The sequence below is a fragment of the Alkalibacterium putridalgicola genome (assembly GCF_040959045.1).
Lineage (GTDB): Bacteria > Bacillota > Bacilli > Lactobacillales > Carnobacteriaceae_A > Alkalibacterium > Alkalibacterium putridalgicola.
In genome coordinates this window covers 1,787,407-1,845,077 of the sequence record NZ_CP162615.1, presented here as the reverse complement: position 1 = coordinate 1,845,077, position 57,671 = coordinate 1,787,407, and the positions used below count along the sequence as shown (strand labels likewise).

51 protein-coding genes, 19 tRNA genes, 3 rRNA genes and 1 riboswitch (1 of these 74 running past the window's edge) are annotated in these 57,671 nt (G+C 43.1%); of the genes, 58 read left to right on the top strand and 15 right to left on the bottom strand.

Going from position 1 to position 57,671, the window contains the following annotated elements; all coding sequences use genetic code 11:
* Window positions 1-132 precede the first annotated feature (132 nt).
* Genes hisIE through AB4027_RS08780 form a run of 9 tightly spaced genes read right to left on the bottom strand, consistent with a single transcriptional unit; the run spans window position 133 to window position 7,109 of the window.
* Window positions 133-774, bottom strand: a complete 642-nt coding sequence (gene hisIE / locus AB4027_RS08820) for a bifunctional phosphoribosyl-AMP cyclohydrolase/phosphoribosyl-ATP diphosphatase HisIE (RefSeq protein WP_368645044.1) — start codon at window positions 772-774, stop codon at window positions 133-135.
* On the bottom strand, window positions 767-1,531 hold the full coding sequence (hisF, locus tag AB4027_RS08815) for an imidazole glycerol phosphate synthase subunit HisF (RefSeq protein WP_368645043.1): 765 nt from the start codon (window positions 1,529-1,531) through the stop codon (window positions 767-769). The genes hisIE and hisF overlap by 8 nt, the downstream gene beginning before the upstream one ends.
* On the bottom strand, window positions 1,528-2,232 hold the full coding sequence (gene hisA / locus AB4027_RS08810; RefSeq protein WP_368645042.1) for a 1-(5-phosphoribosyl)-5-((5-phosphoribosylamino)methylideneamino)imidazole-4-carboxamide isomerase: 705 nt from the start codon (window positions 2,230-2,232) through the stop codon (window positions 1,528-1,530). Before hisA ends, hisF begins: the two co-directional genes overlap by 4 nt.
* Complete coding sequence (gene hisH / locus AB4027_RS08805; RefSeq protein ID WP_368645041.1) at window positions 2,229-2,807, bottom strand: imidazole glycerol phosphate synthase subunit HisH; 579 nt, start codon at window positions 2,805-2,807, stop codon at window positions 2,229-2,231. Before hisH ends, hisA begins: the two co-directional genes overlap by 4 nt.
* On the bottom strand, window positions 2,804-3,385 hold the full coding sequence (gene hisB, locus AB4027_RS08800; protein WP_368645040.1) for an imidazoleglycerol-phosphate dehydratase HisB: 582 nt from the start codon (window positions 3,383-3,385) through the stop codon (window positions 2,804-2,806). The genes hisH and hisB overlap by 4 nt, the downstream gene beginning before the upstream one ends.
* Window positions 3,382-4,380: a histidinol-phosphate transaminase gene (locus tag AB4027_RS08795; protein ID WP_368645039.1), complete on the bottom strand. Its 999-nt coding sequence runs from the start codon at window positions 4,378-4,380 to the stop codon at window positions 3,382-3,384. Before AB4027_RS08795 ends, hisB begins: the two co-directional genes overlap by 4 nt.
* Window positions 4,377-5,627 (bottom strand): histidinol dehydrogenase, encoded by a 1,251-nt coding sequence (hisD, locus tag AB4027_RS08790; RefSeq protein ID WP_368645038.1) that lies wholly within the window; start codon window positions 5,625-5,627, stop codon window positions 4,377-4,379. Before hisD ends, AB4027_RS08795 begins: the two co-directional genes overlap by 4 nt.
* Window position 5,628: 1 nt before the next feature.
* The gene (gene hisG, locus AB4027_RS08785; RefSeq protein ID WP_368645037.1) at window positions 5,629-6,237 is read right to left on the bottom strand and encodes an ATP phosphoribosyltransferase; all 609 of its coding nucleotides are present in this window, start codon (window positions 6,235-6,237) and stop codon (window positions 5,629-5,631) included.
* Window positions 6,234-7,109: an ATP phosphoribosyltransferase regulatory subunit gene (locus AB4027_RS08780; RefSeq protein ID WP_368645036.1), complete on the bottom strand. Its 876-nt coding sequence runs from the start codon at window positions 7,107-7,109 to the stop codon at window positions 6,234-6,236. The genes hisG and AB4027_RS08780 overlap by 4 nt, the downstream gene beginning before the upstream one ends.
* A gap of 104 nt (window positions 7,110-7,213) precedes the next feature.
* Between AB4027_RS08780 and hisJ the strand changes: the two genes are divergently transcribed.
* The 3 genes from hisJ (at window position 7,214) to AB4027_RS08765 (ending at window position 9,134) form a co-directional block, all read left to right on the top strand.
* Window positions 7,214-8,038: a histidinol-phosphatase HisJ gene (hisJ, locus tag AB4027_RS08775; protein WP_368645035.1), complete on the top strand. Its 825-nt coding sequence runs from the start codon at window positions 7,214-7,216 to the stop codon at window positions 8,036-8,038.
* Complete coding sequence (locus AB4027_RS08770; protein ID WP_091488026.1) at window positions 8,031-8,252, top strand: YdbC family protein; 222 nt, start codon at window positions 8,031-8,033, stop codon at window positions 8,250-8,252. The genes hisJ and AB4027_RS08770 overlap by 8 nt, the downstream gene beginning before the upstream one ends.
* A 75-nt stretch (window positions 8,253-8,327) precedes the next feature.
* Entirely contained in the window at window positions 8,328-9,134 is an 807-nt protein-coding gene (locus AB4027_RS08765) for an aldo/keto reductase family protein (protein WP_368645034.1), read from the top strand.
* Window positions 9,135-9,190: 56 nt separating this feature from the next.
* On the opposite strand, the gene AB4027_RS08760 is transcribed toward AB4027_RS08765, so the two are convergent.
* The gene (locus AB4027_RS08760) at window positions 9,191-9,793 is read right to left on the bottom strand and encodes a viroplasmin family protein (protein WP_368645033.1); all 603 of its coding nucleotides are present in this window, start codon (window positions 9,791-9,793) and stop codon (window positions 9,191-9,193) included.
* A gap of 218 nt (window positions 9,794-10,011) precedes the next feature.
* On the opposite strand from AB4027_RS08760, the gene AB4027_RS08755 reads away from it, so the two are divergent.
* From AB4027_RS08755 to AB4027_RS08745, 3 genes are read left to right on the top strand one after another with little or no spacing between them, the layout of a single operon-like run.
* A complete protein-coding gene (locus AB4027_RS08755; protein ID WP_368645032.1) occupies window positions 10,012-10,686 on the top strand; it encodes a YutD family protein in 675 nt (224 codons plus the stop codon).
* Between the two features lie 19 nt (window positions 10,687-10,705).
* Window positions 10,706-11,476, top strand: a complete 771-nt coding sequence (locus AB4027_RS08750; protein WP_091488052.1) for a TIGR01457 family HAD-type hydrolase — start codon at window positions 10,706-10,708, stop codon at window positions 11,474-11,476.
* A complete protein-coding gene (locus AB4027_RS08745) occupies window positions 11,469-12,095 on the top strand; it encodes a TIGR01906 family membrane protein (RefSeq protein WP_368645031.1) in 627 nt (208 codons plus the stop codon). The genes AB4027_RS08750 and AB4027_RS08745 overlap by 8 nt, the downstream gene beginning before the upstream one ends.
* Before the next feature lie 178 nt (window positions 12,096-12,273).
* On the opposite strand, the gene AB4027_RS08740 is transcribed toward AB4027_RS08745, so the two are convergent.
* The 3 genes from AB4027_RS08740 to AB4027_RS08730 are packed head-to-tail and all read right to left on the bottom strand — an operon-like array spanning window position 12,274 to window position 14,319.
* Window positions 12,274-12,783 (bottom strand): phosphatidylglycerophosphatase A, encoded by a 510-nt coding sequence (locus AB4027_RS08740; RefSeq protein ID WP_146880594.1) that lies wholly within the window; start codon window positions 12,781-12,783, stop codon window positions 12,274-12,276.
* A gap of 15 nt (window positions 12,784-12,798) precedes the next feature.
* A complete protein-coding gene (locus AB4027_RS08735; RefSeq protein ID WP_368645030.1) occupies window positions 12,799-13,800 on the bottom strand; it encodes an NAD(P)/FAD-dependent oxidoreductase in 1,002 nt (333 codons plus the stop codon).
* A gap of 36 nt (window positions 13,801-13,836) precedes the next feature.
* Window positions 13,837-14,319 (bottom strand): divergent PAP2 family protein, encoded by a 483-nt coding sequence (locus tag AB4027_RS08730; RefSeq protein ID WP_091488036.1) that lies wholly within the window; start codon window positions 14,317-14,319, stop codon window positions 13,837-13,839.
* Window positions 14,320-14,475: 156 nt separating this feature from the next.
* Between AB4027_RS08730 and AB4027_RS08725 the strand changes: the two genes are divergently transcribed.
* Both AB4027_RS08725 and AB4027_RS08720 read left to right on the top strand, forming a co-directional pair.
* Window positions 14,476-15,072, top strand: coding sequence for a peptidylprolyl isomerase (locus AB4027_RS08725; RefSeq protein ID WP_368645029.1), 597 nt, complete (start codon window positions 14,476-14,478; stop codon window positions 15,070-15,072).
* Window positions 15,073-15,103: 31 nt separating this feature from the next.
* Window positions 15,104-15,958 carry an ROK family protein gene (locus tag AB4027_RS08720; RefSeq protein ID WP_368645028.1) on the top strand — a complete coding sequence of 285 codons (855 nt, stop codon included), beginning with the start codon at window positions 15,104-15,106 and terminating at the stop codon, window positions 15,956-15,958.
* 60 nt (window positions 15,959-16,018) lie between these two features.
* On the opposite strand, the gene AB4027_RS08715 is transcribed toward AB4027_RS08720, so the two are convergent.
* Window positions 16,019-17,194, bottom strand: coding sequence for a MalY/PatB family protein (locus AB4027_RS08715; protein WP_368645027.1), 1,176 nt, complete (start codon window positions 17,192-17,194; stop codon window positions 16,019-16,021).
* A gap of 160 nt (window positions 17,195-17,354) precedes the next feature.
* Here AB4027_RS08715 and AB4027_RS08710 point away from each other — a divergent pair, with 160 nt between their 5' ends.
* The 26 genes from AB4027_RS08710 to AB4027_RS08585 all read left to right on the top strand — a co-directional run bounded on the left by AB4027_RS08710 (window position 17,355) and on the right by AB4027_RS08585 (window position 27,563).
* Window positions 17,355-17,732, top strand: a complete 378-nt coding sequence (locus AB4027_RS08710) for a CvfD/Ygs/GSP13 family RNA-binding post-transcriptional regulator (RefSeq protein ID WP_368645026.1) — start codon at window positions 17,355-17,357, stop codon at window positions 17,730-17,732.
* A 40-nt stretch (window positions 17,733-17,772) separates the two neighbouring features.
* Window positions 17,773-18,165 carry an NUDIX domain-containing protein gene (locus tag AB4027_RS08705; protein WP_246119075.1) on the top strand — a complete coding sequence of 131 codons (393 nt, stop codon included), beginning with the start codon at window positions 17,773-17,775 and terminating at the stop codon, window positions 18,163-18,165.
* A gap of 27 nt (window positions 18,166-18,192) precedes the next feature.
* Window positions 18,193-19,542, top strand: a complete 1,350-nt coding sequence (locus AB4027_RS08700; protein WP_368645025.1) for a glucose-6-phosphate isomerase — start codon at window positions 18,193-18,195, stop codon at window positions 19,540-19,542.
* 96 nt (window positions 19,543-19,638) lie between these two features.
* A complete protein-coding gene (locus AB4027_RS08695; RefSeq protein WP_368645024.1) occupies window positions 19,639-20,166 on the top strand; it encodes a GNAT family N-acetyltransferase in 528 nt (175 codons plus the stop codon).
* Between the two features lie 402 nt (window positions 20,167-20,568).
* Window positions 20,569-22,122 (top strand): 16S ribosomal RNA (locus AB4027_RS08690).
* A gap of 219 nt (window positions 22,123-22,341) precedes the next feature.
* Window positions 22,342-25,257, top strand: a 23S ribosomal RNA gene (locus tag AB4027_RS08685).
* Between the two features lie 116 nt (window positions 25,258-25,373).
* Window positions 25,374-25,489 (top strand): 5S ribosomal RNA (gene rrf / locus AB4027_RS08680).
* The 16S, 23S and 5S rRNA genes sit together here with 19 tRNA genes alongside, the layout of an rRNA operon.
* A gap of 25 nt (window positions 25,490-25,514) precedes the next feature.
* Window positions 25,515-25,587 (top strand) — tRNA-Val (locus AB4027_RS08675).
* Between the two features lie 11 nt (window positions 25,588-25,598).
* A tRNA-Lys gene (locus AB4027_RS08670) sits at window positions 25,599-25,671 on the top strand.
* A 17-nt stretch (window positions 25,672-25,688) separates the two neighbouring features.
* Window positions 25,689-25,770, top strand: a tRNA-Leu gene (locus tag AB4027_RS08665).
* Window positions 25,771-25,793: 23 nt separating this feature from the next.
* Window positions 25,794-25,866, top strand: a tRNA-Thr gene (locus tag AB4027_RS08660).
* A 10-nt stretch (window positions 25,867-25,876) separates the two neighbouring features.
* Window positions 25,877-25,948: transfer RNA gene (locus AB4027_RS08655), tRNA-Gly, on the top strand.
* A gap of 31 nt (window positions 25,949-25,979) precedes the next feature.
* A tRNA-Leu gene (locus AB4027_RS08650) sits at window positions 25,980-26,065 on the top strand.
* Window positions 26,066-26,087: 22 nt separating this feature from the next.
* Window positions 26,088-26,161: transfer RNA gene (locus AB4027_RS08645), tRNA-Arg, on the top strand.
* A 16-nt stretch (window positions 26,162-26,177) separates the two neighbouring features.
* Window positions 26,178-26,251, top strand: a tRNA-Pro gene (locus AB4027_RS08640).
* Window positions 26,252-26,262: 11 nt separating this feature from the next.
* Window positions 26,263-26,336: transfer RNA gene (locus AB4027_RS08635), tRNA-Met, on the top strand.
* Window positions 26,337-26,343: 7 nt separating this feature from the next.
* Window positions 26,344-26,417, top strand: a tRNA-Ile gene (locus AB4027_RS08630).
* A 19-nt stretch (window positions 26,418-26,436) separates the two neighbouring features.
* Window positions 26,437-26,509: transfer RNA gene (locus tag AB4027_RS08625), tRNA-Met, on the top strand.
* Between the two features lie 86 nt (window positions 26,510-26,595).
* A tRNA-Asp gene (locus AB4027_RS08620) sits at window positions 26,596-26,668 on the top strand.
* Between the two features lie 7 nt (window positions 26,669-26,675).
* Window positions 26,676-26,746, top strand: a tRNA-Gly gene (locus AB4027_RS08615).
* A 29-nt stretch (window positions 26,747-26,775) separates the two neighbouring features.
* A tRNA-Ile gene (locus AB4027_RS08610) sits at window positions 26,776-26,850 on the top strand.
* Between the two features lie 26 nt (window positions 26,851-26,876).
* Window positions 26,877-26,965 (top strand) — tRNA-Ser (locus tag AB4027_RS08605).
* A gap of 21 nt (window positions 26,966-26,986) precedes the next feature.
* Window positions 26,987-27,058 (top strand) — tRNA-Glu (locus AB4027_RS08600).
* A 37-nt stretch (window positions 27,059-27,095) separates the two neighbouring features.
* Window positions 27,096-27,185, top strand: a tRNA-Ser gene (locus tag AB4027_RS08595).
* A 221-nt stretch (window positions 27,186-27,406) separates the two neighbouring features.
* Window positions 27,407-27,479, top strand: a tRNA-Asp gene (locus AB4027_RS08590).
* An 11-nt stretch (window positions 27,480-27,490) separates the two neighbouring features.
* A tRNA-Phe gene (locus AB4027_RS08585) sits at window positions 27,491-27,563 on the top strand.
* Between the two features lie 135 nt (window positions 27,564-27,698).
* Here the strand turns inward: AB4027_RS08585 and AB4027_RS08580 are convergent.
* Complete coding sequence (locus AB4027_RS08580; RefSeq protein ID WP_368646420.1) at window positions 27,699-29,012, bottom strand: ISL3 family transposase; 1,314 nt, start codon at window positions 29,010-29,012, stop codon at window positions 27,699-27,701.
* A 795-nt stretch (window positions 29,013-29,807) separates the two neighbouring features.
* Window positions 29,808-29,888, top strand: a riboswitch (SMK box riboswitch).
* Here AB4027_RS08580 and metK point away from each other — a divergent pair.
* The 24 genes from metK to AB4027_RS08460 form a co-directional block, all read left to right on the top strand.
* On the top strand, window positions 29,886-31,073 hold the full coding sequence (gene metK, locus AB4027_RS08575; RefSeq protein WP_091487719.1) for a methionine adenosyltransferase: 1,188 nt from the start codon (window positions 29,886-29,888) through the stop codon (window positions 31,071-31,073). It overlaps the preceding riboswitch by 3 nt.
* An 86-nt stretch (window positions 31,074-31,159) precedes the next feature.
* The gene (locus AB4027_RS08570; protein WP_368645023.1) at window positions 31,160-32,416 is read left to right on the top strand and encodes a M16 family metallopeptidase; all 1,257 of its coding nucleotides are present in this window, start codon (window positions 31,160-31,162) and stop codon (window positions 32,414-32,416) included.
* On the top strand, window positions 32,416-33,708 hold the full coding sequence (locus AB4027_RS08565) for a M16 family metallopeptidase (protein ID WP_368645022.1): 1,293 nt from the start codon (window positions 32,416-32,418) through the stop codon (window positions 33,706-33,708). Before AB4027_RS08570 ends, AB4027_RS08565 begins: the two co-directional genes overlap by 1 nt.
* A 233-nt stretch (window positions 33,709-33,941) precedes the next feature.
* Window positions 33,942-34,847, top strand: a complete 906-nt coding sequence (locus AB4027_RS08560) for a helix-turn-helix domain-containing protein (RefSeq protein WP_368645021.1) — start codon at window positions 33,942-33,944, stop codon at window positions 34,845-34,847.
* Window positions 34,848-34,917: 70 nt separating this feature from the next.
* A complete protein-coding gene (gene pgsA, locus AB4027_RS08555; RefSeq protein WP_368645020.1) occupies window positions 34,918-35,505 on the top strand; it encodes a CDP-diacylglycerol--glycerol-3-phosphate 3-phosphatidyltransferase in 588 nt (195 codons plus the stop codon).
* Window positions 35,506-35,657: 152 nt separating this feature from the next.
* Window positions 35,658-36,935, top strand: coding sequence for a competence/damage-inducible protein A (locus tag AB4027_RS08550; protein WP_368645019.1), 1,278 nt, complete (start codon window positions 35,658-35,660; stop codon window positions 36,933-36,935).
* Window positions 36,936-37,049: 114 nt separating this feature from the next.
* Window positions 37,050-38,105 carry a recombinase RecA gene (gene recA / locus AB4027_RS08545; protein ID WP_368645018.1) on the top strand — a complete coding sequence of 352 codons (1,056 nt, stop codon included), beginning with the start codon at window positions 37,050-37,052 and terminating at the stop codon, window positions 38,103-38,105.
* 293 nt (window positions 38,106-38,398) lie between these two features.
* Complete coding sequence (rny, locus tag AB4027_RS08540; protein WP_368645017.1) at window positions 38,399-39,961, top strand: ribonuclease Y; 1,563 nt, start codon at window positions 38,399-38,401, stop codon at window positions 39,959-39,961.
* A gap of 694 nt (window positions 39,962-40,655) precedes the next feature.
* Window positions 40,656-42,065 (top strand): ISLre2 family transposase, encoded by a 1,410-nt coding sequence (locus AB4027_RS08535; RefSeq protein WP_368645016.1) that lies wholly within the window; start codon window positions 40,656-40,658, stop codon window positions 42,063-42,065.
* Window positions 42,066-42,260: 195 nt separating this feature from the next.
* Window positions 42,261-43,067 carry a TIGR00282 family metallophosphoesterase gene (locus tag AB4027_RS08530; RefSeq protein ID WP_368645015.1) on the top strand — a complete coding sequence of 269 codons (807 nt, stop codon included), beginning with the start codon at window positions 42,261-42,263 and terminating at the stop codon, window positions 43,065-43,067.
* A 23-nt stretch (window positions 43,068-43,090) separates the two neighbouring features.
* Window positions 43,091-45,691: a DNA mismatch repair protein MutS gene (gene mutS / locus AB4027_RS08525; RefSeq protein ID WP_368645014.1), complete on the top strand. Its 2,601-nt coding sequence runs from the start codon at window positions 43,091-43,093 to the stop codon at window positions 45,689-45,691.
* A 22-nt stretch (window positions 45,692-45,713) separates the two neighbouring features.
* Window positions 45,714-47,648, top strand: a complete 1,935-nt coding sequence (gene mutL / locus AB4027_RS08520) for a DNA mismatch repair endonuclease MutL (RefSeq protein ID WP_368645013.1) — start codon at window positions 45,714-45,716, stop codon at window positions 47,646-47,648.
* A 117-nt stretch (window positions 47,649-47,765) separates the two neighbouring features.
* Window positions 47,766-48,380, top strand: coding sequence for a DUF937 domain-containing protein (locus AB4027_RS08515; protein WP_091487700.1), 615 nt, complete (start codon window positions 47,766-47,768; stop codon window positions 48,378-48,380).
* A gap of 11 nt (window positions 48,381-48,391) precedes the next feature.
* Window positions 48,392-48,832 carry a peptide-methionine (R)-S-oxide reductase MsrB gene (msrB, locus tag AB4027_RS08510; protein WP_091487698.1) on the top strand — a complete coding sequence of 147 codons (441 nt, stop codon included), beginning with the start codon at window positions 48,392-48,394 and terminating at the stop codon, window positions 48,830-48,832.
* A 105-nt stretch (window positions 48,833-48,937) separates the two neighbouring features.
* A complete protein-coding gene (gene ruvA / locus AB4027_RS08505; protein WP_091487696.1) occupies window positions 48,938-49,546 on the top strand; it encodes a Holliday junction branch migration protein RuvA in 609 nt (202 codons plus the stop codon).
* A gap of 31 nt (window positions 49,547-49,577) precedes the next feature.
* A complete protein-coding gene (ruvB, locus tag AB4027_RS08500; RefSeq protein ID WP_368645012.1) occupies window positions 49,578-50,591 on the top strand; it encodes a Holliday junction branch migration DNA helicase RuvB in 1,014 nt (337 codons plus the stop codon).
* Between the two features lie 20 nt (window positions 50,592-50,611).
* Window positions 50,612-51,667, top strand: coding sequence for a tRNA preQ1(34) S-adenosylmethionine ribosyltransferase-isomerase QueA (queA, locus tag AB4027_RS08495; RefSeq protein WP_368645011.1), 1,056 nt, complete (start codon window positions 50,612-50,614; stop codon window positions 51,665-51,667).
* A gap of 11 nt (window positions 51,668-51,678) precedes the next feature.
* The gene (gene tgt, locus AB4027_RS08490; protein ID WP_091487692.1) at window positions 51,679-52,824 is read left to right on the top strand and encodes a tRNA guanosine(34) transglycosylase Tgt; all 1,146 of its coding nucleotides are present in this window, start codon (window positions 51,679-51,681) and stop codon (window positions 52,822-52,824) included.
* Window positions 52,825-52,958: 134 nt separating this feature from the next.
* On the top strand, window positions 52,959-53,294 hold the full coding sequence (gene yajC / locus AB4027_RS08485) for a preprotein translocase subunit YajC (protein WP_091487690.1): 336 nt from the start codon (window positions 52,959-52,961) through the stop codon (window positions 53,292-53,294).
* Window positions 53,295-53,353: 59 nt separating this feature from the next.
* Window positions 53,354-53,629: a post-transcriptional regulator gene (locus tag AB4027_RS08480; RefSeq protein ID WP_368646419.1), complete on the top strand. Its 276-nt coding sequence runs from the start codon at window positions 53,354-53,356 to the stop codon at window positions 53,627-53,629.
* 150 nt (window positions 53,630-53,779) lie between these two features.
* Window positions 53,780-54,922 carry a DNA polymerase IV gene (gene dinB, locus AB4027_RS08475; RefSeq protein ID WP_091487688.1) on the top strand — a complete coding sequence of 381 codons (1,143 nt, stop codon included), beginning with the start codon at window positions 53,780-53,782 and terminating at the stop codon, window positions 54,920-54,922.
* Window positions 54,923-54,924: 2 nt separating this feature from the next.
* Window positions 54,925-56,229 carry a DRTGG domain-containing protein gene (locus tag AB4027_RS08470; protein WP_368645010.1) on the top strand — a complete coding sequence of 435 codons (1,305 nt, stop codon included), beginning with the start codon at window positions 54,925-54,927 and terminating at the stop codon, window positions 56,227-56,229.
* A 21-nt stretch (window positions 56,230-56,250) separates the two neighbouring features.
* On the top strand, window positions 56,251-57,216 hold the full coding sequence (locus AB4027_RS08465; RefSeq protein ID WP_091487685.1) for a bifunctional oligoribonuclease/PAP phosphatase NrnA: 966 nt from the start codon (window positions 56,251-56,253) through the stop codon (window positions 57,214-57,216).
* A gap of 97 nt (window positions 57,217-57,313) precedes the next feature.
* Window positions 57,314-57,671 carry the 5' end (the start) of a PBP1A family penicillin-binding protein gene (locus AB4027_RS08460; protein WP_368645009.1) on the top strand. 1,760 nt of this gene lie beyond the right edge of the window, so the window shows 358 of its 2,118 coding nt (coding positions 1-358); the start codon lies at window positions 57,314-57,316; its stop codon lies off the right edge, out of view.

Genomic DNA, 57,671 nt, shown 5'->3' with positions numbered 1-57,671 from the left:
TTCGATATTTTTCAATATACTTATTTATTCTATAAGAATGACAGTGAAAAAACAACAAAGAGCTTTTTTAGATAAGGAGTGATCGCTAAAATAATCCTGGGATGAGAGGGTTAAGCATATCAGGATGTTTGTTTACCAGTCTTGTACGTCAGACCGAGCCCCTTTGAAATTATTCTTTTTTTCGTGACGGGAAGCTAAAACGGCTTCGACGTCTTCGATCGACACGCCGGTATGATAGAGCAGTACACCCAGATGATACAAGACATCTGCGGCTTCACTGGCCACTTCGCTTTTATCTTTATTTTTTGCTCCGATCACGACTTCAAAGGCTTCTTCACCGAACTTCTTGGCGATTTTATCGATACCTTCATTCAGAAGATATGTCGTATAGGATTTCTCTTCACCAGTCTCTGCCCGGTTTTCTATCGTTGCTTCGATATCTTTCAGGGTGAAAGAGGGACCGAGATCGAAACAGCTTTTTGACCCCGTGTGACAGGTCGGACCGGCCGGATCGATCATAACGAGGAGGGCATCCTGGTCACAATCCAGGTACATGTCTTTGACGTACTGGACATTACCGCTGGATTCGCCTTTTTTCCATAATCTGTTTTTAGACCGGGAAAAGAACCAGACAACGTCATCCTGTTTTGTCTTTTCAAATGCTTCTTCGTTCATATAGCCCATCATGCGAACATCTTTTGTGGTGTAGTGCTGAAGGATAACGGGAAGTAATCCTTTTGAAAAATCAGGCTGCAGTGAATCGTAGTTAGTCATGGCGCATCGGCACTCCTTTTAATTGGCATAGATCTTTGACTTCGTGTATGGAGACATCTTCATCGTGGAAAATGGAGGCGGCAAGCCCAGCTGACACATCAGTATTCTGGAAAAGGTCTGCAAAATGCTGGGCATTTCCTGCACCGCCGGAAGCGATGACCGGGATTGACACGGTTTCTTTGATTTTTTTAAGCAGTTCGTGGTCAAAGCCCTGCTGCATGCCGTCATAATCCATGCTGGTGATCAGTAATTCTCCGGCTCCTCGTGCTTCCACTTCCTTGACCCAATCCAGAGCTTTGACATCAGTTCTTTTCTTGCCGCCATGGGTGTAGCAGTACCAGTCCTGTTCTGTTTCTTCCCATTTCGCGTCGATGGCGATGCAGATACACTGTGAACCGAACTTTTCGCTGGTTTCATTTATCAGGGACGGATCATTTAATGCAGCCGAATTCAGACTTACCTTATCTGCGCCTGCATTCAGCACAGCTGAGATGTCTTCCGAAGATTTCAAGCCGCCCCCGATAGTCATGGGGATAAAGAGTTCTTTAGCAGTTTTCCGGATAACATCGAGCATCAGGGCATTTCCCGTATGTGTTGCTGAGATGTCAAGAAAAACCAGCTCATCGGCACCTAATGTATTATAGCGTTTCGCTAATTCGACTGGATCGCCGATCTCCCGAAGTCCTTTGAATTGGATTCCTTTGACTACGACACCATCTCTGACGTCCAGACAAGGGATGATACGTTTTTTTATCATGAAATTCCCTCCCAGAAAGCTTCTGTATTCGCAGCTTTTCCAACAATGGCCGCTTTGATACCGGCTTGTTCCAGGCGTTTCAAATCGTCTAAACTGCGAATACCACCTGAAGCAGTAACTGGATGAGGGGTAAGCTCGACCAGTTTTTCTGTGAGTTCGAAGTTAGGTCCCTGCATTTTACCGTCTTTAGAGATGTCCGTATAAATGATGCCTCCCAAAGCAAGCGAAGCCGTTTCTTCAGCGACATCGTATATCGTTTTATCCACGGATTCTGTCCAGCCGTTCACTGCGACCTGATCTTTTTTTGCATCAAGGCCCAGATAGATCTTGCCTGGATAGAGCGTAGTCATTTCTTCCAGCCACTGACTGTCCTGCAGTCCCCGTGTGCCGACGATGACGTAAGAGGCACCACTGGAGAGGTAGTAGTCGATCGTCTCTTTTGAACGGATACCGCCCCCGATTTCGACAGGGTAAGCACTGGATGCGATCAGTTCCTTGATGAACGATTTTTCGCTAGGTTTTTTGTGCAAGGCACCCATGAGATCGACGATATGGATGCGTGTGACCTGTTTGAATCGATTGTAAAAAGAGATGGCTTCTTTTGGGGACCGTTTCATAACTTCTTTTGAATCATAAATACCTTCTGTCAGTCGTACACTCTGCTGATCGATCAAATCGATTGCCGGCCAGATTTCTATCATAAATCAAAACCACCTTTCAAAGCCTGATCGAGAATGTGGAGACCCTGGTCACCACTTTTTTCCGGATGGAACTGGATACCGATCAGATTGTCTTTCTGTACGATAGCGACAACAGGATTTCCATAATTCGCTGTGGCAACAACATTTTCATCTGTGTGTACTTTGTATGAATGGATAAAGTAGACGTCTCCCTGAAGTGATGGGAGAGATGAATTCAGTTTATTCCATCCCAGATGAGGAACGGGAAGAGACCCAGTGATTTTTTTGACTGTACCCGGGAGATAACTCAATCCCTCAGCATCTCCTTCTTCGCTGTGTTCGAAAAGAAGCTGCATCCCGAGACAGATTCCGATGAAGGGTTTCTGCTTTTTTAATTCAGTCAATACGGGTACCAGATCGAGTTCGTTTAAACGGTTCATGGCATCTTTAAAATGTCCGACACCAGGGAGTATGATCGTATCGGCCGCTTTTAGTTTAGTGACATCATGCGTCACAATGGTCTCATATCCTAAATAGTGAAGAGCGTTAGACAAGTTGGCGATATTACCTAGACCGTAATCTACAATGGCAATCATTCTTCAATGACTCCTTTCGAAGAGGGGAGTCTGGAAACATCCGAAGACTGCGATGCTTTTCTCAGAGCCTGGGCAAAAGACTTGAACAGGGCTTCGATTTCATGATGGGTATTTCCGCCACGTAAAAGATCCATGTGCACGGTCAGTCGGGCATGCATAGTCAGAGCATAGAAAAATTCTTTGACCAGCTGAACATCAAATCTTCCCACTTTCTGGCTGGAAAAATCCGCATCAAAATGCAGATAGGGACGACCGCTTATGTCAACAACCGTCCGTGCCAGCGTCTCATCCATCGGCACATAGGCGGTTCCATAACGTTCGATCGATGACTTGTCCTGATTCAATTCAGCGATAGCCTGCCCGAGCAGGATACCGATATCCTCAGTTGTATGGTGGTCATCTACATCAGTATCGCCATCAACTGTGACATCCAAAACGTAATGCCCATGGAAGGCAAACAGGTCAAGCATGTGATTCAAAAAGCCCACACCTGTATCGATCGATGATTCTTTCAATCCTTTGTCTACGCTTAATCTGATTTTTGTTTCTTTTGTATTGCGTTCTTTAGTTACAGTCATTGCGAGTCACTCCATTTTCTGACGATTTGTCTTAGCTCTGCCATTTCTTCAGTGGTTGCGATCGAATATCTCACGGCTTCTTTGAGCGTCGGATGATCCAATTCGGGATACATTCTGGGCTGAAAGCCGTGCTGCTTAACATAAGCTCCCAGCTCCAGTGCTTTTTTTCCATGTGTGAATAAAAAGTTCGTATGGCTTTTCAGTATGCTGATATGTTCTCCCGCTTCTTCATGAAAGATAAGCTGAAGTTCTTTTGCCAGTTTTCGGTTCAATTCTATGAAATCACTGAGTCTCTCCGGCTGATTCAGTAAATAATGAGCAATATTTAAAGAAAACGTATTGAGCGGGTAAGGATGCGCTATGGAATTCAGAACATTCATTGTTTTTTCAGTCGACATGGCAACACCGATCCTCAACCCCGCCAGCCCGTAAACTTTGGAAAGCGTACGAAAGCGAATGACATGATCGCCTTCCGGATAAGAGGGAAGCTCTTCCAGAAATTCGGCGTAGGCTTCATCAATGATCAGGTAGCCTTTTACTTCTTCCATCAATTCTGCAGCTTTTTCAATGAATTCGACTGGATGCATCATGCCAAACGGATTACTCGGCTGTGAGAAAATGAAGACGGAAGGGCGGTACTCTTTTATTTTCTCAAAGACTTCTTCATAGTCAAAAGTCATGTCTGCCTTGGCATCCACTTTGATCAGGGGACGCTTGAACTGGATGGCGTATTCTTCATACATGACAAAATCCGGATCTAAAATCAAGGCAGGGCCTTCACCTAATATGATCATGGCTTTTTGGATCCATTCATCAGAGCCGTTCGCAAAAGAGACTAAATGGGGATCCAGTCCATTATAGGCAGCATAGCTTTCCTGCAGCTTCTCGTATTCATTATCCGCATACTTATTGAAGTGTGTGTCTATTGCGAGAGCGCTGATTTCATCTTCAGCCAGTGCTCTATAAGGACTTTCATTTTTATCTATACGTATCATTTGTTTTCCTCCATTCGACAGGCTAATGAATCATGGTGGGCCTGCAGTGATTCCTCCAGAGCTAGACGCATACCGCTTGGAGCCATGTGCTTGAACGACTCTTCTTTCAATGCAATGATCGAATTGGTCCGCAAAAAATCATTGACCGTCAGACCGCTGCTGAAACGTGCGGTACCTCCTGTTGGCAAAACGTGACTGGGTCCTGCCACATAGTCACCGATGGCTTCTGGAGAATAGTCACCGATGAATAAAGCGCCGGCTGTATTGATGCGATCGATATAGGAGCTGGCATCTTTCGTTTGAATGGATACATGTTCACCTGCGATGGTATTGACGCAGTCGATGGTTTCTTCTTTATCAGCTGTCAGAATAGAGTAGTGATGATCTCTGAGACTGGTTTTTATAATAGCGGTACGCGGCTGGTCATCGACCAGATCATCGACTTTTTGCTGGATCTCTTCAAGTTTTTCCTTGCTTTCACTGATCAGAAACGTACGGGCAAGAACGTCATGTTCTGCTTGAGCAAGCAGATCGTAAGCAACGAATTCTGCACGTGTGTCCTCATCAGCAACCACAACGATCTCGCTTGGCCCTGCGATCGAGTCGATACCGACATCACCGTAGACCATTTTCTTGGCTAAGGCAACATACTGATTACCTGGCCCAGCGATTTTATCAACGGCCGGAATGCTTTCTGTTCCATAAGCTAAAGCGGCAATGGCCTGTGCGCCACCGACTTGAAAGACACGATCGACTTTAGCGATATGGCATGCCGCAAGGATCGCCTGATTCACGCCACTTTTTTGGGGTGGTGTCGTCACAATGATTTCATTAACACCTGCGACCTTTGCTAAAACTGCTGTCATCAAGACGGTCGAAACCAGAGGGGCGGTTCCTCCAGGGACATAGACGCCGACGCGATTCAGTGGATGTACTTTCTGATAAAGCTCCGATGTTTTACCGTCTGAGATTTTTATAGACTGCTGATAATCCCATATATTTTGATAGGCCAGTTCTAAAGATGTTCTTAATTCATCCTCAATGGCATGATAGGCTGATTCAAGCTCAGTCTGCATGACTTCAAGTGTATCCAGTTTGACGTTGTCGAATGTTTCAGAATAATCATAGAGAGCCTGATCTTTGTTCTCCTGCACCGATTGGATGATCGTCATGACTTGTTTCAATTTATCCCAATCTGTTTTATTCGTGGAAGCGGTCACTTCTTTGAATGAATCGAATGTATACATATCATCTAACCCCGTTTTTTAATTGATTTATGATGGATTGTATTTCTGCATTTTTTGAAAAGAATGCGTGTTTGTTGGCTATCAGCCGGGCATTGATGTGATCCAGACAGACTTGTTCCTCCAGACCATTTTCCCGGAGAGTGGTTCCCGTCTGAACGATATCCATAATGGCATCAGCCATATCGATCGTAGCGGCCAGTTCCACAGACCCTTTCAAGGGAATGATTTTAACGGGCTGTCTGATGGAGTCAAAGTAGTCCTGTGTATATTTGACATATTTTGTTGCGACGATCGGATACGTATCTTTTTCTGATTTTGCCGCCAGCGCAAAGTGACAGTAACCGAAAGGCAGATCCATCAGGTTATTTATCTGACGGTTCTGCTCATAGAGAACATCACTTCCAGTGATACCCAGATCCGCAACGCCTTCTTCGACATAAACCGGCACATCTTCACCCTTCACTAAAAGGAAACGGGTGTCTTCTGTCTCGATCAACAGTTCTCTCGAGATGGATTCAAGCGCAGTGTACCACTGTCTTAATTTCTGTTGCTTCAAAAAAGCTATAAAATCTTCTAGTTGTCTCCCTTTGGATAGTGCAATGGTTATCACGATGATTTTCCTCTCTGAACATTAGTCTTTAAAAATAAGCTGGATAAATTAATAGCCATACCGAATGCCCGGGTAGGACTGGAGTACTGTCCGCCGGTCAAAACAGGTTCAACGGAGTAGTCGGCATAGAATTGCAAAAAGATACCTTTATAATAAGATTGGGGAGGGATGGAAAACAGGTCGCAGTAAACGACCCGGATATTGTTTTCAATAAGCTGATCCTGCCAGCGCTGAATCTCTTCCACAGGTTTTCTTAAATCGGGGAAATATTCTTTTGCATAATCCAGCTGATCTGGTACCGGCTGACTCATGAGTCTGACGACTGGATGTGAGTCACCCAGTCTTTTGGTCAGTCCATCCAGGTTGCGTTCACCAAGATACTGCATGATCTCAGAGTTCTGCCGTTCACTTTTAGACAAAAGTTTTTTCAGCAGGGAATAGTGACTGATCACAGCAACATCCAGAGAGAGAGCAAGATTTTCCTTGATATATTGGAGAAGGTCCTCCATTGTAGAGAGCTGTCGGGAAATGTCATCTGTAAAAATTTCCATTCCAAACTGCATTTTTTCTTGATCCATAGGAAAAACCGGACCGGAGTAGGCGATTTTATCCGTTTGCAGTTTGTATTTTTTTCTATAACGCACGATGGCATCAGTCCAGTCGCTTCGCAGCGATAAGAGTGAATCACCTACCTGCCAAATGTGTCTTGATTTCATCATTTTCAGATCATCTTCTGAAAGCCGGTCCCATTCGAATCGTTCCAGTAGAGACAAATCCAGCAAATCATATCCTAAGAAATGGAAATGATGAAGAAAATCCATTTCTTTTCGCTTTTTCTCTAATAAATACTGACTATTTTTCTCAAGACTCATCCAGCAGCTCCTCATTTCCATTTATTTATTATTTTGATACAATGATTTTATATTATAATATAAAATCATATAGATTAGAAAATTTTAACATAAAAGATGTTTTTATGAAAGATTTCAAATTTGAAGGTTTGGAGAAGATCATTATGCCAGCAGATAATCATGTTCATACTCATTTCTGTCCTCATGGCAGCGAGGACGAGATGGAAGCCTATATCAAGACAGCATTGAGTAAAGGATTGAAGCAGCTCACGTTTACTGAGCATGCGCCGCTTCCAATAGAAGACACCACACCTCAAAAAGACAGTGCCATGAGAGCTGAAGATGTTGAAGCCTACTTGAAACGGGGCGAAGACCTGAAAGAAAAATACAAAGAAAAGATCACTATAAATACTGGATTCGAGATCGATTATTTAGAAGGGATGGAGGAAGAAACGAAAACATTCCTGCAACGCTATCCTGAAACAGTACCGCATTCTATATTGAGTGTCCATTTTTTAAAGATACCGGATTCCGGTTACTTCTGTATCGATTACAGTAAAGAGGAATTCCTGAAAAAAATGAAAGAAACCGGTTATGAAAAATTAACCACATTGTATGAGGAAACACTCATGAAGGCTCTGGCGGTTCCTTATGGCAAATGGACCCCTAAAAGGATCGGTCATATCACCTTGATAAATAAGTTTAGTGAAGCTCATGACCATCAAGATATGGTCGACTGGGAAGTTATACTGGAACAGGTGAAAAATAACGGGTATGATCTGGATTATAACTTTGCTGGAATAGACAAACCTTACTATAAAAAGACCTATCCTGACGCAGCACTTGTTGAACGAGCCGTAAAAAAAGGCATCCGGCTAGTTTATGGCTCGGATGCACATCAGTCAAAAGATATTGGAAGATATTTTGAAAGGGGAATGAATAATGGATAAAATTTCATACGAGGTAGTCGAACATCTTGCCGTTCTTTCTGAAACACCCAAAGGATGGAAGAAAGAGCTGAATTTAGTGAGCTGGAATAACCGCCCGCCGAAGTTTGACATCAGAGAGTGGAGTCCGGATCACACGAAAATGAGCAAGGGACTGACGTTCAATAATGATGAATTAGCTCAGCTGAAAAAGGTACTATCTGAAATCGATCTCTAAATGAATTGGAAAAAGGGATGACAGATTTGTTATAATCAATAAAAATAATATATACTTTAACAAGGGAGCGATAAAATGGAATATGTACGCTTGAACAATGGTACGACAATGCCTTACTTAGGAACAGGGACAAATACGTATGGGAAGGAGAATAACGACTATAACGGTGAACTGAATGGCGACTTTTCTGCTTTGGAGTCTGCGATAAAAATGGGTTACCGATTGATCGATACGGCTATATCCTACAGGAATGAAGCAGGAGTAGGAAAAACAGTCAAAGAAAGTGGTATCGACCGCAGTGAATTCTACCTCACTACCAAGATTCCTCCTCAGGATGACTATGTGAAAGACAAAGAGACGGTAAGAAAGACGCTGAATCAGAGCCTTAAAAACTTGCAGAGTGACTATATCGATTTATATCTCATTCATAAACCGATCGAAGATGAAGATAAATTGAAATTGACATGGGAAGTACTGGAAGAATTTGTAGGCAAAGGAAAAATCAGAACGATCGGCGTGTCTAATTTTACGAATGAGGATTTGGAAAAACTGGGCCAGTTTGCAACGATCAAACCGGCTGTTAATCAGATCAAGTCTAATCCTGTAGAATGGAATAATGAATGGATCAAGTTTATGCTTGATCGTGACATCAGACCGCAGGCTTGGGGACCGATGAAAACGACGGACAAACACCGTGACGTTTTAACTGAGATTGGTGGACATTATGGAAAAACGTGGGCACAGGTCCTGCTTCGCTATCAGACCCAGCGAGGCATCATCGTCATCCCAAAATCGCATGATCAAAAAAATCAGAAAGCAAATCTGGAAAGTCTGGACTTTCTGCTCTCTGATGATGATATGAAAAAAATAACTCAGCTGTAAAATGTAAAACAGGGTATTTTCCTCTTAAAGAGGAAAATACCCTGTTATTAACTTGTTCAGGAAGAGGTAGTGAGTGCCTGCTTAGCCAGTTCATCTGCTCTTTCGTTATAAATGACGCCAGTGTGAGCTTTCACTTTCACAAAAGAGATGTTTATCTTGTTTTTAAAAGCTTTAAAGAACTTAACATAATCCTTGGACACTGTTTTATTTGCCTTCCACTGCCCCGTTGCCCACATTTCGATGCCCAGATAGTCATAATAAATGATGATATCTTTGTAACTGTTGTCGATTGCCCACTTGATAGCGTTTAATGCACCAAAACATTCTCCGGCTATCTGGAAACTTTCTGCATATTCAGGATCGCGTGCTGAATTATTCAGTTCTGCCAGAACCTTGTTGTTTTTAAGTAACACCACTCCATAGCTGTAAGTCTGTGTCCGCTTGTCAAAAGAACCATCAACGTAGGCAATAAGTGAATCTGGCGTGACCAGACTGGGTGTTTTCAAGTCACCATTTACATATTCCTGTGCTTCGCGTTCAGTCTGAAACGATTTAAACTGAGCGCTGGGATATCCTGACACTTGTTTTTGAGCGTCCGGCCAAGTAGAATATATACCCGGCTTGCGTCCTTTTTTTACTGCGTAATATTTTTTCGGCATAACTTCTCCTTCAGTCAAAACTATTTATTCTACTACTTTAGAAGAAGAGGGGCGTCTTGTCAATTCAGTAATAATAGAAAAAGCAGGTAATGTAAAAAGGATTATATACGTACAGTGATTGTATGTTAGAATAAGTGGAGATAATAGAAGAGTTTTTTAAGATAATAACAGGTGCAGGAGTCGAGGGGCTCTGGCATTTTTGAAAGGAAAGAATACACGTGAGCAATCAAGACAAAAAAGATAAACAGCCTGAACTGTCTACTGATGCACTGGATAAGGTCATCAATCCGGAAGATAAAACAGTTAAAAAAATCGATTCAGATCATATCTCTATTAAAGACGACAAGTATAAGATCGTGAAAAATTATAGAGAAGCTCTGGACCTTGAATTATTGGAAGAGAGATACAGTGATTTTCTGGAAAAGTATGATTACATCGTAGGAGATATGTCTTACGGGAAATTAAGATTGCGAGGATTTTATCAGGATGAGGTAAAGAAGATCCCAATCGATATGCGCATCTCATATCTGGAAGATTATTTGCTGGAGTACTGCAGCTTCGGTTGTGCTTATTTCGTACTGGAAAACTTGGAACCGAATAAAAAGCAGTCGACTCGTCAGTATGAGTCCAGCAGCAACACTCAGTCACAAAGTAAAGGCAAAAAGAACCGTGGCGGAAAAAAACCTTATAAAAAAAAGAAGGCGTCTCATCCTTCAAAAAAATCAGATAAAAAGGAAAAAACGACTTCCAGCACCAATTCAAGCGGTAAACGATCATTTACAAAAAAGAACCGGAACAAAACTGAGGATTCTAATCAGAAAAAAGAAGAAGTCAAAGAAGTAAAAAGTAATAGCGGCAAGACCCGCTTCCAGATCAGAAAAAAGAAAGATTAGGAGTCAAATCATGCAGGATATCAAATATCGCGGTTATTTTATCGATCTCGACGGCACAATGTATAAAGGAACAGAACCAATCAAGGAAGCCCCATATTTTGTAAAAAAACTGAAAAATAGTAAAATTCCCTATCTATTCCTCACTAACAATTCGACCAGTACCCCCGAAGAAGTTGCGGATAGATTAAATAAAACATTCAATATACCGGCAAAAGCCGAGAATATTTACACAAGTGCTCTTGCCACAGCCGATTACGTTAAAGCGTTGAAAGGGAACCGTGTCTACGTGGTCGGAGAAGATGGATTAAGACAGGCTCTGACTGACGTCGGATGTGAACTGGTAGATGAGGACATCGATCATGTCGTTGTAGGACTTGACAGGCATCTGACATATGATAAATGTGAAGTTGCCAGTCTGGCTATCCAAAAAGGGGCGACGTTTGTAGCAACGAATAAAGATACCAATATCCCTACAGAAAGAGGGATGAGCCCCGGAGCAGGATCTGTGATAGCCATGATCGAAAGAGCCTCTCATACTAAGCCGATATTTGTTGGAAAACCCGAAAAAATCATGATGGCTTCAGCATTGGATAAACTGAACCTTTCTAAAAAAGAGGTACTCATGGTCGGGGACAATTACGAAACGGATATTATGGCGGGAATAAACAGTCAGATCGATACACTGCTTGTACTCACAGGATTTACGAAGAAAGAAGACCTTGAGTATCTGGAGATCCAACCAACGTACGTAATCAATACACTGGATGAGTGGGGCGATGATCGTGCCTGACATTAAAAAAATTGCAGGTGTAATCAGTCTGATTCTATTTATTATTACTGTCAGCATAGCCTTTGTCATATTATTCACACCTTTGTACTACTATTCAGCCTGGTCTCTTGGCCTGCCGGAACAGCTGGGTATGTCAATGGAAACATTAATGGAGAACTATCATGTTTTACTAAGGTATCTTCATTTCCCGTGGATAACCGAACTGAACTTTCCGGACTTCATAAGTTCTGACAGTGGGTTGTTTCATTTCTATGAAGTGAAGCTTCTGTTTTATCTCAATTATTTTGTCCTGATCGTTTCGTCAATTGGCAGCTTCTTTTATTTGAAATCACTGAAGAAGAAGAAACGCTTCTGGACACTTCAGAAAACTTTTTTCATAGCAGCACTTGTTCCGCCGCTGCTCCTCACCTTTTTAGCTGTAAGTTTTGACAGAATGTTTGTGCTGTTTCATGAAATATTCTTCAATAATGATGACTGGCTGTTCAATCCAGCCACAGATCCTATCATCATGGCGCTACCGCAGGAATTTTTTATGTACACCTTTTTGCTGTTTTTCCTGCTTATAGAAGTATTCTTTATTGTTGCTTATCAGTACAGCAAGAGAAATGCTTTCAAATAAACTACACAGGTCAAGTCCGCATATATGGTGTATGACTTGACCTGTTTATTACAGGTAAGGTATAACGCAACTGCAGGATTTGGTGACGGAACATTTCTTTGAATAGATGTTTAATTGTTACACGAAAATACAGAAATAGCCGAGACTAAGAGTCCCGGCTATTTCTGTATTTTATATTCTATTTCATTATTTTAGAAATACCCGGATTATCATGAGCAAGGCGGCTGGCAGCCGCTGCAGCAATGGCGCCTACAATATCATCTAAAAAAGTGTGTGTTTGATTGGAGTGAGTATGATCATCCAGACGCTTGATCAGTTTCGGCTTGGTTTTATCCAGAAAGCCGTAATTGGTAAACCCAATAGAACCGTAAACATTCACGATGGATAGAGCCAGTATCTCATCGATACCATACAAACTTTCATCTTCTTCAATGATTTCCTGAAGGGGACTGGAAAGTTTGCCTTCTTCTGTCAATACATCCAATTCAATGCCTGTGAGTATAGCGTTCTGCACTTCTCTTTTTCTGATAACAGCCTTGACATTTTCCAGGCAGAGATCCACCGATATCTCAGTCAGGTAAGGGGACTGTAAATCGTATACCAGCTCAGCGATCTCTTCTAACTCAACACCACGGTCGTTCAATCTTTTCAATGCAACTTCATGTAATTTAGATCCTGATTGTACCATAATGATTCCTCCTTTTTATTCTTCGAATGACAACTTAGTACTCTGTATAGGTTGGGCATGTTCTTTTGGATGAATGGAATGTACAGCGTGATTGACAGCGGTGGGGGCTTCCCCGAAACCGGTAGCGATCAGCTTGATTTTTCCATCAAAAGTGATACTGTCTCCTGCGGCATAGATACCGTCGATCGATGTTTCCATTTTACTGTTTACGATAATGTCTGTCCGGTCAAGGTCCAGTCCCCATTGTTTAACAGGTCCAAGCTTAGAAACAAAGCCATAGTTGACGATGAAATGATCCACATCGATTTTTTTTAGTTTATTTCCTCTTGTTTCCTTGAAAACCACAGAACTCAATGTGTTTCCCTCTCCCAGCAGTTCATGAGGAACATAAGGAGTGAGCAGTTCTATACTCGAAGACTTAAGCATCTCGACGGATCCTTCATGAGCCCTGAATCGGTCGCGTCGATGGACTAAGTATACCTTTTCGGCAATAGATTCTAAAGTAAGAGCCCAGTCGACGGCGGTGTCACCACCGCCACAGATAACAACCGTCTTATCTCTGTATTGCTCGATTTGTTTGACGATATAGTGCAGATTATTCTCTTCATAGATATCCGCATCAGGGATAGTCAGCTTTCTGGGATTAAAAGAGCCTTGTCCGGTAGCTATCACGATGGTTTTGGAATAATGGATGCCTTTAGAAGTTGTCAGTTCAAACAGATGGTCATCCAGTTTCTGTATGTGCGTGACTTCTTCCTCAAGACAGATGGTCTGATCGAAGTGCTGCATTTGAGCGGTCAACTGGTGAACCAGTTCTTTTCCAGTGACCCCCGCGTAACCCCCCACGTCATACAGTGTTTTTTCGGGATACAAGAGGGCGACCTGTCCGCCCAAAACTGGCAGGGATTCAATCATTTTTGTTTTTGCATTCCGCATACCGGCGTAAAATGCGGCAAACATGCCGATCGGGCCACCCCCGATAATGGTTATATCGTATATTTCTTCTGAATCAGTCAAACTTAACCCTCCGTATACAGTTCCTAGTGATAGTGTTTAATAAAAGAGACTAATGACAAGTGCAATAATGATTCCTGAAATGATCCCAAAAAAGACTTCGATCGGTTTGTGGCCAAGGAAACCTCTTGATCTCAGTTCTTCGTCATCTTCCTTCAGCACTTCTTCATGATGGTATTTGGAGAAAGATTTTTGCAGATCATCAAAGTCTCTGATCAGTTCATTGATGATGATCCCATGCTCCCCGCTTTGGCGTCTCACACCCATAGAGTCAAACATAACAATGACCCCGAAAGTGAAGGCGATGGCGACGTAAGGAGAAGCCACTCCATATTCGATCAGTAGACTCGTAACCAGGGCCGTGACTCCTGCTGAGTGTGAGCTGGGCATGCCGCCTGTCGACATAGCCAAGGCTACGGTGGACGGGCGTTTCAAGAAATAGGCAACGGGTATTTTAATAAGTTGAGATAAAATAATGGCTGACAAAGCAGCGACCAAGGGGTAATTTTCCAGTAGTGTCATTTAACAACGTCCTTTATAAGATTTATGAGCACCTTTTAATAATAACATGAACAATAGAAAAAAATTATAAAAAAGTTTCACTAAAGTAAAACTTATTGGAAAACGAAATGAACTACGGTAAACTAAAGACACATCTAAAATAGGAGGAATTAAAACATGAGTGAATTTCCACAGTTAAATGTTGATAAAAATACAGGATTAAGAGCAGTGATCAAAACGAACAAAGGGGACATGACGGTCCGTTTATTCCCTGAACATGCACCCAAAACGGTCGAAAACTTTGTTGGTCTTGCAAAAAAAGGATATTATGATGGGGTCATCTTCCATCGCGTCATCCCTAACTTCATGATCCAGGGAGGCGATCCTACCGGAAGCGGCATGGGGGGAGAAAGCTTCTTCGGCGGAAATTTTGAAGATGAATTCAGTCCGGAACTGTTCAATTTAAACGGAGCCCTTTCAATGGCAAATGCGGGTCCAAATACCAACTCAAGTCAGTTTTTTGTTGTCACCATGTCAGAGCTTCCTGAACAAATGGTCTCCCAATTGGAAGCTGCCGGTTTCCCTGATGAAATCATCGAAGCCTATAAGGAAAAAGGCGGAACACCTTGGCTGGATCAGAAACATACGGTTTTCGGACAACTTGTAGAAGGTTATGATGTAGCTGATACCATCCAGAATGTAGACAGAAACGCTATGGACAAACCGAATGAAGATGTTGTAATCGAAACAGTGACGATATTGGATGACAAATAAAAACCAGTTGATATGAGAAAAGAGGTATTTCATGTTAGGTGCGATCGAAGCAGGTGGAACAAAATTCGTTCTTGCAGTGAGCGACAACACTCTTGAACATGTGGAAAAGCTCTCTATTCCAACCACGACACCTGAAGAAACGTTTGATAAGGTTTTTGAATTTTTTGATAATTACACTCTGGAAGCCATCGGTGTTGGATCATTTGGTCCGATCGATGTAAATAAGAACTCTTCTACCTACGGCTATGTCACATCTACACCTAAGCTGGCATGGCAGAATGTCGATTTTTTAGGAAAACTGAAAGAAAGATACGCTGTCCCCGTCGCATGGACAACAGATGTCAACGCAGCGGCATACGGTGAACTGAAAAAAGGTGCTGCCGTTGGTAAAAACTCTTGCCTTTATCTCACGGTCGGGACAGGTATCGGAGGAGGAGCCGTAATTAACGGAGAGCCTCTTGAAGGCTACGGACATCCTGAAATGGGGCACATTCCGGTCAGAATGCACGAAGAAGATTCCTTTAAAGGCACCTGTCCTTATCACAGCAACTGTCTGGAAGGACTTGCTGCCGGTCCAGCGATAGAACAGCGATACAATAAAAAAGCTCAGTATCTGACCGACAGGAAAGACGTATGGGACATTGAAGCCTACTATCTTGCGCAAGCGCTGATGACTTACACGTTGACACTTAGTCCTGAAAAAATCATTTTAGGCGGTGGGGTCATGAAACAGTCACAGCTGTACCCGCTTATCAGGAAAGAATTTTCCAAGCTGGTAAATGGTTATGTGGCGACACCAGACCTAGACGAGTATATTGTCTCGCCGGGACTGGATGACAATGCGGGCGTAACTGGGTGCCTGCTCCTGGCACAAAAAGAATTATAGCAAGTAAAAAAGCATTTCTCTAAGTCGAGAAATGCTTTTTTACATATATTAGTTACTATTTTAGTTACTATAATGATCGAAAACAGTCTTGATCCGCTCCAGGCCATCCATAAGAAGAGACTTGGGGACAGCAAAATTCAGTCGCATATATGATTTTCCGCTTGGACCGTAGCTGATGCCATCGTTCAGTCCAATTTTTCCTTTTTGAGCAAACGTTTCTCTCAACTTATCATCGTCAACGCCTAAACGAGAAGCATCGAACCAGAAAAGGTAAGTGGCTTCAGGGACCATATAGGAGACCTCGGGAAGTTCTTTGTCAAAAAAATCGGTGACGATCGAACGGTTGGCTTCCAGTTTTTCAAGTAAGGCTTCATGCCATTCATTTGACTCTGACAAGGCAGCTTCAGTCGCTCTCATCCCAAATGTGTTAACGATATCCAGTTCGGTTTCTTCCTGGACCTTTACCAGCTTAGCCTTTAAAACTTCATTAAAGACTAGGATGAAAGAAGTCTTAACCCCTGCAATGTTAAAAGTCTTAGTAGCTGAATGAAGGGTGACCACCCAGTCCTTATATGAATCATCTAAAGTAACAGGTGATACACAAGTCTTCTCACTGTATACAAGATCACTGTGGATCTCATCGCTGATCAGGATCACCTTATATTTTTTACACAATTCTACCAGTTGGACCAGCTCATCTTCTGACCATACTCTTCCGCCGGGATTATGCGGATTACTTAAAACAAATAACCTGATATTTTCATCTTTAAACTGACGTTCTATATCATCAAAATCCATTGTGTACTGTCCATCTTCAATATCCAGAGAAGTGCGGAAAACACGCCGTTCGTTTTTGTTGACCATTGAAAAGAACGGGGGGTAAACTGGTTCATGTATCAGTACACTCTCTCCGGGTTCAGTGAAAGCCTGGACAGCTACAGCAATGGATGACAGCACACCAGGCGACAACAGGATGTTCTCTCTTTCCGTGGGCATGTTATGCTTGGTTTTCTGCCAGTTACTGATAGAAGTGAAGAGTGAATCCGGGGGAAAAGTATATCCGAGGACTTCTTCATCGATCATTTTTCGGAGGGCATCTTTAATGGGGCGGGCATTATCGAAATCCATGTCAGCTACCCACATAGGTAAAACATCAGGACTGCCGAAAATCTTCTCAGCTCTGTCCCATTTGACACTGCTCGTCTGTTTCCGGTCAACTATCTTCTCAAAATCCATGTGATCGCTCCTTTAACATAATAGTATAGTTTAAGTATCTTTCATCTGACTTATGATATCAAGGGGGTAAATACATAAGATGGTTTCCAAAACTGCCTTTTTCATGCTATACTATTTTATGATAATTCGAATCATGCCATGATAGTAAAGAGGTGAGTTCATGGTCTACAAAATCGGTCAGAAAGTAAGAGGAACCGTTACTGGAATTCAACCGTACGGAGCCTTCGTTTCCATAGATGAGGACACACAGGGGCTTATTCATATATCAGAACTGAAACATGGATATATAAAAGATATAGCTGAAATTGTTTCTAAAGGAGACGAAATCGATGTCATGATCATGGATATTGATGAATATTCTAACAAAATCAGTTTATCTCTAAGGAGTCTTCAGAAACCTAAATACCATCCTTTTGCAAACCGGAAAAACATCTCCAGATATGGAAGGAAAACAGGTGTCGGATTTAAATCGATCGATGATAAGATGCCTGAATGGACAGAACGAGCTCTGAAGGAAATCGAAAACAGCAGAAAATAGCCAGTCCTTAAAATTTAGTAATAGAAGGGTGTAAATAATAGTGATTAAGGGAAACCATTATGTAGCCAGTACTATCTTAGTTAAAGATGAAGAAGGTCGTTATGTATTTTTGGTTAAAGAAGAGAAAGATGGATATTCGTTTCCAGCCGCTGTCGTTGAACCTAAAAAGACAGGGCTAGCCTGTGTGATAAACAGACTGAAAGAAATCGTCGATATTAATATCGAGAATTTAGAGTTGAACGAGTTGACCAATGCGATCGTTCACGACAATCGTATTCCCTTATTCGTGTTTATTTATGAAGACGATGACCTTTCATCCCCCCAAGATCTCTTGATAGAAAATAATGATTTATCATGGGTCCATTCAGAAAATATCGTCTCTACACTGGAAGAGTGGAAAATTTCCGGTGTTCCACAATTTTTACTTATATAAAATATAAAAAAATGGAGGAAAAAATTTATGTCACACATTACATTTGATGACTCTAAGGTAATGGGTCAGTTTATCAATAAAGAGGAATTGGATTATATGCAGCCGCAAGTCACTGCTGCACACAAGTTGCTGCGCGAAAAGACTGGTCCCGGTAGTGACTTTCTGGGATGGGTAGATTTACCGGAAGATTATGACAAGGAAGAGTTCAGCCGCATTAAAAAGGCTGCTGATAAAATCAAATCTGATTCAGAAGTTCTTGTTGTTATCGGTATCGGTGGCTCTTATTTGGGTGCAAAAGCCGCCCTCGACTTTTTAAATCACTCTTTCTATAATGAACTGAGTGCAGATAAACGTGATACACCTCAGATTTTCTTTGCAGGTAATAGTATCAGTTCTACCTACTTATCAGATCTGATCGAAGTGATTGGAGAGAAAGATTTCTCTGTCAACATTATTTCTAAATCTGGAACGACAACTGAACCTGCTTTGGCGTTTAGAGTGTTCAAAAACCTTCTGATCGAAAAATATGGTGAAGAAGAAGCAAAATCACGTATTTTTGCTACAACAGACAAAGAGAAGGGTGCACTGAAATCATTAGCTGACGCTGAAGGCTATGAATCTTTTGTTATCCCTGATGATGTCGGCGGACGCTTTTCTGTATTGACTGCTGTAGGTCTGCTGCCGATTGCTGTAGGCGGGGGAGATGTAGACAAGCTGATGGAAGGTGCAAATCAGGCTCGTGTGGATTTCGCTAATGAGAATATAACTGAAAACAGTGCGTACCAATATGCTGCTTTAAGAAACATCCTGTATAGAAAAGGAAAAGTGACAGAACTGCTGATCAATTATGAACCAAACTTGCAGTACCTTTCAGAATGGTGGAAACAATTATTCGGTGAATCAGAAGGCAAAGATCAAAAAGGCATCTACCCATCAAGTGCAAACTTCTCTACTGATCTGCACTCTTTAGGGCAGTATATCCAAGACGGTAGAAGAAACTTATTTGAAACAGTTATTAAAGTGGATAAGCCTAAGAAGTCATTGACCATCCCTAAAGAAAAAGAAGATCTGGACGGTTTAGGTTATCTTGAAGGAAAAGAAATCGACTTCGTGAATACGAAAGCTTTTGAAGGAACTGTTTTGGCTCATACAGATGGCGAAGTGCCAAACTTTGTATTGACCATCCCAGATACATCAGCTTATACATTAGGTTATCTCTTTTATTTCTTCGAAGCTGCTGTAGCAATCTCAGGCTATTTAAACAGTGTCAATCCGTTTGACCAGCCGGGTGTAGAAGCTTATAAGAAAAATATGTTTGCACTATTAGGAAAACCTGGATTTGAAGATCTGGCAAAAGAACTGAATAACAGATTATAATCTGCTTTAAAAGAGAAAAGAGCATTTGCTCTTTTCTCTTTTTTTAATATCGTGTATTCTATTAATTAAATAGCTTTGAGAGAGGGGTTCTTTATGATGAATATTAATGTAGTGCCAGCACAGTTAAAGGATTTGAGTCTTGTAAAACGGTTATTATTCGAAACGGCGGAGTGGCTGAATAAAAAAGGATCCACTCAGTGGGCAGGTTTGTTAAAAGGAGAAGACGTTCATAATATTGAAGGAGCTATCGAACGTCAGGAGGTATTCCTCGTATACCGGTCTGAAAATATAGTAGGAACGTTTGCCTTGTGGAGTAAGCAGACAGCCTGGGATAAAGACTTTTGGGGAATAGATGAAACGAGTGATGTCTATTATTTGCACCGATTGGCTTTGTCAGCAGATGAACACGGCCGGAATTCCGGAAGTCTATTGCTGGATAAAGCAATAGAGGTTGCGGTAAGAGATGAAAAATCCGGACTCCGTTTAGACTGTGTAGCGTCTAATGACTATTTGAACTCGTTTTATAAAAGAAATGGGTTCATATTCGTTGGATCGGTCGAGCAATATGACAATGGTGAAGACCTGCAGGATTATCATTTATACTTCTGGGAAAATAAAATATAAAATAGTATTGACTATAGTTGAATTACCTGTTATTATTAATCTCGTTGCTGCAAAACAACGATTGAATTCCAGCAGCGAGGTTTTATAAATTTGTTGTTGACATTTTACTCACGACCAGATATACTTAAGTAGTTGTCGTAGAGGCAAAGGGAACGCTTACAACTTTGAAATGTTTTCTAAAATAATTTCAAAAAGTTCTTGACAACGAAAACGAAAGCCTGTAATATTATATGAGTTGACACGAAACGTCGTCAACGTCTGAACGAGTGAGATCTTTGAAAACTGAACAAAGTAAAACAACCAAATGTGCAGGGGTCTTCGATCCGTTTTATCGGATCAGGACAACACAAACGAGTTAACATGTTTAACTCACATTATTTAAATTGAGCTATTTCAAACTACCAAAATGAGAGTTTGATCCTGGCTCAGGACGAACGCTGGCGGCATGCCTAATACATGCAAGTCGAACGATGAAGCACTCTGCTTGCAGAGTGCGGAAGAGTGGCGAACGGGTGAGTAACACGTGGGGAACCTGCCCATAAGAGGGGGATAACATCCGGAAACGGGTGCTAATACCGCATAGGTGATCATAGCGCATGCTTAGATCATTAAAGATGGCTTCGGCTATCGCTTATGGATGGCCCCGCGGCGTATTAGCTAGTTGGTAAGGTAATGGCTTACCAAGGCAGTGATACGTAGCCGACCTGAGAGGGTGATCGGCCACACTGGGACTGAGACACGGCCCAGACTCCTACGGGAGGCAGCAGTAGGGAATCTTCCACAATGGGCGAAAGCCTGATGGAGCAATGCCGCGTGAGTGAAGAAGGTCTTCGGATCGTAAAGCTCTGTTGTTAGAGAAGAACAAGAGGTGTAGTAACTGGCACCTCCTTGACGGTATCTAACCAGAAAGTCACGGCTAACTACGTGCCAGCAGCCGCGGTAATACGTAGGTGACAAGCGTTGTCCGGATTTATTGGGCGTAAAGCGAGCGCAGGCGGTCTTTTAAGTCTGATGTGAAAGCCCACGGCTCAACCGTGGATGGTCATTGGAAACTGGAAGACTTGAATGCAGAAGAGGAAAGTGGAATTCCATGTGTAGCGGTGAAATGCGTAGATATATGGAGGAACACCAGTGGCGAAGGCGACTTTCTGGTCTGTAATTGACGCTGAGGCTCGAAAGCGTGGGGAGCGAACAGGATTAGATACCCTGGTAGTCCACGCCGTAAACGATGAGTGCTAAGTGTTGGAGGGTTTCCGCCCTTCAGTGCTGGAGCTAACGCATTAAGCACTCCGCCTGGGGAGTACGGCCGCAAGGCTGAAACTCAAAGGAATTGACGGGGACCCGCACAAGCGGTGGAGCATGTGGTTTAATTCGAAGCAACGCGAAGAACCTTACCAGATCTTGACATCCTCTGACCACCCAGGAAACTGGGCTTTCCCTTCGGGGACAGAGTGACAGGTGGTGCATGGTTGTCGTCAGCTCGTGTCGTGAGATGTTGGGTTAAGTCCCGTAACGAGCGCAACCCTTATTGTTAGTTGCCAGCATTCAGTTGGGCACTCTAGCGAGACTGCCGGTGATAAACCGGAGGAAGGCGGGGATGACGTCAAATCATCATGCCCCTTATGATCTGGGCTACACACGTGCTACAATGGATGGTACAACGAGTTGCGAGACCGCGAGGTTTAGCTAATCTCCTAAAGCCATTCTCAGTTCGGATTGCAGGCTGCAACTCGCCTGCATGAAGCTGGAATCGCTAGTAATCGCGAATCAGAACGTCGCGGTGAATACGTTCCCGGGTCTTGTACACACCGCCCGTCACACCACGAGAGTTTGTAACACCCGAAGTCGGTAGGGTAACCCTTTATTGGGAGCCAGCCGCCGAAGGTGGGATGGATGATTGGGGTGAAGTCGTAACAAGGTAGCCGTATCGGAAGGTGCGGCTGGATCACCTCCTTTCTAAGGATATTGCCATTAGGGCAAACGGAACCTTGCACAGGTTGCTTTTACTTTGTTTAGTTTTGAGGGATACTTTTCCTTCAGACTTTGTTCTTTGAAAACTAGATAGTTGATTTTATAACAAACACAAATGTTAAGAAACAACACCGAGAAATAGAAATTGAGAACAGTTTTGTTTTAAGACGAAACTCTCATCGCTATAATTACCCTTAACCGTCAGGTTAAGTGAATAAGGGCGCACGGTGGATGCCTTGGCACTAGGAGCCGATGAAGGACGGGACGAACACCGATATGCTTCGGGGAGCTGTAAGTAAGCTTTGATCCGGAGATTTCCGAATGGGGGAACCCATCACTTTTCATCAAGTGATATATCCATAGTGAATACATAGCTATGGATAAGGTAGACGTGGGGAACTGAAACATCTCAGTACCTGCAGGAAGAGAAAGCAAAATGCGATTCCCTGAGTAGCGGCGAGCGAAACGGGAAGAGGCCAAACCAGAAGGCTTGCCTTCTGGGGTTGTAGGACTGGCGACATGGACAAGCGAGAATAGCAGAAATAACTGGAAAGTTATGCGAGACAGGGTGAAAGCCCCGTATGCGACATTCAACCTTGCCTAGCCGGGATCCTGAGTACGGCGGAACACGAGAAATTCCGTCGGAATCCGGGAGGACCATCTCCCAAGCCTAAATACTCCCTAGTGACCGATAGTGAACCAGTACCGTGAGGGAAAGGTGAAAAGAACCCCGGAAGGGGAGTGAAACAGCACCTGAAACCGTGTGCTTACAAGTAGTCAGAGCCCGTTAATGGGTGATGGCGTACCTTTTGTAGAATGGACCGGCGAGTGACGATGTCATGCAAGGTTAAACCGAAGAGGTGGAGCCGCAGCGAAAGCGAGTCTGAATAGGGCGTAGAGTATGCCGTCGTCGACCCGAAACCAAGTGACCTACCCATGTCCAGGGTGAAGGTGCAGTGAAATGCACTGGAGGCCCGAACCCAAGTATGTTGAAAAATGCTGGGATGAGGTGTGGGTAGCGGAGAAATTCCAATCGAACTTGGAGATAGCTGGTTCTCTCCGAAATAGCTTTAGGGCTAGCCTCGGATAATATGCATCGTGGAGGTAGAGCGACTGTTTGGACTAGGGGCCCTTATCGGGTTACCGAATCCTGATAAACTCCGAATGCCACAGATGTAGATCCGGGAGTCACACTGCGAGTGATAAGATCCGTAGTGGAAAGGGAAACAGCCCAGACCGTCGGCTAAGGTCCCCAAATTCTTGTTAAGTGGAAAAGGATGTGGGGCTGCTTAGACAACTAGGATGTTGGCTTAGAAGCAGCCATCATTTAAAGAGTGCGTAATAGCTCACTAGTCGAGTGGCCCTGCGCCGAAAATGTACCGGGGCTAAACAAGATACCGAAGCCACGGATAGAACCAATGGTTCTATGGTAGGAGAGCGTTCTAAGGGCGTTGAAGCAAGATCGTGAGGACTTGTGGAGCGCTTAGAAGTGAGAATGCCGGTATGAGTAGCGAAAGACGGGTGAGAATCCCGTCCACCGAATGACTAAGGTTTCCTGGGGAAGGCTCGTCCGCCCAGGGTTAGTCGGGACCTAAGCTGAGGCCGAAAGGCGTAGGCGATGGACAACAGGTTGATATTCCTGTACCAGTCTGCTTTGTTTGAGCAATGGAGGGACGCAGGAGGCTAAGATGTGCACGCTGCTGGAATAGCGTGTCCAAGCAACAAGTCTGAGAAAGAGTCAAATGCTTTTTCTCTTAAGGACAAGTTGTGATGGGGAGGGAAATTAAGTACCGAAGTATCCGATGTCACACTGCCGAGAAAAGCTTCTAGTGAGAAGTAGGCTGCCCGTACCGCAAACCGACACAGGTAGTCGAGGAGAGAATCCTAAGGTGATCGAGAGAACTCTCGTTAAGGAACTCGGCAAAATGACCCCGTAACTTCGGGAGAAGGGGTGCTGACCAATTGGTCAGCCGCAGTGAATAGGCCCAAGCGACTGTTTACCAAAAACACAGGTCTCTGCTAATTCGTAAGAAGATGTATAGGGGCTGACACCTGCCCGGTGCTGGAAGGTTAAGAGGAAGGGTTAGCTTCGGCGAAGCTCTGAATTGAAGCCCCAGTAAACGGCGGCCGTAACTATAACGGTCCTAAGGTAGCGAAATTCCTTGTCGGGTAAGTTCCGACCCGCACGAAAGGTGTAACGATTTGGGCACTGTCTCAACGAGAGACTCGGTGAAATTATAGTACCTGTGAAAATGCAGGTTACCCGCGACAGGACGGAAAGACCCCATGGAGCTTTACTGTAGTTTGATATTGAGTGTCTGTACAGCTTGTACAGGATAGGTAGGAGCCTATGAAGCCAGGACGCCAGTCTTGGTGGAGGCGTTGGTGGGATACTACCCTCGCTGTATGGCCACTCTAACCCACGACCGTTAACCGGTCGGGAGACAGTGTCAGATGGGCAGTTTGACTGGGGCGGTCGCCTCCCAAAATGTAACGGAGGCGCCCAAAGGTTCCCTCAGAATGGTTGGAAATCATTCGTAGAGTGTAAAGGCAGAAGGGAGCTTGACTGCGAGACCTACAAGTCGAGCAGGGACGAAAGTCGGGCTTAGTGATCCGGTGGTACCATATGGAAGGGCCATCGCTCAACGGATAAAAGCTACCCTGGGGATAACAGGCTTATCTCCCCCAAGAGTTCACATCGACGGGGAGGTTTGGCACCTCGATGTCGGCTCATCGCATCCTGGGGCTGTAGTCGGTCCCAAGGGTTGGGCTGTTCGCCCATTAAAGCGGTACGCGAGCTGGGTTCAGAACGTCGTGAGACAGTTCGGTCCCTATCCGTCGCGGGCGTTGGAGATTTGAGAAGAGCTATCCTTAGTACGAGAGGACCGGGATGGACACACCGCTGGTGTACCAGTTGTCAAGCCATTGGCATCGCTGGGTAGCTATGTGTGGACGGGATAAACGCTGAAAGCATCTAAGCGTGAAGCCCCCTTCAAGATGAGATCTCCCATTCCTTTAAGGAAGTAAGACCCCTGAAAGATGATCAGGTAGATAGGCTGGAAGTGGAAGCATAGTGATATGTGGAGCGGACCAGTACTAATCGGTCGAGGACTTAACCACCAAAGGTGGCTTAAGGGTAAGATGCGGTGTTGTAGAAAAACGTTGTGTGTACGTAAAATCAACTGTCTAGTTTTGAGAGAACAGAGTTCTCAAAAAAATAAAAAGAAGAGTCACTGTGCGGTGACGATGGCGGGAAGGACCCACCTGTTCCCATTCCGAACACAGCCGTTAAGCTTCCCAGCGCCGAGGATAGTGAAGGGTTTCCCTTTGTGAAAGCAGGACGTTGCCGTGCAGACTTTTACTTTTTATGTTACACTGGAGGCTTAGCTCAGTTGGGAGAGCATCTGCCTTACAAGCAGAGGGTCAGCGGTTCGAGCCCGTTAGCCTCCATTTCATTTTTAGAGCCGTTAGCTCAGTTGGTAGAGCATCTGACTTTTAATCAGAGGGTCGCTGGTTCGAGCCCAGCACGGCTCATATATTGTGAGAAGCAAGCGGATGTGGCGGAATTGGCAGACGCACTAGATTTAGGATCTAGCGCTTCACGGCGTGGGGGTTCAAGTCCCTCCATCCGCATAAGTGTTTCTCCATAATATTAAGCCGGCTTAGCTCAGTTGGTAGAGCAACTGATTTGTAATCAGTGGGTCGAGGGTTCAACTCCTTTAGCCGGCATATTTTTTTTGCGGAAGTAGTTCAGTGGTAGAACATCACCTTGCCAAGGTGGGGGTCGCGGGTTCGAATCCCGTCTTCCGCTTTCCAATTCTTATATTTGAGAGTTATCCCAGGCCGGGGTGGCGGAATTGGTAGACGCACAGGACTTAAAATCCTGCGGAGAGTTTTCTCCGTGCCGGTTCGACTCCGGCCCTCGGCATCATCTATGCATAATAGATCACGCACCCTTAGCTCAATTGGATAGAGTACCTGACTACGAATCAGGCGGTTAGAGGTTCGACTCCTCTAGGGTGCATGTAACAAAGAAAGTACGGGAAGTAGCTCAGCTTGGTAGAGCACCTGGTTTGGGACCAGGGGGTCGCAGGTTCGAATCCTGTCTTCCCGATGTGTTAAAATGGCGGTGTAGCTCAGCTGGCTAGAGCGTACGGTTCATACCCGTGAGGTCGTGGGTTCGATTCCCTCCGCCGCTATGGAAGCGGACCTTTAGCTCAGTTGGTTAGAGCAAACGGCTCATAACCGTTCGGTCGCAGGTTCGAGTCCTGCAAGGTCCATTTTAACCATTACTATTATCGCGGAGTAGAGCAGTTGGCAGCTCGTCGGGCTCATAACCCGGAGGTCGCAGGTTCGAGTCCTGCCTCCGCAATGTCATGGCTGTTGCTTCTTTAGAAGCTTACAGACATGATACACTCGAGCGTCAGCTCGCAGTGTGTCCGAATTAAAGCATTTCAAGGTCCCGTAGTGTAGCGGTTATCACGCCTGCCTGTCACGCAGGAGATCGCGGGTTCGATTCCCGTCGGGACCGTTGATATGCGGGTGTAGTTTAGTGGTAAAACCACAGCCTTCCAAGCTGTTGTCGGGAGTTCGATTCTCCTCACCCGCTTTATACAAAATGTATAATAAAGTTATTTGGGGCCTATAGCTCAGTCCGGTTAGAGCGCACGCCTGATAAGCGTGAGGTCGGTGGTTCGAGTCCACTTAGGCCCATTTATATCAATAATTATTATTGGTATGGGGAAGTACTCAAGTGGCTGAAGAGGCGCCCCTGCTAAGGGTGTAGGTCGGTTTAGCCGGCGCGAGGGTTCAAATCCCTCCTTCTCCGTTTTTTCTTTTGTATATGCAAGGCCCCTTGGTCAAGCGGTTAAGACACCGCCCTTTCACGGCGGTAACACGGGTTCGAATCCCGTAGGGGTCATCATACAACACTTGAGGTGTTGTATATTATTTTACATGGAGGATTACCCAAGTCCGGCTTAAGGGAACGGTCTTGAAAACCGTCAGGCGTGTCAAAGCGCGCGTGGGTTCGAATCCCACATCCTCCTTTGCCATGATTGTTGCTTCTTCAGAAGCTTACAAGCATGGTACACTCAGTCGTTAGACTGCAGTGTCTCATATTCATGACTGTTGAAGCTTCAGCGATTACAGGCATGATACACTTGGACGTAAGTCCACAGTGTTTCTTTTAAAAATGATTGTTGCTTCTTCAGAAGCTTACAAGCATGATACACTCAGTCGTTAGACTGGAGTGTTACCTATGAAAAAAGGTCCCGTAGTGTAGCGGTTATCACGCCTGCCTGTCACGCAGGAGATCGCGGGTTCGATTCCCGTCGGGACCGTTTTTTTATTTGGCGCAGTAGCTCAGTTGGTAGAGCAACGGATTGAAGCTCCGTGTGTCGGCAGTTCGACTCTGTCCTGCGCCATCATACAAAAAAGACGACAGTAACTGGCAATCCGCCTCTTACTTGTCGTCTTTTTTTTGGGTTCTACGTCAACTAACGTTGGTGAAGAATAATAGCTAAATATTTTTAAGTTATCGGAGAGTACATCTCAGCTACCTAGGCAGCTGATGTGTGCTCTTCATTTTTTTTGACAGATTTCTGTTCTATTTGTTGATTAAGCTTGAAGTGCAATATGATTCGATTTTTGTAATTGGCAAAGTTGCGGTAGCCGTAGGCTACTCGGTTCAGGACCTTTATTTTATTATTGATGCCCTCGATCAGTCCGTTGTTGTACGGATAAATAAATGTATGGCATATCGCGCTTAGATGTTTTCTCAATGTCCGTAAGCTTGTCTTCATTTGAGGGGACACATCCGGTGAACAGGGCTGATTCAATATAGCCGACAATTGTTCAAAGTCGTTCGCTTCAACGGCCGCGATGATGGACTGATACAAATTATAAGTGGTCTTGAGAGTTGAATCATAATTCAGTATTTCCGATAGGATTGCTGCTTCTGTTCGTTGACCGAAAAGACGGTAGAAGGTATAGGTCGTGTAAGTAATATTTTTTTCTTTCTTAAGTAGCTTCTTCCAGTAGCGTTTTAACCGTCGATACTTTTTCTGATCTTCGCCATTTGAGTTATTCAGTTGGTTCATTATTGTCACCCGGGTCTTGTTCATGGAGCGATTAATAAGTTGGATGATGTGGAAACGATCGATGATGACATGAGCGTTAGGAAATAACGTGGGTATGAAGCTGATATAACTGGCATTCATGTCTATCGTTATCGTCTTCACTTCACTTCTTTGCTTGAGGCTGTATCGTGATAAAAAGTGTTGAGTGACATGACGACTGTCTTTAGCTGGCAAGATATCCAGAATATCGCCCGTCTCCGCATCAATGTATTCAAAGGCCATGCGCCCACTGGCGTATTTAAATTCGTCAAAAGACAAGTTTTTGGGAAGTGAATGATAATGTGGACGGTAACGTTCACCTTCCGCTGTAAGGACACGTTGAACACTCGCTTCTGAGACATTAGTGTGCTTGGCTATATCTTTGATTGAGCGGGTTTCACCGGATTGAGTCAAGATTTGTGCTTTTATGTAGTTCGAGATGAAGCAGTTACGTTCAACGACGGGAGTTCGAGCAGTAAAACTTTTACCACAGCCCTTGCACATAAAGCGCTGTTTTCTGATACGTAAGTATGTAGGCAAAATTCCTGCCATGGGAAAGGTTACCCGAGAGGTCTGAGTGCCGTTTTTATAGATACTGAACCCTACATTGGGTGCCTCGCAGTGTGCACATCCTTTAGGGACGTAGGACAATGTGCAGTCAATGAACTTACATTTTCTCCCCTTGAAGTCACCTTTGGTGACGCAATTATCGGAAAAAGTTAGATGTTTATCTTGAATATCTAGAACGTTTCGCATATCATTTGAAGTAGGCAAGTGAGTTCCTCCTTAGGTGATGTTTTCGTCGACTATTATTCTACAGGAGAACTCACTTGTTTTCTAATATAAACAAAAAGACGTTAGTGAGATTCTCTCTCACCAACGTCTTTTATTGTACAACCTTTTTTTGTCTATCAAGTACTTTTTCGTTTTAGAAAGTGTTTAACGAGTGCTGTAATTAGTAAAAATGTTGTGACAACGGCAGCTATTTTTAAAGTCACTGATAATGAGAGATAACGGACCTGGAGATAATAGGACAATAGATTGAAGATGATGACTGTTACATACGAGTACAGAAAAGTATACAGGTGTTGTAGCTTCATGGTATTAAAAATTGTCTTTGTCTGTATAAAGAATGTCAGAATCAGAAAAATAGGTAAGAGAAAGAAAGAAAAACGCATACTAAAATAAAGTAAAATCACAACATTCATAAATATAACGAAGGCTCTTACTTTTTCAGATTCTGGATGATCGTGTAGTCGCTTTAACAATACTTGTGTAGTTGTATAGATCATCAATACCGCTAAAGGCAGTATTGCAATTTCAGTTTGCATGTATGCAAATAGAGCGCCTATGATTGTTGTGGTCAATGGATAGAGTCTATCGAATTTGGTTAGGGTATGGTTTTGAGACATGTATTCACTACTTTCAAAAGAACTTGTTTTGAACTGTTTTTTCATTTTACCATATTTTCCAGTTAAATAATAAGGCGACTTGATACTGAATCTTATTTAAATTTCAATGAATATTGATGTATTATATGTTAAAATGGTAGAGGTTTACAATGAATTCCCGATAGGACGGCCACAACCGGTCGGAAGCCTTGTAACCGCAAATTAAGGGGGAATAAAAATGACAGAAAAAAGACTATTTACTTCTGAATCAGTTACTGAAGGACATCCGGATAAAATAGCAGACCAGATCAGTGATGCTATTTTAGATGAGATACTCACTAAGGATCCGGAAGCCCGCGTCGCTTGTGAAACGATAGTGACGACTGGCCTTGTACTGATAGCGGGAGAAATCCGAACCGAAACCTATGTAGATATGCAGAAAGTTGCAAGAGATACGATCAGAGAAATTGGCTATACCCGAGCCAAATATGGTTTTGATGCGGATACATGTGCGGTGCTCGTTTCCATAGATGATCAGTCACCCGACATTGCAGTGGGTGTTGATGATTCGGTAGAATATAAATCTAAAGTTCATGATGAATTAGATAAGATAGGTGCCGGAGATCAAGGACTAATGTTTGGCTATGCAACGAATGAGACAGAGGAATTGATGCCTCTTCCAATCTCTTTAAGTCATAAACTGACAAAACAGCTGGCATCAGTGAGAAAAAGCAAGGAACTTGGTTACCTCAGACCTGATGGTAAAGCACAAGTGACCGTTGAGTATGATGAAGACGATAAACCGTTCCGTGTAGACGCTATTGTTATCAGCACTCAGCATCATCCGGATATCACTTATGAAATACTTAAGGAAGACATATTGGAAAAAGTGATCAAACCAGTTATTCCTGAAGAATACCTCGATGAAAATACTAAGTATTATATTAATCCAACAGGTCGCTTCGTCATAGGAGGGCCACAGGGAGACGCCGGCTTGACAGGCCGAAAGATTATTGTGGATACTTATGGTGGATATGCACGTCATGGCGGGGGGGCCTTCTCTGGTAAAGACGCCACGAAAGTCGATCGATCAGCGAGTTATGCTGCAAGGTATATTGCCAAGAATATAGTTGCTGCAAATCTGGCTGAGAAAGTTGAAGTGCAGTTAGCTTACGCAATCGGTGTGGCTCAACCGGTGTCCATTTCTATTGACACTTTCGAAACAGGGAAGGTAGCTAACTCAGTATTGATCAATGCTGTCAGAGACATATTTGATTTGAGACCAGCCGGAATCATAAAAATGCTGGATCTAAAACGACCGATCTACAGACAAACGGCTGCATACGGTCATTTTGGCAGAACCGATATTTCACTGCCATGGGAAGAGACAGATAAAGTTGATGAACTGGTCAGGTTCGTAAAATAAAGTCACTGGGATACGGGATTTCTTAAGGGATCCCGTATTTTTAGTACTTTAAATTAGAATTGATCAGCATCTTAACGGAGGAAAATATGATAAAACTAAAACAGGGAATATACTTGCATATTCTACCTACGACTAAATTCAAGACTTTATCGATACAACTGAAATTCAGATCACCACTTGGAGCTGATCAGATCACCAGGCGCACGCTATTAGCCAATATGATGGATATCAACAGTAAATATTACCCGACACAGATAGACTTTAGAAAAAAGCTAAGTGAGTTGTATGGAGCAAGTTTTTTTACTGATGTTTCACGATATGGCAACTACCATGTTTTATCACTACACATGGACTGTATAGATGAGGAAATCATTCAAGAAACTGGTGTTTTTGAAAAGGTGATGGATTTTATGCGTCAGGTGATTTTTTTCCCTAACGTATATAATGGGGCATTTCATGATGCCACTTTTAAAAGAGAAGTAGAAAAGTTAAGAGATGACTATTTATCAAGGTACGATGATAAAGCAGTGTATGCAGATGATAAATTGAACACATTGTATTTTGATTCACCTGAGCATCAAATGCTGAGCTATGGCCAGATTTCTGATTTGAATGATGTGGCTTCATCAGAAGTTTATGAGACGTATCTAAAAATGATCCATGAAGATCAAATCGATATTTTTATTGTGGGAAATGTGTCTGAACAGGAAGTCCTCTCATCCTTGCAGGCATTTGATTTTCATCCTAGAGACCCTGAGTGGAGAGACCCTTTTTATAAATTAAATAGACATAGAGAGTTAAAAGAAGAAACAGAGAGTCATGATATCAATCAGACTATACTGACTATGGGGTTTTCGACACCTGTCTATTACCAAGAGGATTTTTATTGCACAGGTTTAGTGTTTAATGGACTGTTTGGCGGGATGACTCATTCAAAGCTCTTTCAGACTATAAGAGAAGAAGAAAATATCGCTTATGCCATTTCAAGTGATATCGATGCATTTAGAGGGTTATTATCTGTTGAAGCAGGTATCGAATTTAAGGATATGGAAAAGACTCAGACAATCATACTGCAACAACTGAAGGAAATGCGTGAGGGGCGTTTTACAGATTATGAGCTGTTTCAGACAAAAGAATTACTTAAGAGTGAACTGCATCAAATCGATGATTCTCCCCATGCAATGATCGAGAATCGTTACAGTTTGTCTTTGATCGGAAAAGGGGATTTGACCATAAAAGACTGGATAAGAAGGATCGACAGTGTGGAGAGAGAAGACGTGTCTCATCTGGCAGAATCGATAAATCTTGAAGCGATATTTAATTTAATTGGGGAGAACAACTAGTGGATATAAAGACATACGCAGAATTAAATGAGGTTATTTACAGTGAACGATTAAAAAACGGACTGACCGTTAAGCTTGTACCGAAAAGTGACTATAATAGTGTCTACGCTGTTTTGTTTACTGAATATGGATCCATTGACCATCGATTCATACCAAGAGGAGAAAGAGAATATCATGCCTTTCCTTACGGTGTCGCACACTTTCTGGAACATAAACTTTTTGAGACCAGGAAAGGAGATATTTCACAGGTATTCTCTTCTCAAGGGGCATCAGTAAATGCCTATACAAGTAATACAAAGACGGCCTTTCTTTGCTCGTTTACCACTAATGGCAGGCAAAATATCGAAACGCTTCTGGATTTCATCCAAGACCCTTTCTTCTCTCATCAATCAGTTGAAGATGAAAAGAGTATCATATCACAGGAAATCCAAATGTATAAAGATGATCCGGAGTGGGCCCTGACCCAAGGATTGATTGAAAACTTATATCCTGAGCATCCTGTACGTATTGATGTTGCAGGGACAACTGAAAGTGTTCAGTCAGTTACTGTAGAGATGTTGAAACAGAATTATCAGACATTTTATCATCCAGACAATATGCAGATGATCATAGTCGGGAACATAGATCCAGCTGAAACACTTCAATGGATCAAGGATAATCAGACAAAGAAAGTCTTTCCACTGCCAATGAAAATAGAGCGCCGTATAAAAACTGAGGCAAAAGAGCCGATCACAAAGTCCAGAGAAGTTCATTTATCCGTAAACTTGGCGAAGGTAAGTGTGGGGGTCAAAGGTCATTACTATAAGTTGAATGAGAGAGAAGCTTTCCGGCATGTCATTTGTATGGAAATTATCCTGGATTTACTTTTTGGTGAAACCTCGGCTACTTACTTATCCTTGTATAATGATAACCTGATCGATGATAGTTTCAGTTATGATTATGTTTTTGAGAGAGGATTTGATTATGTCAGTATAGGTGGAGATTCCAGAAATCCAAAAGAGCTGGCTGGAAGTATTCAAAATATACTGTTGAATACTGGCTTAAATCCTGATTTGACGTTTGGACACTATTCTATAGTAAAGAACAAACTGATCGGTGAATACATTCAGGATCTGAATTCTCTTGGTTACATCGCGCATCAGTTTATCGACCTGCCCTCTGATAAGGTCTCTGTTTTTGACTATCTCTCTGTATTGAAGTCGATTACTTTTGAAGAGTTGAAGGTGGTTGCTGAATATTACTTTAAATCTGAACGTATTTCTGTCTTTACAGTCAAACCAAAGATGGATTGAGGATTGAGGGACGTATAAGTTCGAACTGATGATTCACTCATTTTTGAATAATTAAAAAGTCTGTAAAACAATTTTAAAAAACCTTTAGTTTTAATCCTTTGGATGCTCTATACTCGCTTTATTTCGTATGGTATACTTTGAGAGATGGGATCCGATTAAATGGAATCTTTCATTTAGTATTTTTCTCAATCAGAATATTTCGTTAAAGTATTATGCTAGGTAGGTGAAATCGATTGAACGAAATAGGAGATAAACTTAAAGAAGCAAGAAAAGCAAAAGGATACACACTTGATGACTTACAACAAAAGACTAAAATTCAAAAACGCTATTTAATCGCTGTTGAAGAAGGCAACCTTGATGTTTTGCCCGGCAACTTTTATGCTCGTGCTTTCATCAAACAATATGCTGATTCTGTCGGTTTAAATGGTGACGATCTGATAAGAGAACATATGGATGCGTTACCTCAGACCAACAACAGTAATTACTCAAAAAGTGTTCATAAAACACAGACACGATCAAAAACTAAAAACAGTGGCTTTGTAGCTACTCTTAGAGATAGTCTTCCGACGCTGCTTATCGTTCTGCTGGTTATTGCGATTGTATTTGCAATATATTTGGCCATTACAACGGGTAGCGATTCTGACCTTGATTCTTTTATCAATGAAGACGAACCCTCAACAGTCATTGAAGTGGATGACAATGAGGAAGCTGCTAGTGATCCGGAGGAAGAATCTGAAACTGAAGAAGTGAATGACGAACAGACTGACACTGATACTGAAGAAACTGCAGATGAAGAAGAGTCTGTTGAAGACCAGTCACAGACGTTGACTGAAGTCAGCAGTACAGAAACGTCCACAACATACACTGTATCCGGACCACATCCTTCTGAACAGACCATTATTTTGAATGCTGAAGGCGGCGATTCCTGGTCAAGCATCACTATCGACGGGGAAACAGCTTCAGGGCTCATCGCTGATGGTGAATCCCTTTCAGGTTCCTTTGACGAGAATGTAGCTGAAGTAAGTATCGTTATAGGGAATGCTGCTGTCACGACTATCGAGTTGAACGGACAGGAAGTGCCATATAACACGTCAGAAGCTGAAGCAGTGAGACAAGAAGTTACTATAGAATTTGAATAAACAGTCCTTTTAGACCAGTGTTTGAAGCTTGACAACTGGTCTGTTTTTTAGGAATCCGGAGGTTTTGACAGTGAATTTACCGAATAAAATAACCCTTTTTCGTATATTTTTAATTCCGATTTTTATCATTATTTTGGTTTTACCCTTTGAATGGGGAACTCTCGAAATACTTTCTTCAAATATAGAAATCAATTATCTGATTGCAACTATCGTCTTTTCAATAGCAAGTTTTACTGACTGGCTGGACGGATACTTAGCAAGAAAAATGAATATCGTCTCGAACTTCGGCAAATTTGCCGATCCTCTGGCTGATAAAATGCTGGTCATGACGGCGCTGGTCTTCCTGATCGAATTTTCTTTGGCTCCAGCCTGGATCGTTGCCATCATTGTTTCCCGTGAACTGGCGGTGACCGGTCTGCGTCTGCTGCTGGTAGAGCAGGGTGGGCAGGTCATGGCCGCCGGCTGGCCTGGTAAAATAAAAACAAATACACAGATGCTGGCGATCATCTTTTTATTCCTGGATGATTTTCCGCTTGCCTTTACAGGGATCCCTGTAGGTATCTTGTTATTATACATCTGTCTATTTTTCACCATCTACTCGGGTGTTTTATATTTCTATGAAGCCCGTTTCGTTTTTAAAGGAACATTTTCAAGATGAAAATTAAATAAAAAAGAAGCTCGAAAAGTCATTTGTACTTTTTGAGCTTTTTTAATTGAAATAGCTAAAATCGAAAAAAAGTTTGCGCTTATGCTAAAATAAAAAGTGAGAAATTATTTAACTGGACAATAGTTATATTAGGAGGAATCACAGTGCGAGCTGAAATCATCTCGATCGGAACAGAACTTTTACTCGGGCAGGTCGTGAATTCGAATGCGGCCTTTATATCCAGGGAACTGGCGGCATTGGGAATAGAAGTCTATCATCATGTCACTGTTGGTGATAACCCCGACCGCCTGACTGCAGCTGTGAAAGAGGCAGAAGAACGTGCGGATCTGATTGTTCTGTCAGGAGGACTGGGACCGACAGAAGACGATATCACGAAACAGACGATGTCTAATCATTTGGATATGGATCTGATCCTGCACGAGGAGACAGAGGACCGGATCATTACTTATCACAAGAACTCAGATTTTGAAATGCCTGAAAACAATCAGCTCCAGGCACTGATACTGGCTGAGTCCACTCCGCTGAAAAACGATACAGGACTAGCTGTAGGTATGATGCTGGATCATGGTGACCATCAGTATGTCCTACTTCCAGGGCCCCCTGATGAACTTCAACCTATGGTCGAGAATCATTTGAAAGATGAACTGATCAAACGGCTTCTTGACAAGCAGGTCCTTGTGTCACGTGTGCTTCGCTTTTTCGGCATAACTGAAGCTCAGTTAGCGAAGAAAATCGAAGCAGTAGTTAAAGGTCAGACAAATCCTACAGTAGCTGTGTATGCCAATGAGGGAGAAATAACTGTAAGGATCACTGCACGGGCAGAAACGGAAAAAGAAGGTAACCAGTGCATTGATGAAGTCGAGTCGCAGATACTGGAACCTCTGACTGATTACTTTTTTGGCTATGGAGAAAAAAAGCTGGATGAAGTTGTAAGAGATTTACTCATGGAGCAGGGCTTGACCATTACTGCAGCAGAAAGTCTGACTGGCGGAGCCTTTCTGAGCTCGATTACGTCGGATATATCAGCTGGCTCAGTATTTGAAGGAGGCATAGTTACTTATAGTACAGAAAAAAAACATGATGTTTTAAATGTTTCTCAAAAAACCATCGACAACTTTGGAGTAGTCAGCCCGGAATGTGCCATAGAAATGGCTGAAAATTCCAGGAAAATGTTTGAGGCAGATATTGGAGTGGGCTTGACTGGTGTAGCAGGTCCGGGGTCTTTGGAAGGGCAGATACCAGGTACTGTTTATATTGGCCTGTCATACAAGGGAAACACCTCCTTTGCCAAGCATTTTCATTTCGGTTACAAGCGCAACAAAAACCGGCGACTCGCTGTTCTGAATGCTCATGATATGGTAAGACGTCTTATATTAGATAAGCCGATCGAAAAACGGCTAAATTATGACGAAGATCAGTAAAGCGAATAAATGTTCGAAAAACACTTGATTTTTTACTCCTTGAAGCTTAAAATATAGAGAGTAAAGAACAAGATAATCTCGTATTAGATAGTGATGATTACAGGAGGAAAATAAATGGCAGATGATCGAGCAAAAGCGTTAGAAACAGCACTGAAAAAAATAGAAAAAGCTTACGGTAAGGGTTCTATAATGAAAATGGGAGAAAAAGTCGATACACAGATCAAAAGTGTTTCAAGTGGCTCACTCGCATTGGATGTAGCTCTAGGTATAGGCGGGTATCCTCGTGGAAGGATCATTGAAGTATATGGACCCGAGAGTTCCGGTAAAACGACGGTCTCACTCCATGCTATTGCATCTGTTCAGGCCAATGGCGGTATTGCCGCGTTTATCGATGCGGAGCATGCTTTGGATCCAAAATATGCTACTGCATTAGGTGTAAATATCGATGAATTACTTTTATCTCAGCCTGACACAGGGGAACAGGCGCTGGAAATCGCCGATGCCCTGGTTTCAAGTGGAGCGGTGGATATCGTTGTTATCGACTCGGTAGCGGCACTGGTTCCTAGAGCAGAGATCGATGGAGAAATGGGTGCCTCTCATATGGGCTTGCAGGCACGCTTGATGTCTCAGGCACTGCGTAAACTCTCCGGATCTATCAATAAAACGAAGACGATCGCCTTATTCATTAACCAGGTCCGTGAGAAAATCGGCGTTATGTTTGGTAACCCGGAAACAACACCTGGTGGACGTGCGCTGAAATTCTATTCTACCGTTCGTTTAGAGGTCCGACGTGGTGAATCCATTAAATCCGGTTCTGATATGACAGGGAACCGTACGAAAATCAAGATAGTTAAAAATAAAATCGCGCCCCCATTCAAAACAGCTATGGTCGATATCATGTATGGTGAAGGTATTTCCCAAATCGGAGAAATCGTTGATATGGGTGCAGAAGTGGATATTATCACAAAAGCCGGCGCATGGTACTCTTATGGTGATGAAAGAATCGGACAGGGTAGAGAAAATGCTAAACAGTATCTTAAGGACCACCCTGAATTAAGAATCGAGATCGAGAAAAAAGTCAGAACGGCTTATGGTGTCGGTGATGAACTTCCTGTTGAAGAAAGTGCAGAAGATGCAGAAGCTGCACCGGAAGCCTTAGAATTAGATTGATAGATTGATCTCTGGATTGAATTTCTATACTCGCTTACCGGGTGAGATAGGAATTCAATCTTTTTTTGAGAAAACGCCGTTTTTGTCAGTCTCATCATTGAAATAAAACGGGCAGAGTAAAATCTATGTTGACAGAAGAACGAAAGAACTATAAAATTAGAGTAGTATGTTGCTTTATTTATTAAAGCAAACGTCATCGTGTACTACAAATTAAATATGATATTATCAGTTAATGAGATATCTGATTATTTTTTATTGCATGAAAAACTAAATAATGATACGGAGGTGATGAGATGGAGATAATACTTTCAACAGCCGCCGCTATCGTTACTTTAATTATTGGTTTAGTCGCAGGATCTTATTTTACGAAACAAAATTTTGAAAAAAGATTAGCTAATTCTAAACAAACAGCTGAAGACATTATTGAAGACGCAAATAAAGAAGCTGAAACTTTGAAAAAGGAAGCGTTGCTGGAGGCAAAGGAAGAAATCCATTCTTATCGAACAGAAATTGAGTGGGAGCTAAAAGAACGCCGATCTGAAGTGTCTCGTCAAGAAAACCGAATTGCGCAGCGTGAAGACAACATGGAGCGTAAAGAGACTACTATAGATAAAAGAGAAAGTTCATTGCAAAGCAGAGAAGATAAACTATCTGCTCGTCAGAAAAAAGTGGAAGAGCTGGAGCAAGCTGCAAAAGACTTATTAGAAGAGCAGAACGAAAAACTTCTAAGTATTGCAGGTTTATCAGAAGAAGAGGCAAAATCTGTCGTGCTCAAACAAGCAGAACAAGAGTTGACACGTGATATGGCCATCATGGTGAAACGTTATGAGGATCAGGCAAAAGTTGAAGCTGATAGAAAAGCGAAAAACATTGTCACTCAAGCGATCCAGCGCTGTGCTGCCGACCAGGTCACTGAGTCGACTGTTAGTGTCATCAATCTGCCGAATGATGATATGAAAGGACGTATTATCGGACGCGAAGGACGTAATATCCGAACGCTTGAAAGTCTGACTGGTATGGACCTGATTATCGATGATACACCTGAAGCTGTCGTTCTAAGCGGATATGATCCGATTAGACGAGAAGTGGCTAAGATGGCGTTAGAGAAATTGATCTCTGACGGACGTATCCATCCAGGCAGGATTGAAGAAGCTGTAGAAAAATCACGAAAAGAAATGGACGAACGAATTAGAGAAATCGGTGAAGAAGCCATGTTTGAGCTTGGTATTCACTCGATCCACCCTGATTTGATGAAAATTATCGGACGTTTGCACTTTAGAACAAGTTATGGTCAAAATGTATTGAATCATTCAATCGAGGTCGCAAAACTTGCTGGTGTAATGGCTGCTGAGCTAGGCGAAGATGTTCAACTGGCGAAACGTGCCGGCTTGCTTCACGATATAGGTAAAGCACTAGATAGTGAAGTAGAAGGTTCGCATGTTGAGATCGGCGCACAAATAGCAATGAAATATCAGGAAAATGAAACAGTTATCAATGCGATTGCATCTCACCACGGTGATGTTGATGCAACTTCAGTCATTGCTGTCTTAGTCGAATCGGCAGATTCTATTTCTGCTGCCAGACCGGGCGCAAGAAGTGAATCCTTGGAGCATTATTTACAACGACTTGAAAATCTAGAGCGAATCTCTAACAGCTTCAAAGGTGTTAAAGAAAGTTATGCAATTCAGGCTGGACGAGAAGTTAGAATCATCGTTAAACCAGATGAATTGGATGACAGCATGGCATCCAAGTTAGCTAGAGATGTACGTAAACAAATCGAAGATGATATGGACTATCCTGGACATATTAAAGTAACGGTTATACGCGAAACTAGAGCAGTTGAATATGCTAAATAAAAGTTAATTTTATAAGATCAGTCAATGAAGGTAAACTTCTTGACTGATCTTTTTTCTATTCAGTGTCTTGAGGCTCCTGGGGAAATGTCATGCTCACTATGCCGGGTCTCACTGGGTAAGCACATGAATCAGCAAAATGTCTTACTCAGCCATTAAGAAATCGACGAGCGAGCATTATAAACTCTAAAATGTATTGCTCACGATCCTAACCGCAAATAAGTGAACACTTTTTGAGTAATGATGTCTTACTCAGGTCATTGAAGAGTTCTGAGCGAACAGTTTCTATGCTGAAATGTCTTGCTCAGCTCTATAAAAGTTCTGAGCGGACAGTTTTTACGCTGAAATGTCTTGCTCAGCTCTATAAAAGTTCTGAGCGGACAGTTTTTACGCTGAAATGTCTTACTCAGTCCCATAAAAGTTCTGAGCAAACAGATTTCATATAAAATTGTCGAACTCAATGCAGATCAGGTCGGTGACTAAGCACTTCAAGCAAAATGTCTTCATAGGTCCTGACTACTCTTTGCTTTTATCAATGGCCTGGCAAGCGGGGTGCAATAAGACTGCTTTCTAAAGAGAAGAGCCTGCTCACCTATGTGTAAAATAAATGTCGGAAGAGGGAAAATCCGACCTAGACAAAAAGAAAGAAGACCCTTAATCTAGAGATAACGACAACGCTAGAGAAAGAGGTCTTCTTATGAATGAAATTATAACAGAAATCATCGAAACGATAAAGGATTCTTCCACATTATTAGAAGGAGAATTAGCCCTGGAAAGACTTTTACAACAGGTGAATCAACAATTGCTTAACGCAGCCTTTAAACAGATTGATTTAGAACTGCTTCCGAAATATAAAGAGCAGGGATATGAAATTGATAGTATACCTAAGCGTACACTTCACATGACCGTTGGTCCTGTAGAGATTGCAAGACATCGTATGCGAAAAGAAGGCGAAAAAAGTGTCATTCCTTTTGATCAAGCTGTCGGCCTAGAGCCACGTAAACGCCATTCTCCTCTTGTCGAAATGAAAGCAGCTCAAATAGCTTCTGATGGAACTTATCGCAAAGCCGAAGAAGCGATTGATCTGCTTACGCCGTTTTCATTGAGCCATACGACTATACATAAGATGACTCAAAAAATAGGTACAACTATTCAAGAATGGACGGATACGGCCCCTCTTCAAGACGAAACGGTTCAAAAGGACAAGACTAAGACGCCGGTACTGTTTATCGAAGGTGATGGTTTAATGCTCACTAAAGGTAAAGAAAAGAAACGTCCTGAAATTCATCGTGTTCAGTTCCATGAAGGTGTTGAGTATAAAGGCAAACAGAAAAGGCCCGTTTTAATTAATTCGAGAATGTTCGAGAGCACTATATCGAGTTCAGAAGCATTTAAACGCGCAAGTCTATGGCTGGAATCAATCTATGACTTACGGGAAACGATTGTCATCTCTAACAGTGATGGAGGTAGTGGTTACGATAAAGATAAATTCTATCGGATTATCGGAAAATGCCAGCGTCATGAGCATTTTAGAGATGCCTATCATGTCAATGAAAAAATCAAACAACGGATGTATTTTGATAAAAAAATGGAAGAAAAAATGAGGAAAGCTGTGCGTACATACAATCTGGATCTGGTTGAAGCGATTATAGCGACGACTGAGAGTCGTATCAAAGGCAACGATGAAAAAGCACCGGAATATAAAGAAGAACTTTCAAAATTAAAAGCCTACCTATATAGAAATTGGGACAGTCTTAAACCCTTAAAAATGAGAAATTTACCTGTAAACAGAGGACTAGGTGTATGTGAAAGTAATCATCGCCCTTATAGTTATCGCATGAAACGGCAAGGCCGAGGGTTTTCAGCTAAAGGTGCTGGAAATGTCGCAGCGATCATTTCTGCACGAAAGAATGGAACGTTTCTCCGAGCGCTAACCGAAAAGATTCCCGAACTATTAACGGAACTCCGACCGGAGTTCAAAGGCGCTGTACGAGCAGCTTTGAAGAAGAGCAAGACAAAACCATCAATCGGTGTAAAAATTGGGAGTATAGCTAATTACAGCTCTTCATCAAGTCCTATAGGACAATTGCAAAAAATGTTTAGTTAGAACCCTCTTTCTCAATCGTTTTGGGAGCTCAAAGAGCGATCAAGCGATTGAGAAAGAGAAAAAATAGAAACAGCGTTTCAGATTTCTAGAATAAATTTCCGAGATTAACTTTACACATACCCTGCTCACTCTGTTTTGATTTTAGGGGCTTAAAACTGGTAAAATGAATGAAGTGAAGAGAAATGAGGAATAATAATGAAACTGCTGTTTATTGGTGACATCGTAGGGTCACTGGGAAGAGAAAAACTGAGTGAATGGCTCCCTAAATTAAAAGATAAATACAAACCCCAAGCTACCATAGCCAATGGCGAGAATGCTGCAGATGGCCGCGGCATCACTGAAAAAATCTACAAAGAGATCCTTCAGTCAGGTGTGGATCTGGTCACGATGGGCAATCACACCTGGGATAAGAGAGAGATTTATGATTTTATCGATGACGCAAAGAAAATGATAAGACCCGCTAACTATCCTGCAGCGGCCAACGTACCGGGCAGAGGGATAGCCTATATAAAAATAAACCAGCTGGAACTGGCCGTGATCAATCTGCACGGACGTTCATTCATGGGAGACTATGAGGATCCTTTCCGTGTGGGTCAGGAACTTGTGGAAGAAGCAGCCAAGCGGACCAGTCATATTTTCATCGACTTCCATGCGGAAGCAACGAGTGAAAAAGAAGCCATGGGATGGTTTATGGACGGCAAGGTGTCTGCTGTTGTCGGGACGCATACGCATGTGCAGACCAATGATGCCCGCATCCTGCCAGGGGGAACAGCGTATCAGACAGATGTCGGTATGACAGGATTTTATGATGGGGTCCTGGGGATGAGAAAAGAACCGATCTTACATAAGTTCACGACTCAGATGCCTCAGCGATTTGAAGTGCCTGATAAAGGCAGAAGCAGACTGAATGCCTGCTATATCGAAATAGATGACAAAACGGGTAAAGCGAAGAAAATCAAGCCTATACGAATCGATGATGATATGTCATTGTTTGAATTATAGAAATCAATGAGAGAGTGATAGAAGTGCCGCAAAAAACAAAGCAGACACCTATGATGCAGCAGTATCTGGAAATCAAAAAGAAATATCCGCATGCCTATTTATTTTACCGCTTAGGTGACTTTTATGAATTATTTTTTGAAGATGCGGTCGAAGTTTCCCGCTTGCTGGAACTGACTTTGACGAGCCGCAATAAAAACGCCGATGAGCAGATACCGATGTGCGGCGTGCCGCATCATTCGGCTAAAGGCTATATTGACAGCCTGATAGATATGGGTCACAAAGTAGCGATTTGTGAACAAGTGGAAGACCCCAAAACGACCAAAGGAATGGTCAAACGGGAAGTCGTACAAGTCGTGACACCGGGAACGGTCATGCAGTCAAAAACGGTCGATGCCAAAGAGAACAACTATATCGCGGCGGTCATGCAGCTGGATGAGACGATAGGGATCGCACTGGCTGATCTGACTACAGGCGAGATGAAAGTCACGCACGTAGAAGAGTCAGGTGCGGCGATCAGCGAACTCACCTCCTTGAACTGCAGGGAAGTTGTTTTTCTTCCCGGAAAATATCTGGCAATGCAGGAATCACTAAAGAATAGATGGAATATATCTGTTTCTCATGCATCAGAAGAAATCGGCGAACATAAACTGAATCATCTGACTTCCAGCTTTGCAGACTCCAAGCTGAAGCCAGTCATCGATCTGCTGCTTTCTTATTTGTCTGACACGCAGATGCGGCGACTGGACCATCTGCAGGAAATCGAGAAATATGAGACTAGCCAGTTTCTGATATTTGGCCAGGAAGCGAGAAGAAACCTTGAGTTATCCGCATCCTTGAGGGACGGGAGTAAAAACGGGACCCTGCTGTGGCTGCTGGATGAAACGAAAACGGCCATGGGTGGACGCATGCTGAAGTCCTGGCTGGATAAACCGTTAATTCAGAAAAACAAGATCGAAGAGAGGATGGATTATGTTGAAAGTCTACTGAATCACTTCTTCGAAAGAAGTGATTTGAAAGAGACACTGAAAAAAGTCTATGATCTGGAACGGCTGGCCGGACGAACAGCCTTTGGTACAGTGAATGCCCGTGATCTTGTTCAGCTGAAGCATTCGCTCGAACAGATCCCTCTCATCAGAGAAATTATAGAACTCTTGAATGACGAAGGCGACTGGACAGGTTACCTAAACCAGCTGGATCCGATCCAGGATGTGAAGGACCTGATCGAACAGGCGATCGAAGACGAACCGCCCTTGTCTACGACAGACGGTGAGATCATCAAAAAAGGTTATCATAAAAAGCTGGATGAGTATAAAGAAGCCATGACGAACGGGAAGCAGTGGATGGCTGAACTGGAACAGCGTGAACGACAAGCTACAGGTATCAGGAATCTCAAGATCGGCTTCAACAAGGTGTTCGGCTATTATATCGAAGTGTCCAAAGCGAATGTGGCTAAACTGGAAGAAGGACGTTATGAACGAAAACAGACGCTGACGAACGCCGAAAGATACAGTACGCCAGAGTTGAAAGAGAAGGAAGCTCTGATCCTGGAGGCAGAAGAAAAATCTAAGAATCTGGAATATGAATTATTTGTAGATATCAGAAATCAGGTGAAAGATCAGATCGACCGGCTTCAGCAGCTGGCTAAAGTCATCGCACATATCGATGTCTTGCAGAGCTTTGCGACCGTGAGTGAAGAGTATAATTACGTCAGACCGTCATTTTCGCTGGATAGTCAGGATGTGGCGATCTATAAAGGCAGACATCCTGTAGTAGAAAAAGTCATGGGAGAGCAGGCTTATGTGCCTAATGACGTGGAACTGATCGACGAGACATCTGTTCTTTTGATCACCGGTCCGAATATGTCAGGTAAAAGCACCTATATGCGTCAGCTCGCCCTTACCATAATCATGGCGCAGATGGGCTGTTTTGTACCGGCAGAGAAAGCGCAGCTGCCGATTTTTGACCGGTTATATACCCGCATAGGTGCCATGGATGATCTCATCGGCGGCCAGAGTACCTTTATGGTCGAAATGACGGAAACGAACCAGGCGCTGGCTAATGCCACACCGAAAAGTCTGCTTCTATTCGATGAGATCGGACGAGGCACTGCAACCTACGATGGTATGGCTCTGGCAGAAGCAATCATCGAGTACGTGCATGACAAAATCAAAGCCAAAACGCTGTTTTCGACCCACTACCATGAGCTGACTGTTTTAGATGAACGGTTGCCTAAACTGAAGAATGTTCATGTCGGAGCAGTAGAAGAAGACGGAGACCTTGTTTTTCTTCACCAAATGCTCCCAGGACCGGCTGATAAAAGCTACGGTGTACAGGTTGCCAAGCTGGCCGGTTTGCCGCATCCTTTACTCAAGCGGGCTGAGAATATCTTAAACGAGCTGGAAATGAAGGAAGAACACTTATTTGAGGATGAAAAAGCAGGACAAACGACTGAGGTGGAGACGCAAGCATCGTCTCAGGAACAGCTGAGCTTATTTGCGTCACTGGATAAAAACGAAAAAGCTGTGATCGAACAGCTTGAGAAAATGAATATCCTGGCAACGACGCCATTGGATGCCATACAGATTTTAAGTGAACTGCAGCAGAAATTGAAGGATCAGGAATAGAAATGAAAGTTGGTTGAGTAAAATGACAGCTAAAATCCAAATCATGTCTTCCACACTGGCCAATCAGATCGCGGCCGGTGAAGTGATCGAACGTCCGGCTTCGGTCGTGAAAGAACTTCTGGAAAACGCCATCGATGCCGGTAGTTCACGTATTGAGATGTTTGTTGAAGAAGCGGGACTGAAAAGTATTCAGGTCATTGATGATGGTGAAGGGATCCCTTCAGAAGAAGTGGTGTCAGCTTTCGAACGCCATGCGACATCTAAACTGATTTCAGATGAAGATCTGTTCAGGATACGCACACTGGGCTTTAGAGGGGAAGCCCTCCCGAGTATTGCTTCGGTTTCCAAAATCACCCTCGAATCGGCTGAAGAAGGAAAACCAGGTGCTCAGCTCGTCATTCACGGCGGAGAGATCGTTGATCAGGGGACATCTTCTTCCAGGCAAGGGGTCAATATCAAAGTTGAAGAACTCTTTTACAACACCCCTGCCCGACTGAAGTATGTCAAAACTTTGCAGACTGAGCTGGCTCACATTAATGATACCGTCAATCGATTGGCTCTTTCCCATCCGGAAATCGCCTTCAGACTGGTTTCAGATGGAAATACCATGATCAAGACGGTCGGAAATGGTGATCTGAAACAGGCTGTCGCCGGTGTGTACGGGGTGAGTATCGCTAAAAAGATGCGTGAAATTAAAGAAACATCTTTTGATTTTGACGTGACAGGATATGTATCTCTGCCGGAAATCACCCGGTCCAACAACAAATATATCACGGTGATCATCAATGGAAGGTATATCAAGAACTTTATCTTAAATAAAGCCATCGTGGAGGGTTTTGGATCCAAGCTGATGATCGGACGTTATCCCATTGCGGTCATCAATGTCACGCTCGATCCACAGCTTTTGGATGTCAATGTGCATCCGACCAAACAGCAGATCCGTATCAGTAATGAGAAAGAACTTGGACAGCTGATCAGTTCGGCCATAGAAAAGAGAATGGATCAGGAAGTCAGGATACCGAATGCGCTGGACAATCTGACTCAGCGCACAAACCGTTCAGTGCAGTATCCGAAAGATGAACAGACACGGCTCACTTTCGACCGCGAAGACACATCGGCTGTTTCTCAGACATCAGCTGGTGAATCCGACATCCCTCAACAAGATGATCCTGATAAAGAAGAGTCGGATTCAACGCCTCAGGCATTTAAGCATTTTGTAGATGAATCGGCTTCTAGAAGTTACGAAGACACTGGTCAAGAGAGTAGCCAGACATACAGGTTCCCTTCTGAAAATAAAGCGGACACTCATGAAGAACCGGTACTTAAGACAGTAGAGAAAGTGAATAGTTTCAATGGACAAATTGAACAGTTCCCGGATTTAGAGTATATCGGGCAGATGCACGGGACTTATTTATTTGCTCAAAATGAGGAAGGCTTGTATATCATTGACCAGCACGCTGCTCAGGAACGAATCAAGTACGAATATTACAGAGACACCATCGATCAGTCCGGAACGGAACTTCAGGAACTGCTTATACCGATAGTCGTCGAGTATCCTTCCAACGAAGCGATCACGATCAGAGAGAATAAAGACAAGCTGGCCGAAGCTTCCGTTTTCCTTGAAGATTTTGGTCAGAACAGTTTCATCATAAGGCATCATCCAACGTGGATGCCTGCTGGACAAGTCGAAGAGACGATAAAAGAAATGATCGACTTTTTCCTTGAAAAGTCAACGCTGACTGTGAATAAATTTCGAGAAGCGACAGCGATCATGATGAGCTGTAAACGTTCGATAAAAGCCAATCATCATTTGTCTGATGAAGAAGCAAGAGAACTGCTGAGACAGCTGAGACACACAAAAAACCCGTATAACTGTCCGCACGGCAGACCGGTCACAGTGAACTTCACAACGAATGATATGGAGAAAATGTTTAAACGTATCCAGGATCCTCATTAAAACGAGGGTCCTCTTTATTTGATCTGTAAAAAGTTGATTTAATTGCTATTTCGCCTGCTGTTCACTTACAATTATAGTAGAGCGTTTAGACAAATTATAAGAAAGAGGGAATCAACTATGGATATCGTATCAATGATCATGAGCCAGTTAGGAAACCAGAATAGTGTAGATTCAGTAGCGAAAAGAGCCAACACGGATACATCGACCGTGCAGAAGATTGCACAAATGGGACTGCCAATGATCATGGACGGCTTGAACAAGCGAACTTCTGAAGATTCCAAAGCCTCAGAGGAACTGGCCAGCACCGCATCACGACATGCTGACGATGACACAGACAATCTGAACCACCTGCTGCAGAACACGGACGAAAACGAAGGGAACCGCCTGCTGAACATGGCATTCGGATCCAATGAACAGGAAGTAGAAAAACGCGTAGCTGAAAAAACAGGCACAGATTCATCTAAAGTCAAATCTGTTTTGTCCATGCTTGCACCTCTGGCATTGAGCATGGTGGCTAAACGAAGCACAAATAGCCAGTCACTAACTGGTTCAGGTGTTTCCCAGCTGCTTGGCGGTTTGACAGATAATGTGAAGCAGCAGTCATCAAGTTCTGGTTATGGAGATATCTTGTCTTCCGTTCTTGGCGGTTCATCTGATAATAAAAACAGCTCAGGCAGCAATAGTGCTGTCGATAAGGCAAAAGACGCTTTAGGCGATCTATTCAACAAGTAAGGAGAATTACTATGGCAGGATCTCAAGATAAAGAAAAGTTGAAAGAAAAACTCACTCCGATTCAATATGAAGTGACTCAGAACAACGCGACAGAACGACCAGGCACAGGGGAATATGATGAATTTTTCGAAGAGGGCATTTATGTCGATGTCGTTAGCGGAGAGCCGCTGTTCTCCTCAAACGATAAATATGATGCCGGATGTGGCTGGCCATCTTTTACAAAACCTATAAAGAAACGCACAGTGAAAGAAAAAAGAGACCGTACTTTTGGTATGGAACGGACAGAAGTGAGGAGTCAAGAAGCAGATTCTCATCTGGGACACGTGTTTACGGACGGACCGCAAGATAAAGGCGGGCTGAGGTACTGTATCAACTCTGCGGCAATGAGATTCGTTCCGAAATCTGAGTTGAAAGAAAAAGGATATGAAGAATATTTAGCTGAATTTGAATAATAGAAACTAGAAATATAGAAACATCTGTTCATAGAGTTGTTTAATGAACAGATGTTTTTATGTTATAATATTATAGATTGACTATAAGTGGAATGAGGAAATGATATGTACGAATACATAAAAGGAACGATCGAGCATATTTACCCGGGTTATGTTGTTCTGGAAGCAAACAATATCGGTTATAAAATACTGATGGCCAACCCTTTCCGTTACTCTGAAAAGCTGAATAATGAAGAAACACTCTATATATACCATGACGTGAAACAGGACGCCATGAATCTGTTCGGGTTCGTTTCGCTTCAGGAAAAGAACCTTTTTCTAAAACTGATCAACGTTTCAGGGATCGGTCCAAAATCTGCGCTGGCCATTTTAGCTAATGAAGATCACAACGGCTTCGTCCAGGCGATCGAAGACGAAAATAAAACCTATCTAACGAAATTTCCAGGCGTCGGCAAGAAAACAGCGGCTCAGATCGTTCTGGATCTGAAAGGGAAACTGTCGGAATTCGATACATCAGAAACCAAGACACACATCTCTGTAGAGCGAACGGACGATTCCGGCAATGCAGCTTTTGAAGAAGCGATGGAAGCACTGCTTGTTCTAGGCTATACCAGCCGTGATGTGAAAAAGGTACGCAAGCAGCTGGATACAGATTCAGAGCTCACGACAGATGCCTATATAAGAGAAGCATTAAGCAAACTGATGAAAAAGTAAAGCTGTCCTACTCGTTTAAAAGGAGAAAGATATGGAAGAAAATCAGCACGTCACTTCTGACCAGCTACTGAATGAGAATGAATACTCTCTCGAGCGGTCGCTAAGACCCCAGACGCTGGCCGATTACCTTGGTCAGGGGAAAATAAAAAAAGAGCTAGCGATATATATCGAAGCAGCAAGACTGCGAGAAGAAGCGCTGGACCATGTCCTTCTTTATGGTCCGCCAGGGTTGGGTAAGACAACTATGGCTATGGTCATTGCCAACGAAATGGATGCCGATATAAGAACAACAAGCGGTCCGGCTATCGAAAAGCCAGGCGACTTAGTTGCGTTGCTCAACGATCTGGAGCCAGGCGGCATTCTTTTCATAGACGAAATACACCGCATGCCGCGTATCGCCGAAGAAATGTTGTATTCTGCAATGGAAGATTTCTATGTCGACATCATTATCGGTCAAGGTGACACGGCACATCCGGTGCACTTTCCGCTGCCGCCGTTCACACTGATAGGTGCAACGACCCGAGCCGGTTCGCTTTCTGCGCCTTTGAGAGACCGTTTCGGCATACTGGCTCATATGGAGTACTATCATAAAGATGAGCTTAAGGATATCGTCCTTCGGTCGGCGAGTGTCCTCCAGACAGACATAAACACAAAAGGCGCGTATGAAATAGCCCGCCGATCCAGAGGAACCCCTCGGATCGCTAACCGTTTATTAAAGCGTGTCCGCGACTATGCGGAAGTCAAGGGTGAAGGGGTCGTAACGGAGCCGATCGCAGCATTGGCCCTCGATCTCCTGCGAGTGGATCATGAAGGACTTGATATCGTGGATCAGAAATTCCTGTCCACCCTTATTAAACTTTATAATGGGGGGCCGGTGGGACTGAATACTCTTTCAGCCAATATCGGAGAAGAGGTCGATACCATCGAAGATATGGTGGAGCCTTATCTACTTCAGGAAGGCTTTATCCAGCGGACATCCAGAGGGCGTATGGCTACAGCTAAAGCCTACGAACATCTGGAACTGGCACATTTAATGGCAGATTAATTTATAAAAGGAGAAACAGGATGACCTTATCAACAAAAGATTTTGATTTTCAATTACCCGATGAGCTGATTGCTCAAACACCATTAGAAGATCGATCATCATCACGAATGATGGTACTGACTAAAGAAACGGAAAAAATAGAAGACAAGCAGTTTGAGGAAATCGTGGATGAGCTCAATCCGGGAGATGCGCTGGTCATGAACAATACACGTGTTCTGCCTGCTCGTCTGTATGGCACGAAAGAAGAAACCCATGCGCACATCGAAGTGCTTTTACTTAAAAATACTGAAGGCGACACATGGGAAACACTGATGAAGCCGGCTAAAAAAGCCAAAACGGGTACGGTGATCTCTTTCGGTGACGGCAGACTTAAAGCCACTGTTGTCGGTGAACTGGAACATGGCGGACGAATGGTGGAGTTTTCTTATGAAGGGATTTTTCTGGAAACTCTGGAATCTTTAGGAGAAATGCCCTTACCGCCGTATATCAAAGAGCGTCTGGAAAACCAGGAACGTTATCAGACCGTTTATGCAAAAGAAAACGGTTCTGCTGCTGCTCCGACTGCCGGTTTGCACTTTACTGAAGCCATCCTCGATAAAATCAAAGCTAAAGATGTTAAAATCGTCTTTCTGACGCTGCATGTCGGACTGGGTACTTTCCGTCCTGTGAGTGTTGAGAATATCGATGAACATAAAATGCATGCAGAATTTTATCAGCTGTCAGAAGAGGCAGCAGAAGAATTGAATGAAACAAGAAAGAGCGGCGGACGTATCATCGCTGTGGGGACAACATCCATACGGACACTGGAAACCATTGGCAAAGCGAACGACGGCCTATTGAAAGCAACAAGCGGCTGGACAGATATTTTTATCTCTCCAGGGTATGAATTCAGCGTCGTGGATGGGTTCCTGACCAATTTCCACCTGCCTAAATCAACACTGATCATGCTGGTCAGCGCGTTTGCCGGCAGAGAGTTCGTACTGCAGGCATATAATCATGCCGTAGAAGAGAAATACAGGTTCTTCAGTTTCGGCGATGCTATGTTCGTGAAAAAAGAAGAGTATAAAGAGGATTAGGAGAATAGTAAATGAGTAATCATCCGGTCACATATAAGTTAGAAAAAAAAGAAAAACATACGGGGGCGCGTCTAGGTACGATAACGACACCTCATGGGACGTTTGAAACACCCATGTTCATGCCAGTAGGGACACTGGCTACAGTGAAGACCATAGCGCCCGAAGAACTGGAAGAAATGGGTGCAGGGATCATATTGAGCAATACCTATCATTTATGGCTGCGTCCCGGTGCTGATATCGTGGAAGAAGCCGGGGGTCTGCATAAATTCATGAATTGGGATAAGGGTATCCTGACCGATTCAGGCGGGTTTCAGGTTTTCTCCCTTTCAGACCTGCGGGATATCAAAGAAGAAGGCGTACACTTCAGAAGCCATCTCGACGGATCCAAGCTCTTTTTATCACCGGAAAAAGCGATCAATGTACAGAATCAGCTGGGACCGGATATTATGATGAGCTTCGATGAATGCCCACCTTATGATGAAAGTTACGACTACGTGAAAAAATCTGTGGAACGAACATCTAGATGGGCGGAAAGAGGACTTGAAGCGCATAAGAATCGAGACACACAGGGACTATTCGGTATCGTCCAGGGTGCAGGATTTGAAGATTTGAGAAGACAGTCAGCCAAGGATCTGACGAGCATGGACTTTGCCGGCTATTCCATCGGTGGTCTGTCAGTGGGAGAACCAAAATCAGAAATGTACCGAGTGTTGGACTTTACAACGCCTCTGCTGCCTGAAGACAAACCGCGTTATCTGATGGGTGTCGGTACGCCAGATGCCCTGATCGAAGGGGTCATGCGCGGTGTGGACATGTTCGACTGTGTCCTGCCTACGCGTATTGCGAGAAACGGGACAACGATGACGAGCAAAGGCCGTTTAGTTGTTAAGAATGCCGCATATGCCAGAGACTTCAGACCTTTGGATGAAAAGTGCGACTGCTATACTTGCCGTAACTATTCACGGGCTTATTTGAGACACTTGATCAAGTCCAATGAGACATTTGGCTTGAGACTGACAAGCTACCATAACCTATACTTCCTGCTTAATTTAATGAAAAATGTGCGTCAGGCTATCCGTGAAGATAACTTGCTTGAATTTAAAGAACAGTTTTTTGAAGAATATGGATATAATGAGCCAAATGCGAAAAACTTCTAAAGTTTACTATTTGTCCTAGTAATTCATATGGAAATTTGCTAAGGTAAGTAATGACACATTAATCAAACAGATTAATCTGTACGCAGTTTAAGACTGACGAATATAAATCAACAAATTAACGGAGGAATGTTTAAATGGAACTAATAGGAGCAATGCTGCCCTTTATCGTTATTATGGGGTTGATGTATTTACTAATGATCAGACCGCAGCAAAAGAAAGCAAAAGAAACGCAAAACATGTTGAGTTCTCTTAAAAAAGGTGACTCAGTCGTCACTATCGGTGGCCTGCACGGGATCGTTGATGAAGTCGTTGAAGCAAACAATACAGTCGTGATCGACTGCGAAGGGATCTACCTGACATTTGAACGTCGTGCCATTGCACGAATCGTTACAAAAGGAGAAACCGCAACGGCAACACAAACTGAAGAGCTGGGAACAAATACTCCAGAAGACTCAGTTGACGGCGAATAGATCGAGGGACACGTGTTTTACTCCCTTTTCTATTAAGTGAAGGAGGTAAATTCTTGGACATGACATCCAAAGATTTTTCCCGATATGATGTGTGGTTAAATCAGAAATTAAACGAATTCAAACAGCATGGATACGATCAGGTCAGTCTCGATGACTTATGGGAATACTGCCTTCGTTTCATGTGGAAACATCATAAGCGTGAGAGATATTACCAGGAAGTTAATGATATTATGTCTATTAATGCTAATGATTACTTTAATTATGCGTCACTTAAAGCTCAAGTATATAGTGTCTCATCCCTTGATGAGATGGAATTCGATGATTTGTTAAGCTAATAACTAAACAAGAACAAGTAGAGCGTTTATGACTCTGCTTGTTTTTTCTTATATCAGATAAAAATCAACGGGTCATTCCTTTGAGAGGTTCGTTATTTTAACAAATTTTTAGTATAATACGTGTAAGCAGTAAGGCAGGGAGGGAGAACAATGCGCTATGGCATCCTGACATTCGATGAACCAAAAAAAGATACATCGCGAAAAATCATTCATATCGACATGGATGCCTTTTATGCTTCAGTAGAAATAAGGGAAGACCCTTCTCTGAAAAACAAACCTGTGGTCATAGCCAGACATCCTAAGGATACTGGCGGAAGGGGAGTGGTGACCACAGCCAATTATGAAGCGCGAAAATACGGTATCCATTCTGCAATGAGTGCACAGAAAGCCTTTGAATTGTGTCCGAAAGCGCTGTTTGTTCCCCCTAACTTTGACTTGTACAGAGAAGCATCCAGTAAGATGCATCAGATTTTCAGGCGCTATACAGATAAAATACAGCCTCTATCCCTGGATGAGGCCTATCTGGATGTAACGACTAATCGTATCGATCAGAAAAGTGCGACGCTTATTGCGGAGAGGATAAGAAAAGAGATCCACTCCGAACTGAACTTAACCTGTTCGGCCGGAGTCTCTTATAATAAATTCCTGGCTAAGCTGGCCTCCGATTACAACAAACCGAACGGGATCACGGTGATTCCACCGGATAAAGCGCATGATTTTCTGGTTCATCTCCCCATTGAGAAATACCATGGTGTCGGAGAGAAGTCTGTAGAAAAAATGCATGCCATAGGTATCTACAATGGGCAGGATCTGTTTGATAAAGAAGAACTTGAGCTGGTCAGACATTTCGGGAAAATGGGACATTCCCTCTACAGAAAAGTGAGAGGCATCGACAACAGTGAAGTGAAAAATGACCGCGAACCTAAGTCCATAGGTAAAGAGTCGACCTTTGCTCATAATCTGATTTCTGAAAATGAAGTCATAGGTGCTTTAAGAGAGTTATCAGCTAAAGTAATGAGGAATATGAGTAAAAAGCAGAAACATGGGAAAACCGTGGTCCTGAAGATTCGCTATGAAGATTTTCAGACCTATACCAGACGGCGGACTTTTCCTGATTATATCGATGATGAAGAGGAGTTGTTTCAGATCGCCGTCTCCATCTGGGAAGAGGAAAGCCTGGACTTGAGTGTGAGGCTTCTGGGAATAACGGTTACTGGTTTAGACTCCGTTGTCTTTGAAAATATCCCCTTGCCTTTATGGCAAAAATTTCCTGATGAAAGGAATACTGATTAAAAATGAAAACTAAGCATGAGCAGATCTTAACATTTATTGAAGCACTCCCGGTCGGCGAAAAATTATCTGTACGTCTGATCGCTAAAGAATTGAATGTCAGTGAAGGGACAGCCTACCGTGCGATCAAAGAAGCTGACAATCTCGGCCTGGTTTCAACGATCGAACGCGTCGGGACCGTTCGGATCGAATCAAAAAATAGTGAGAATATCGAGAATCTGACTTACGAAGAAATCGTAAAAATCATTGATGGCGAGGTTCACGGCGGCTTTCAGGGACTGAGAAAAACATTGGCTAAATTTGTCATTGGAGCCATGACGGAAGAAGCGATGCTTCGCTATATCTCTGGGGAATCACTGATGATCATCGGGAACCGGGACGAAGCTCAGGAACTCTCATTACTTCACGGCGCAGCTGTGTTGATCACTGGAGGATTCAAGCCGAGTGAGCATGTTATCCAGCTGGCAAATCAAAAAGAACTGCCGCTGATCAGTACGTCGTATGACACCTTTACTGTTGGAACAATGATCAATCGGGCAATGACGGATCAGTTAATAAAAAAGGAAATACTACGTATACACAATATATACACTCCCCTTGAACGAACGCAGTACCTGAAAAAAGAAAACACTGTCTATACGTATCGCATGCTCAATCAGGAAAGCACCCATTCCAGATTCCCTGTGGTACTTCCGGATATGAGACTGGCAGGCATTGTCACTGCGAAAGATGTTGTTGGACAGGATGATTCTGTTCAGATAGAGAAAGTGATGACAAGAAATCCGGCTTATGCAAAAAAACATATGAGCGTAGCTTCCGTTGCGCATACAATGATATGGGACGGTTTAGAGGTCATGCCGGTCGTGTCGGATGATATGACACTGGTCGGTGTCATATCTCGTCAGGATATCATGAAAGCCATGCAGTCTGTTCAGAAACAGCCCCAGTCTGGGGATACTATTGCCGATCAGATCAATCAGATGATCAAAGAATCGGATGACGAAAGTTATGTTTTTCAAGTCACCCCCCAATCGACAGATAGCATGGGAACTATATCTTTCGGGGTCTTGAGTGAAGTGATCACGGAGTCTGTGTACAATTACTTATCAAAATTAAAAAAGAAAAATCTGGTTGTTGAACAGATGAACCTGCATTATTTCAATATGATACACTTAGGGAACGCGCTGACGATCAAACCTCTTGTATTTGATGAAAACAGGCGTTCAGCACGATTGGATGTGCAGGTTTATTCAGAAAAAGTACTGGCGGCCAAAGCGCTGGTCGTATGTCAGCTTATCCAAAAAAAATAGCAGGAAAAAGGAGCAATATCTATGAAATTGAAATCTGAGAATTTACAGGATCTCGATCTGAAGAAAGCGGTCTGGGATATCATAAAAAAATGGGATACGATCATCATTCATCGGCATGTCAGACCTGATCCGGATGCTATTGGTTCTCAATGTGGACTAAAGGAACTCATAAAAGCCAATTTTCCTGAAAAAACAGTCTATGCTGCTGGAGCTTCAGTGGATGACTTGAATTATCTGGATACAATGGATTATGTCGAACAGGACCTTTACGATGAGGCACTGGTCATTGTAACGGATACAGCGAACATCAAGCGTATTGATGGTGATCATTATAAACTGGCCAAACAGTGGATCAAAATCGATCATCATCCGCTCGATGATCCTTATGGAGAAGTCGAATGGGTCAACACACAAGCAAGCAGCTGCAGTGAAATGATCGCCGACTTATGGCTGACATTCCCGGATGAAATAACGATGACCAGTAAAGCGGCACGCCTTCTTTATGGAGGGATCGTCGGCGATACGAACCGTTTCCTATATGACGGGACATCGCCTTATACGATGAAGGTAGCCAGTGAACTGATGACGTTTGATTTCTCACATACAGAATTGAACAATAAAATGAACGAGATCCAGCCGCATACGAGTAAACTGATGGGGTATGCTCTAGAAAATTTCACCTTGTCTGAAGATGGCGTAGGACATATCATTCTCACACAGGATATATTGAAGTCACTTGGAAATGAAGATGGAGATACACATCCGATCGTGCCTTTTCTTGGAAAAATCGCAGGTGTTAAAATATGGGCTGTATTTGTGGAACAGCCAGAAGGAGCTTTCCGCGCCCGCTTAAGATCTAAAGGACCAGTGATCAATACCGTAGCCTCACAGCATCGCGGTGGAGGCCATCCTCTGGCAAGCGGTGCCCATGCGGAAGATATGGGTGAAATAGAAGATATTCTAAAAGAGCTCAGGGAAAGTGTTTGATCGATCGCATCATTTATCATCCTAAGGTCTGATAGACTAATGCGGTGAATATGGTAACCTTGAGATAAGAGATGATAAAAGCTATAGAGGGATTATTATGACTAAAAATGAAATGAAGAACAGGGTTAAAAAAGGTTTCAGTCGAGTCCATGCATACGTATCACCAGGACTCCAGCGCATGTTCCTTCTTTTAAGAAGAAAGTGGAAAAAGCTGCATATGACTAAATTGCTGATGCTTATCGGATTGACAGTAGCCTTAGTATTTAGTGTTTATTTAGCCATCCTGGCAGAAGCGGCAGATGTGGATTCTCTGCACGCCGGTCTGGCTCAGCCCACAACGGTCATTGATGACTCGGGAGAAGAAGCGGGACAGCTTTATGCACAAAAAGGAACATATAGTGAAATCGATGAAATATCGAAAAATATCACCGATGCCGTCATTGCTACTGAGGATC

Bases quoted from the DNA above. Each gene is read 5' to 3' on its own strand.
- AB4027_RS08535 (WP_368645016.1), top strand. From the start codon at position 40,656: ATGAATGAAATTATAACAGAAATCATCGAAACGATAAAGGATTCTTCC.
- hisIE (WP_368645044.1), bottom strand. From the start codon at position 774: ATGACTAACTACGATTCACTGCAGCCTGATTTTTCAAAAGGATTACTT.
- AB4027_RS08470 (WP_368645010.1), top strand. From the start codon at position 54,925: ATGAAAACTAAGCATGAGCAGATCTTAACATTTATTGAAGCACTCCCG.
- yajC (WP_091487690.1), top strand. From the start codon at position 52,959: ATGGAACTAATAGGAGCAATGCTGCCCTTTATCGTTATTATGGGGTTG.
- hisJ (WP_368645035.1), top strand. From the start codon at position 7,214: ATGAAAGATTTCAAATTTGAAGGTTTGGAGAAGATCATTATGCCAGCA.
- AB4027_RS08465 (WP_091487685.1), top strand. From the start codon at position 56,251: ATGAAATTGAAATCTGAGAATTTACAGGATCTCGATCTGAAGAAAGCG.
- hisD (WP_368645038.1), bottom strand. From the start codon at position 5,627: ATGTATACATTCGATTCATTCAAAGAAGTGACCGCTTCCACGAATAAA.
- AB4027_RS08740 (WP_146880594.1), bottom strand. From the start codon at position 12,783: ATGGTACAATCAGGATCTAAATTACATGAAGTTGCATTGAAAAGATTG.
- hisB (WP_368645040.1), bottom strand. From the start codon at position 3,385: ATGACTGTAACTAAAGAACGCAATACAAAAGAAACAAAAATCAGATTA.
- AB4027_RS08580 (WP_368646420.1), bottom strand. From the start codon at position 29,012: ATGCGAAACGTTCTAGATATTCAAGATAAACATCTAACTTTTTCCGAT.
- AB4027_RS08710 (WP_368645026.1), top strand. From the start codon at position 17,355: ATGGTCTACAAAATCGGTCAGAAAGTAAGAGGAACCGTTACTGGAATT.
- AB4027_RS08570 (WP_368645023.1), top strand. From the start codon at position 31,160: ATGATAAAACTAAAACAGGGAATATACTTGCATATTCTACCTACGACT.
- hisA (WP_368645042.1), bottom strand. From the start codon at position 2,232: ATGATAGAAATCTGGCCGGCAATCGATTTGATCGATCAGCAGAGTGTA.
- AB4027_RS08720 (WP_368645028.1), top strand. From the start codon at position 15,104: ATGTTAGGTGCGATCGAAGCAGGTGGAACAAAATTCGTTCTTGCAGTG.
- hisH (WP_368645041.1), bottom strand. From the start codon at position 2,807: ATGATTGCCATTGTAGATTACGGTCTAGGTAATATCGCCAACTTGTCT.
- AB4027_RS08725 (WP_368645029.1), top strand. From the start codon at position 14,476: ATGAGTGAATTTCCACAGTTAAATGTTGATAAAAATACAGGATTAAGA.
- metK (WP_091487719.1), top strand. From the start codon at position 29,886: ATGACAGAAAAAAGACTATTTACTTCTGAATCAGTTACTGAAGGACAT.
- rny (WP_368645017.1), top strand. From the start codon at position 38,399: ATGGAGATAATACTTTCAACAGCCGCCGCTATCGTTACTTTAATTATT.
- mutL (WP_368645013.1), top strand. From the start codon at position 45,714: ATGACAGCTAAAATCCAAATCATGTCTTCCACACTGGCCAATCAGATC.
- AB4027_RS08765 (WP_368645034.1), top strand. From the start codon at position 8,328: ATGGAATATGTACGCTTGAACAATGGTACGACAATGCCTTACTTAGGA.
- msrB (WP_091487698.1), top strand. From the start codon at position 48,392: ATGGCAGGATCTCAAGATAAAGAAAAGTTGAAAGAAAAACTCACTCCG.
- recA (WP_368645018.1), top strand. From the start codon at position 37,050: ATGGCAGATGATCGAGCAAAAGCGTTAGAAACAGCACTGAAAAAAATA.
- AB4027_RS08700 (WP_368645025.1), top strand. From the start codon at position 18,193: ATGTCACACATTACATTTGATGACTCTAAGGTAATGGGTCAGTTTATC.
- hisF (WP_368645043.1), bottom strand. From the start codon at position 1,531: ATGATAAAAAAACGTATCATCCCTTGTCTGGACGTCAGAGATGGTGTC.
- AB4027_RS08480 (WP_368646419.1), top strand. From the start codon at position 53,354: ATGACATCCAAAGATTTTTCCCGATATGATGTGTGGTTAAATCAGAAA.
- AB4027_RS08530 (WP_368645015.1), top strand. From the start codon at position 42,261: ATGAAACTGCTGTTTATTGGTGACATCGTAGGGTCACTGGGAAGAGAA.
- dinB (WP_091487688.1), top strand. From the start codon at position 53,780: ATGCGCTATGGCATCCTGACATTCGATGAACCAAAAAAAGATACATCG.
- AB4027_RS08515 (WP_091487700.1), top strand. From the start codon at position 47,766: ATGGATATCGTATCAATGATCATGAGCCAGTTAGGAAACCAGAATAGT.
- AB4027_RS08730 (WP_091488036.1), bottom strand. From the start codon at position 14,319: ATGACACTACTGGAAAATTACCCCTTGGTCGCTGCTTTGTCAGCCATT.
- queA (WP_368645011.1), top strand. From the start codon at position 50,612: ATGACCTTATCAACAAAAGATTTTGATTTTCAATTACCCGATGAGCTG.
- ruvA (WP_091487696.1), top strand. From the start codon at position 48,938: ATGTACGAATACATAAAAGGAACGATCGAGCATATTTACCCGGGTTAT.
- AB4027_RS08780 (WP_368645036.1), bottom strand. From the start codon at position 7,109: ATGAGTCTTGAGAAAAATAGTCAGTATTTATTAGAGAAAAAGCGAAAA.
- tgt (WP_091487692.1), top strand. From the start codon at position 51,679: ATGAGTAATCATCCGGTCACATATAAGTTAGAAAAAAAAGAAAAACAT.
- AB4027_RS08695 (WP_368645024.1), top strand. From the start codon at position 19,639: ATGAATATTAATGTAGTGCCAGCACAGTTAAAGGATTTGAGTCTTGTA.
- AB4027_RS08795 (WP_368645039.1), bottom strand. From the start codon at position 4,380: ATGATACGTATAGATAAAAATGAAAGTCCTTATAGAGCACTGGCTGAA.
- AB4027_RS08760 (WP_368645033.1), bottom strand. From the start codon at position 9,793: ATGCCGAAAAAATATTACGCAGTAAAAAAAGGACGCAAGCCGGGTATA.
- AB4027_RS08770 (WP_091488026.1), top strand. From the start codon at position 8,031: ATGGATAAAATTTCATACGAGGTAGTCGAACATCTTGCCGTTCTTTCT.
- AB4027_RS08715 (WP_368645027.1), bottom strand. From the start codon at position 17,194: ATGGATTTTGAGAAGATAGTTGACCGGAAACAGACGAGCAGTGTCAAA.
- ruvB (WP_368645012.1), top strand. From the start codon at position 49,578: ATGGAAGAAAATCAGCACGTCACTTCTGACCAGCTACTGAATGAGAAT.